This window comes from Bradyrhizobium betae, assembly GCF_008932115.1.
Classification (GTDB): Bacteria; Pseudomonadota; Alphaproteobacteria; order Rhizobiales; family Xanthobacteraceae; genus Bradyrhizobium; species Bradyrhizobium betae.
The window spans coordinates 4,401,535-4,457,384 of sequence record NZ_CP044543.1; the positions used below are offsets into that span (position 1 = coordinate 4,401,535).

The window sequence follows — 55,850 nt, forward strand, 5'->3', positions numbered from 1 at the left end:
ACGAATTGCACGAAGCTCTCGTGCACCTTTCAACAGACGACCTGCAAATTGTTGAGTTGAAGCGCCGAAAATTGATGGTCAAGGACCAGATCGAGCGTCTGAGGCACACCGGCGACACGCTCCACTAGTAACCCCCCATAACAGCGTAGAGTTTGACCGTACCCTTTCAGGCAGGGGTGAGAGCTATTGCGCTCATCCCTGCTGCAGGGCGCATATGCAGCGCGACGATGTTTGCGCGGCGCTTAGATTTGCGCGAGCTCGGCGACGTGGTCCGCGATCGCGAGCGACGACGTCAGTCCCGGCGATTCGATTCCGAACAGGTTGACCAGGCCTTCGACGCCATGATCGCGCGGGCCCTGCATCAGGAAATCCTGCGTGGCCACCGCCGGCGGCACGATCTTCGGGCGAATGCCCGAATAGCTCGGCATCAGCGCGCCATGGGGCAGCGTCGGCCAGTATTTTCGGATCGCCGGATAGAACCGCTCGGCGCGTGATGGATCGACCTCGTAATCGATCGTCTCGATCCACTCGACGTCGGGGCCGAAACGCGCCTGTCCCGCCATGTCCAGCGTCAGATGCACGCCGAGCCCGCCGGGCTCGGGCACCGGATAGATCAGGCGCGAGAACGGCGCCCTGGCGTTGCAGCTGAAGTAGTTTCCCTTGGCGAGATAGGCCGGCGGAATCCGGTCGATCGGCATGCCGTCGATGTGGCGCGCCACGTTCGTTGCCGAGAGCCCGGCGGCATTGACGAGCAGGTCGCATTGCAGCGTCATCGGTGCTTCGCCGCCCGCCTCGACCTCGATGACGCCGCCAACCGCCTTGGCGCGGATCAGCGGGGTGTGAAACGCGAAGGCGGCGCCGGCGGCCTCGGCTTCGCCTCGCAGCGAGAGCATGTAGGCATGGCTGTCGATGATGCCGGTCGACGGCGAGAGCAGCGCTGCGTCGCAGGCGAGCGCCGGCTCCAGCGCGCGTGCAGCTTCGCCCGCGAGCAGTTGCATGTCGAGCACCCCATTGGCCTCGGCATGCGCCTTGATCGATTGCAGCTTCTCGGTCTCTTTCGGGTTGGTCGCGACGATCAGCTTGCCGCAATTCCTGTGCGGGATGCCGCGCTCGCCGCAGTAGCGGTACAGCGCGTGCTTGCCGTCGACGCACATGCGCGCCATCCAGCTTCCGGCGCGGTAGTAGATGCCGGCATGAATCACCTCGCTGTTGCGCGAGGAGGTGATGGTGCCGATGGCCTCGGCCTCCTCGAGCACGATCACCTCGCGCCCGGCCTGGGCGAGCTTTCGAGCCACCGCGAGCCCGACCACGCCGGCTCCGATGACGACGCAGTCGACCCTATCCATGATTGTGCAGAAGGCTCGCTGGAGGGGCCGGTCGTATCGGGTTGCCGGGGAAACGGGCCGTGCGGCGATTTTCCATTAAGGAAGCATTTATCATGTCAGGGCAATTGCCGTATTTCGCGTCACATTTTTCTGTTGCACGTACAGGCGTTTACCCGATCCAAACCGGCGAGGCCAGACAATCCGACGTTGAAATCGCGGGTGGCTGATGGCTGAGAAGAACTGGCACGTGGGCAGCACGCTACTGATTGCTGTGCAGGCCGTCATGTGCCTGGCCGGCGCGGTCGCGCCTGCGCGTGCCTTTGCGCTATCGGACAGCCTGGCCGCGCCGAGCTCTTTCGACAAGCTCGATCCCAACGTGATCTGGGAAGCCCTGATCGGCGGCATCGTCGTCTGCGCGCTGCTGGCCGCGATCGCGCTGTGGATCCATTCCTCGCTGCGCCGGACCAGGCGGTCGCAACTGCGCCGCAGCGCGTTCATCTCCTCGGCCATGAACAATCTCAACCAGGGCGTGGTGATGACGGATGCGCAGCGGCGCATCATGTTCTGCAACGACCGCTATCTCGAGATCTACGGCCTGTCGCGCTCGGATCTGTGGACCGGCATGTCCGGCCACGACATCCTCGAGTTGCGGCGCAAGCGCGGCGTTCTCGGCGTCTCCGACGAGGATTTCTACGAGAAGGCGGCAAGCCCCAACGGCCTGATCACCGAGCTGCCGAATGGCCACGCCATCCTGGTGAAATATTTCGTGCTGCCGAACGGCGGCTCGGTCGCGACCCATCTCGACGTCAGCGAGGAGCGCAGGCTGTCGCGGCAACTCGCCTCGACCAAGCAGTTCCTGGAATCGGTGCTCGACAACGTCCCGGTCTGCGTCGCCGCGAAGAGTATCGAGGACGGCCGCTATATCTTCGCCAATCGCGCCTTCGAGCGCTTCTCGCGCCTGTCGCGCGATCGCATCATCGGCAATCGCGCCGACGAGATCTTCCGTCCCGCGACGGCGAAGAGCATCGAGGCGGCGGACCGCGCCGCGCTGGCATCGTCGGACGGCCAGTTCCGCAACGAATTCAATGTCGAACGCGGTTCCGACAAGCGTATGCTGTCCTCGGTTCGCGTCGTTGCCCGCAACGAGGCGAACCAGCCCGAGTTCCTGATCGCGGTGTTCGAGGACATCACCGACCGCCGTTCGCTGTCACAGGAGCTGGAGAGCACGAAGAAATTCCTGGAGCTCGTGGTCGACAACATCCCGGTGGCGCTGATCGTGGAGCAGGTCAAGGACGGCCGCTATCTGCTCGCCAACCGCAGCGCGGAGACGATCCTCAACCGAAGGCGCGAGGAGGCGACCGGCCTGACCGCCTCCGACATCTTCAATGCCAAGGAAGCCAAGCTGATCATCGCGCGCGACGAAGCCGCGATCAAGAAGCGCGGGATGATCTCCGAGGAGCATCCGATCTCGACCAAGGCCGGGCTGCGCCTGTTCCTCACTCGCCGCGCCACCGTGCTCGATGATGCCGGCGAGCCGCAATATCTGATCAAGACCCACGAGGACGTCACCGACCGCCGGCAGACCGAGTCGCGCATGGCGCACATGGCCTATCATGACGGCCTCACCGACCTGCCGAACCGCGCGGCGTTCCTGCAGGCGCTGAACCAGATGATCGAGGCTTGCGAGGGCACCGGCGAGGAATTCGCGGTCCTCTCGATCGACCTCGACGGCCTCAAGGAAGTCAACGACGTGTTCGGCCATGCGCTCGGCGACAAGCTGCTGATCGAGGTCGCCCAGCGTCTCCAGAACGTCGCGCGCGGCGGCCTGGTGGCGCGCCTGTCCGGCGACGAGTTCGGGCTCATCATTGACGGCAAGCAGCCGGAAGCGGGCCTTGCGCTGGCTCAGCATGTCGGCGAGGCCGTCACCCAGGAATTCCAGATCGACGGCCGGGCGGTTCGCGCCGGCGTCACCACCGGCATGTCGATCTTCCCGCACAATGGCGCCGACGGCGCCTCGCTGCTCGCCAATGCCGGTGCGGCGCTGTTCCGCGCCAAGCAGAAGTCGCGCGGCACGATCAGCCTCTACCAGCCGGAGATGGACCAGCAGATCCGCGACCGCCGCGTGCTGCATCAGGACCTGTCGAACGCGATCAAGAACGGCGAGCTCTCGCTGGCCTTCCAGCCGCAGGGCATCGCGCGCCACAGTGTCGCCGAGAGCGACATCATCGGCTTCGAGGCGCTGGCGCGCTGGCAGCATCCGGTGCGCGGCCAGGTCTCACCGGCCGACTTCATCCCGATCGCCGAGGAGAGCGGCCTGATCGTCGAGATGGGCGAGTGGATCCTGCGCCAGGCCTGCCGCGAGGCGGCGTCCTGGCCGAAACCGCTCCAGGTCGCGGTCAATCTGTCGCCGGCGCAGTTCATGCACGGCGACGTGGTCGGGCTGGTGCATGCGATCCTGCTCGAGACCGGGCTTTCGCCCGGCCGGCTCGAGCTCGAAATCACCGAGGGCGTGCTGATCGAGGATTTCGACCGGGGCCTCGCACTGCTGCGCCGGCTGAAGGCGCTCGGCGTGCGGATCTCCATGGACGATTTCGGCAGCGGCTATTCCTCGCTGAGCTATCTCCAGGCGTTCCCGTTCGACAAGATCAAGATCGACCGCGCCTTCATCATCAATCTCGGCCGCAATCCGCAATCGGCCGCGATCGTGCGCGCCGTGATCGATCTCGGCCACGGCCTCGACATGTCGATCGTCGCGGAGGGTGTCGAGACGGTTGACCAGCTTACCTTCCTCGCCCGGGAGGGCTGCGACGGCGTGCAGGGCTACCTGCTCGGCAAGCCGCTGCCGATCGGGAAATATGCCGGCCTTGTCGGCCGCGCCGAGACGATGGAGCTTGCGCTCAAGACCGGCTAATGATGGAGCGCTTCGCTCCCATTCGACGGCTTCATGGCGGATTACGACCTCGCGATCATCGGTGGCGGTCTGAACGGTGTCAGCCTCGCCCGCGATGCGGCTGGCCGCGGCCTGCGCGTCATCCTGCTGGAGCAGGGCGATCTCGGCGGCGCCGCGTCGTCGGCGACGCCGCGGCTGATCCATGGCGATCTGTCCGTGCTGGAGCGCCGCGGTTTCCGGCGGGTGCGCCGGGCGCTGGCCGAGCGCCGGACCTGGCTCCGGATCGCGCCGCATCTGGTGCGGCCGATGCGGTTCGTGATCCCCGCCCATTCCGAGGAACGCCCGCCCTGGCTGCTGCGCGCCGGTCTGTTCGTCTATGACAGCCTGACGAGCCGGAGCGGGCTGCCTGTGACGGCCACCCTCGACATCACACATCATCCGGTCGGCAATGCGCTGAAACGTCCGTTCGGAACGGCTTTCGAATATTCGGACTGCGTCGTCGACGATTCCCGTCTGGTGGTGCTCACGGCGCTCGACGCGGCCGAACGTGGCGCGGTGATCCGGACCGGGGCGCGCTGTGTGCGCGCCGATCGAACCGACACCTGGCGGCTCGCGGTGGTCGACCGCGGCCATCGCCACACGATCACGGCGCGGGCGCTGGCCAACGCCACTGGCGGCTGGACCTCGATGGTCGCGCAGACCGTGCTGCGGCAGCCGCAGCCTGCAATGGCGGCCATGCAGATGAGCCAGATCGTCGTGCCCAGGCTGTTCGAGCATGACCACGTCTACGTCTTCCAGAACAGCGATGGACGGCTGATCTTCGCGTCCAGCTTCGCGCGCGACTTCACGCTGATCGGGACCGTCACGCATGATTTCACCGGCGATCCCGCGATCGTGGCGGTGCCGGGGGCCGACGTCAGCTATCTCTGCGACGCGGCCAGCCGCTATTTCCGCGAGCGTGTCGCACCGACCGACGTGGTGCGCGCGGTCTCCGGCGTCAACCTGACGCTGGCGTCCGCACGCCGGCGCGACGGTACCACGCTGTTCCACGCGCGCCGGCGCAAGGCGCCGCTGATCACGATGTTCGGCGGCGACGTCACGACGTCACGCCTGCGCGCGGAACGGGCCGTGACGCGGTTGACGCCGTTCTATCCGATGTCGCCGCGCTGGACCGCCGGTGCGGCGCTGCCCGGCGGCGATTTTGCCTGGGACCGTTTCGACACCGAAGTCGATCTCGCCCGCGACCGCTGGCGTTTTCTGTCGGAGTCAGAGGCGCAGCGCCTGGTCGCGGCCTACGGCTCGCGGCTATTGGTGGTGCTCGGCGAGGCGAAGACGCGCGAAGAGCTGGGCCCCGCCTTCGGGCCTGAGCTGACCGGCGCCGAAGTGCGCTATCTGATGGCCTGCGAATGGGCGCGCTTTCCCGAGGATATCCTGTGGCGCCGCTCCAAGCTCGGCCTGACCATGCCCGGGGCGGACCGGGATGCGCTTGCGGCGTTCATGGCGGGTGTGAACTAGACCGGGTCGCGCGCGCAGGGCATGCCTCCAGGATCGCGAGCTCCGTGGCGGATGGCGTGGATGATGATCTCTTGGTTGCCTATTTCGAAGAAGATGAGGAACGGGTGCGGAGTTGTGGTCAACCTCCGGATATCCGGATCGTCGGTCCGCAGACCAATCTCGGGCTGGACCAGCAGCAGAGCGATTACGTCCCGAATCCGCCTTTGGACGCGTTCCGCTCCCTGCGGAGACGTTGCTGAAATGTAGGTTAGAATAGAATCAAGATCGGCCAGCGCCGGAAGTGTGTAGCGATATTCACAGGCCGTGTTTGGCCCAAGTCGCCTGGACTTGAGCTTCGGTCGCAAATTCACCTCGCACAGCCGCCTCTCTAGAGCCTTTCCCGCTCCGATGGAATCGGAGCGGGGCTCTAGAGCGGTTCACAGATTTATTGAATCGGAAGAGATTCCGGATCAGGGGCGAATATGATTCAAGATGCTGGCTGGGCTGGAGGCCAGCATCCGATGGTCCGACCAATTTCCAACGATTTGCGTGAGCGCGCAGTCTCCGCTGTGACCAAAGGTGAGAGCTGCCGATCTGTGGCGGAACGGTTTGGAGTTGCGGTCTCTTCAGTTGTGAAGTGGTCACAGCGTTATCGAACGACCGGCTCGGTAGCGCCTGGCAAGATGGGCGGTCACCGCAAGCCCGTGCTTGATTCGCACCGCGCCTTCATCGTCGAGCGGATCACTCAGACGCCGCACCTGACGCTGCATGGTCTGAAGGCGGAGCTGGCATCCCGCGGGGTCAAGGTCTCGCACAACGCAGTCTGGCTGTTCCTGCGCCGAGAAGGGCTGCGGTTCAAAAAAAACACTGTTCGCCCTCGAACAGGCGCGCGCCGACGTCTCTCATAGACGCCAGCGTTGGCGATCCTGGCAGGCCGGACTTGATGCTGGCCGGCTGGTCTTCATCGACGAGACCTGGATCAAGACCAACATGGCCCCCTTGCGGGGCTGGGGGCCCAAAGGGGCCCGCCTGCGCGGCTTCGCCCCGCACGGGCACTGGCGTACCCTCACATTCCTCGGCGCGCTCCGCCATGACCAACTCACGGCACCCTGCGTCTTCGACGGGCCGATCAACGGCGAATGCTTCTGCGCTTATGTGAAGCATGTCCTCCTGCCAACGCTGCGCGAAGGCGACATCGTCATTCTCGACAATCTCGGAAGCCACAAGTCGAAAGTTGTCAGACAGATGATCAAGGCCGCTGGCGCCAGGCTCTGGTACCTGCCGCCATACTCGCCCGACCTCAACCCGATCGAACAGGCCTTCTCCAAGATCAAACACTGGATGCGACAGGCTCAGAAGCGCACCATCGAGGATACTTGGCGCCACATCGGTCACCTCGTCCAGGACATCCAACCACGTGAATGCGCCAACTACTTTGCTAACGCCGGTTACGCTTCAATAAAAACGTGAAACGCTCTAGATGCGGCAATTGCCGACCTCTCGTCATCCGATAGGATGACGGCCGAGGTTGCATTCGCGCCAGCGAGCTGCAGCACGATCCGTGCAATGTCGTCCTGCGCGTCCGAGGGCAGGCTGCGTGCGATTTCTAGAGCCTGATCGGGCAACTTGGTCATGTCTTGATCATACGCCTCTTGGCGTCAGGTATGAAGGCCAATTTGGCACGATCCGTTCCGAACCGGTTGAGCAAAGCACGATCGGCCGCTAGCGTGCGGCGGAATCGGGGTTGGCGGAGACCATGACTGACGAGTTGCCCAAAACAGGCGCTGCAGCCTTTGTGGCCGGCGGAGAAAAGCATCCTCCAGCCGGCCAGCCGCTGCTGCGCATCGAGGGCGTCGCCAAGACCTTTGGCACCTTCCGCGCGGTGGACGGCGTTTCGCTCGACGTCAAGGCCGGCGAGTTCTTTGCGCTGCTCGGGCCCAGCGGCTGCGGCAAGACGACGCTGCTGCGCATGCTCGCCGGCTTCGAGGCGCCGGACGAAGGGCGCATTCTGCTCGGCGGCCAGGACATCGCGCAGGCGTTGCCGCACGAGCGCCCGATCAACATGATGTTCCAGAACTATGCGCTGTTCCCGCATCTGTCGGTGCGCGACAACATCGCCTTCGGCCTGAAACGCGCCGGCATGGCGCGTGCCGACATCGCCACGCGCGTGGCCGAGATGGTCGCGCTGGTGAAGCTCGAGGGGCTGGAGAAGCGCAAGCCCGACCAGCTTTCCGGCGGCCAGCGCCAGCGCGTGGCGCTGGCGCGGGCACTGGCACGCCGGCCGCAACTGCTGTTGCTCGACGAGCCGCTCGCCGCGCTCGACAAGAAGCTGCGTGAGAGCACGCAGGGCGAACTGATGGAGCTGCAGCGCCGGCTCGGCATGACCTTCATCATCGTCACCCACGACCAGGAGGAGGCCATGACGATGGCGAGCCGGATCGGGGTGATGAAGGCCGGAAAGCTGGCTCAGGTCGCAAGCCCGCGCGAGCTCTACGAGGCGCCGCGCTCGCGCTGGATCGCGGAGTTCGTCGGCGACATCAACCTGTTCGACGGCGAGTCCAAATTACGCGACGGCCATCGCCTGGTCATCGGCACGCGCGACGCGGGTTCGCTGGTGGTGGCCGAGCCGCGCGAACCGGTCGGCGGTGGAAAATTGTCGGTCGCGATCCGCCCCGAAAAGGTCAAGCTGTCGCGCCGCGGCCCGGTGAGCGAGGCCGGTCATGAGACGGCGATCAACCGGCTCGACGGCGTGATCGCCGACATCTGCTATCTCGGCGGCACCACCACCTACAAGGTGAAGCTCGATACCGGCGGGATGGTGCAGGCATCCGTCGCCAACAGCGCGAGCCTCGATGTCGATGCCTACAGCCTGAACCAGCATGTCGTCGCCTGGTTCGCGCCCGACGACTGCATGGTGCTGACGTCATGAGCTCTCGCCGCATCTTCGCGCGGCCGGCGCGCTTTGCCGCGATCGCGCCCTATGTCTGGATGGTGCTGTTCTTCCTGGTGCCGTTCGGCTTCGTGCTGAAGATCAGCCTGTCGCAAACGGCGATCGCGCAGCCGCCTTACGAGCCGGTGTTCGACTTGACGGCGGGGTGGGCAGCGCTGAAGGTGGCGCTCTCCGCGCTATCGCTCGACAATTTCAGGCTGCTCGCCTCCGACGACATCTACGTGTTCGCCTATGTGCGCAGCCTCACCGTCGCCGTCACGGCGACCGCGCTGTTGCTGCTGATCGGCTATCCCATCGCCTATGGCATGGCGCGGCTGCCGACGCGCTGGCAGGCGGTGGCGATGGTGCTGGTGATCGTGCCGTTCTGGACCTCGTTCCTGATCCGCATCTACGCCTGGATCAACATCCTCCAGCATGACGGCCTGCTCAACCAGATCCTGCTGGCGCTGCATCTGGTGAGCCAGCCGGTGGTGTGGCTCTCTACCGACAGCGCGATGTATATCGGCATCGTCTATTCTTATCTGCCGTTCATGATCCTGCCGCTCTACGCCACGCTCGCGAAAATGGAGCCAGTGCTGGATGAGGCGGCTTCCGATCTCGGCGCGCCGCCCTGGCAGGTATTCTGGCTGGTCACCTTTCCGCTGTCGCTGCCCGGCGTCGGCGCGGGCGTGCTGCTGTGCTTCATCCCGATCGTCGGCGAGTTCGTGATCCCGGATCTCCTGGCCGGCTCCAATTCGCTGATGATCGGCCAGACCCTGTGGCTCGAATTCTTCACCAACAAGGACTGGCCGGTCGCCTCCGCCGCGGCGATCGTGCTGCTGGCGGTGCTGCTGGTGCCGCTGCTGCTGTACGAGCGGCTGCAGAAGCGGCAACTGGAACAGGGACGTTGAGTCGATGCGCAAGTCCTCGCGTCTGTCCCGCTTCAACATCGTCTCGCTCACGCTCGGGCTGGCATTCCTTTATCTGCCGATCCTGATCCTCGTCATCTATTCCTTCAACGCCTCGCGGCTGGTGACGGTGTGGGGCGGCTGGTCGCTGCGCTGGTATCACGAGTTCTTCAACGACCGCGCCATGATCGAGGCGGCCTGGATGAGCCTCGAGGTCGCGATGTCCTCCGCGACCATTGCCACGCTGCTCGGCACGCTCGCCGCGGTAGCATTGTCGCGCGGCGAGCGGTTTCGCGGCCGCACGCTGTTCTCCGGCATGCTCTACGCGCCGCTGGTGATGCCGGAGGTGATCACCGGACTGTCGCTGCTGCTGCTGTTCGTGGCGCTGAACGCCGAGCGCGGCTTCTGGACGGTGACGATCGCCCACACCACCCTGACGATGTGCTTCGTCGCGGTGGTCGTGCAGTCGCGCCTCGGCTCGCTCGACCGGTCGCTGGAGGAGGCCGCGATGGACCTCGGCTGCAACCCGGTTCGCGCGTTCGTAGCCGTGACGCTGCCGCTGATCGCACCTAGCATCGTCGCCGGCTGGATGCTGGCCTTCACGCTGTCGCTCGACGATCTCGTGATCGCGAGCTTCACCACCGGCCCGGGCTCGGCGACCTTGCCGATCCGGATCTATTCGGAGGTGCGGTTAGGGGTGAAACCCGAGATCAACGCGATCTGCACGCTCGTGATCGGCCTGATCGCGATGGTGATCGTCATCGCCTCGCTCGCTTCGAAACTGTCGAGTGAGCAGGGCGAGAGCGCGGCGCCGCTGTAGCCGTTCGGCCGAGATACCACGCGCGAGTCGCCCCTTGTACCGCGGCGCCGAGCTGGCGTAGCGCGAGGCTGTCGAGCGGGAACTCGAGCAGGATGTGGATCAGGCTCAGCGCCAGCAGAAAGGTGAAGCCGAACCCATAGTCGTAGAAATAAAGCGCGGTGGAGGCGGCGCTGGCGGCGGCCATCGCCGCCAGCCGGGCCTTCGGTACCGCGGTCCAGCGGATCACGTCGGCTTTGATGAACCAGTTGAGGTAGTGATCTCGGTGAAGTAATGCGCCGGGCCGAGCACGACATAGGCCAGCAGCAACAGCTCGAACGGCACCAGATAGGCCGCCGCGAGCGCCAGCAGCATCAGGTCGAGATGGATCGCGTCGTTGCCGCGCATGATGACGAGCCCCTCAACAGGGCTTCGAGATTAGAGCAGGCGTGGACAACCCGCAATTGTCCACGTCGTCGCCCGAACGTCCCGCTTGCGGTGGCCCGCTGCGTCCTGCCGTGTCAGGACTTCACTGCACCCGCCGTGAGACCGCCCACCATGTAGCGGCGGAAGGCGTAGTAGATCGCGGCCGGCGGCAGCGCATAGATGAAGCCCGTCGTCATCAACAGCTCCCACGGCGAGTCGTCGGCGGCGAGGAAGTTGCCGAGCGCGACGGGAAGCGTGATCTCGCGGTCGTTCGACAGCAGCAGGAACGCATAGAGGTATTCGTTCCAGGCCAGCAGCACCGCATAGGTGCCGATCGCGACCAGTGAGGGCATCATCAGCGGCAGATAGACCAGGCGGAAGATCTGCAGCGTGGTGGCGCCGTCCATCACGGCGGCCTCGTCCAGCTCGACCGGCAGTTTGTCGGAGGCCTGCTTGAGCACCCAGATCGCGTAGGGGCTGGCGATCGTCACCATGGCCAGGATCAGCGACCAGTGATTGTTGAGCAGGCCGTAATTGCCCATGGTGCGGTACATCGGCACGGCGAGGAACGCCGCGGGGATGAAATAAGTGAAGAGCGCAAGGTTCATCACCACGCGTCCGCCGGGCACGCGCAGCCGCGAGATCGAGAATGCCGCGGCCGTGGCGATGACCAATGTCAGCACGCCGACGGCTGCGGCGATCACCAGCGAATTCCAGAACTGCGCATAGAAGTCGCGCAGGAAGTAGTGCTGCTGCTTGAACACGATCTCGAAGTTGTGCAGCGTCGGATGTTCCGGCCAGAGCTTGCCCGAGAACGCGTCTTCCTTCGGCGAGATCGCGAACAGGAACATGTGATAGATCGGTATCATCGTCCACAGGAAGACGGGAATGCCGATCAGCAGCAGCCGCGTTTCAGTCGCGACGTCACGCCAGGAAAATTCGTTCAACCCGGGAAGCTTCATCGCGACAGCCGTTTCATCATGAAGTACATGAGCGGCGCGACGAACGGAATCGCGCACACGATGGAGGCCATCGCGAGCGAAAGCTGGTCGAGCCGGAGATAGCGGATACCCAGCGTCGACAGCACATGCGTGAGGTCGGCAGGTCCCCCGCCAGTGAGCAGATAGACGCTGTTGAAATCGCCGAGCGTCCAGATCATCGAGAGCAGCGTGCAGGTGATATAGAGCGTCTGCATCGACGGCCAGGTAATGAAGCGGAATTTCTGCCACCAACTCGCGCCGTCGACTTCGGCCGCCTCGAATAGATCTTGCGCAATCGCAAGCCGGCCAGTCATCAGGATCAGCGTCCAGAACGGGAGCGACTTCCAGATGTGCACGCCGATCGCCATGGTGAGCGCCACGGTCGGGTCGTTCAGCCAGTTCGGGCCGTCATCGCCGGTGAGGGAGAAGATGAGGTGATTGACCACGCCCCATTCCGGATTGAACATGAAACGCACGGACAGGATGGTCGGGATCGACGGCACCGCCCAGGGCAGGATGAAGATCACCGAGAGCCATCTGATCCAGGTGCGCTGCTGGGCGAAGAAGCCGGATAGGAACAGCGCGATCAGCATCTTGATGTTGATGCCGATGACCAGGAAAATCAGCGTGTTGACCGCGGCCCGCGCGAAGATCGGATCGTTATAGAGCGCGACGTAATTCGACGGCGCCCGCGCCAGCCACAGTCCGTAGCAGACGGGATAGACCACGAAAGCGAGGAAAACGAGCAGATAGGGCGCGAGCAGCGCGATGCCCCAGACCTGCCCTGGGGTCAGCCGCGACGACAAGGGCGGTGCGGGGATCGACTGATCGCCAGAGAGCGTGATCGCCATTCTTCAGGACTCTTTGAAAGGACCGCCGGCCGCACGAGGCGGCCGGTGTTAGCGTTTCGCCTCTCCTCGCGCTAGCGAGGAGAGGAAGAGAGGGACCTTAGCCTGCAACCTGCTTGATGCGGGCGATCAGCTCGTCGACGGCCTTGTCGACCGGAACCTTCTCGCTGACGACCCGGTTCATCGCCTTGGCCCAGACGTTCTCGTTGTTGAGGATCGTGAACTTCCAGTTCTTGGTGAAGTCGAACGCAGCGGTGCCGCCGGTGAACTGGGCATAGACCGCCTTGCGATGCTTGTCGGCCTGCCAGAACGGGCTTTCCTGGCTTGCCTTCGTCACCGGGAACCAGCGGCCGAGCGCGCCCTCGATATAGGGGCGAACATTCTCTTCCTGGAGCAGGAAGCTGATGAACTGCTTGGCCTCGGCCTTGTTCTTGGCCGCGGTGAAGACCAGCCCGGTCTTGACGTCGGAGCGATAGCGGATGGTCGAACCATCCGGTGCCTTCGGGAAGGACGCGGTGATGATGTCCTGCTCATAGGCCTTCTTGCCGGCGTCGCGCTGCTCCTGGGTCAGGGCCTGGTTCTGCGAGTCCTCGTACCACTTCGCCGCGATCGAGATCGTGAAGTTGTGGGTCATCACGATGGTCTTGTTGTGGAAGGCGACGTTGTTGTCCGGATCCTTCCAGGTCGTGGAGGAGGGCGGCGTGCAGCCCTTGATATAGGTGTCGGTGTAGTCCTTCAGCGCGTGAATCAGGCCGTCGCGGACCTTGGGATCGTCGACCAGCAGCTTGCCGTCGTCATCGACGAGCTTGACGTGATACGCGTCCATGAAGGTATAGAACGACTGGAAGGCGTCGGTGGATTCCACGCCCATCGGCTGTCCGACAGCATAGATTCGCTGGCCGGTGGCTTTACGGATCCCCGGCTGCACCTTGTCGCACCAGAACGTCCAGTAGCCCGCCCAGTCGGTCGGGATGTCGCTCTGCTTGAAGCCCGCCTTTTCCAGCATGTCGTTCCAGATCTGGACGTGCATGCTCTGCTGCTTCAGCGGGAAGCCGTAATAGGCCCTCTTCTTGGTGACGTCGTTGTAGAGGATCGACGCATCCAGCGTGTTCTGCACGAACCGATCCTTGATCGGCCCCATGACATCGGAGAGGTCCTCGAGCTTGCCCTCATAGGCCCACTTGCCCTGCGCCTGCACGTCGTAGCTGTCGGAATAGGCGACGTCGGGCACGGTGCCGGCGTCGAGCGCGGCGACGGTCTTCGGAATCATGTCCTGGATCGCGTACTGCGACAATTCGACCTTGATGCCGGTCTTGGCTTCGAACTTCTTGATCGTCTCGAGCAATGCGTCGTCTTCGGAGCGGTAGAAGCCCTTGCCCCACCAGACCGTGATCGTCTTTTGCTGCGCAAATGCGGGTGCAGCGGCTCCGAACAGCCCGGCCGCAGCGACCGCCAGTGATACTGCGCCAATAATCTTGGATTTCACGTTTTTCTCCCTCAAGCCGCCGGTGTTTTAACCGGTCGGAAAAAACACTAGCGCAGGATGGTAGCGCAATCAACGCATCTTGTCGGACCTGGGTCGTGGGGTGTCGGGTCCGAGGAGATGCTTAACGTGCGCATCGATCCAATCGCCGCATCAATTCGCCCGCATCAATTCGCAGCTGATCGGGCCGCATCGGACGATCGCCGTCCTCAGTTGGACTTCGCGTTCTCTTTGGCGTTGTCCGCCGTCGGCGATCCATCCTGCGCGGGACGCTTGCCGCTACCGGTGATGCGCTGCTTCAGAAGGTCGAGGAAAGGTGTAGCCGCGGGCGACTGGCGGATCAGGGCTTCGGGGTCGGGGAAGATCAGGGGATCGTCCCATGGACCCTGCACCATGAAGGGCAATTGGAAGCCGGATGTCGTGTTCAGGCTTGCCACGCCTTTCATGTCGTATTCGCGGGTCGGCACCGAGGCGGTGCCGGTCAGCGTGATCTTCGCAGCCGGCCCTTCGATGCGGATGTCTTCGGCGGTCGCGACCCCGTCGGAGAATTTGAGCGCGACGGTGAGGCTGTCGTAAGGGGTCGAGCCGTTGCGGAAATTGCCGCCGCCCGACAGCGGCCGCCGCTCCAGCCGCTTCAGGAGCTGCTCGGCATTGAAGCCCGATATCGCACCGTCATGTCCGGTCACGGTGGCGGTGCCGTCGAGCGACTGCACGAGGCCGAACGGGCTCGAGCCGGAGGCGAGAAGCGAGACGTTGATGTTGCCGCGACCGGACAGCTTGCTGAGCCCGAACAGTTCGGAAGCGCAGGCCTGCAGATCGACGTCGATGAACTGGAATTGCGCCTTGACGTCGGCGACGGTATCGGAGCGCGCGATGCCGAACGAGCCTTTGGCGATGCCGCCATAGACCTGGGCTTCGCCGACCGAGAGCGCCAGCGTGCCGTTGCGCAAATTGGCGCCGATCGCGGTGCGGCCGAGCTTGGTGGGCCCGACCGTCAGCTTGGCTGCCGACAGGCGCATGTCGAGGTCGGTGGTCGACAATCCGTTGAGATCGAACAGCTGCCTGTTCCAGTCGCGCGCACCGCTGGCGAGCAGGCGGAAGGTCGAGATGTAGGGCGTGAAATCGAGCGCGTCGGCGGCAAGCGTCGCCTGCAGCGTCTGCCGGCCGTTATTGGCGTAGGTCATCACGCCTTCCGCCGTGTTGCCGTCGAGCTCGACATTGACGTTGGTGAGCGCGATCGAGGGCCCGACGACATTGGCGCGTGCCTTCAGCGCGAAGCGGCCGAAGCCGCCGCTGCCGGGCTGCGGTTGGCCGGTCCAGCGCAGCGCGTTGCGCAGGGACGGGCTGTCGATCGTGACCGTGCCTTCCATCATCGGGCTGGTGCGGTTGGCGACGCTGCCGTCGAAGGCGAGCTTGAGCGGGGCGCTGGCGATACGCGCCTTCAGGCCGGAGCGGTCGCCGGAGAGGGCGGCGACGAAATCGGAGAAGCTGATCGAGCCGTCGACGCGCTCGCCGCGCCAGTCGAACTGTCCGGTCGCGGCGAAGGAGCGCGAGATCGAGGGCCAGGCCAGCGACAGGTCGACGTCCTCGAACTTCTCGGTGGCGTGGGTGGCGGCGTCCTCGTAGTTGAGCACGCCGTCCTGGATCCTGATCTCGGAGAACGACACCTGGTTGTCGGCGCCGGGCTTCATGGTGCGTGCGATGGTCTGGATGAACGGCGTCCAGTTGCTGTCGCCGTCCGGCTTCAGGCTGACATGGATGCGCGGCCGCAGCAGCGTGAGGTCGGCGATCTCGAACCGTTGCAGCAGCAGCGGCAGCAGCCGCAGGTTTGCGGTGAGCACGTCGACATGGAGCGCGGGGTCGCCGGTGCCGCCGCCCTTCAGCCCGACGTCATGAAAGGAGATGTAGCTCGCCGGCAGCACCGAGATGTCGATCGCGCCGGCAACATTGAGCTCGAGCCCGGTAACCTCGCGGATCTGCACTTCCACCGCCCTGCGCAACGCGTCGCGGTTGATGAGCCAGGAGGTCGCGATCAGGGCGATCAGCGCGACGCCGAGCAGCGCCGCGATCGGCGTCCCGAGGCGCTTCATTCCTTGGGCCATGGTCAATGGCGTGTCCTGATCGGGTTGGTCGTTGGAGCCAGAAGGGCGGGCGGGAAACCTGCGCGCCCCACGCCCAACCCCCGCAACTTGATGGGTTTTCTTGTCGCTTTCAAGGCCGCGGACGGTTCTGCCCACTGCATGGGCAGCTTCTAGCACCGGCTCGCGGAACGGAGAACCCGTATCATTGACGGCTTTGGAGGATTTCGCCTAATAATCGCCGCCAATAAGGCGCTCCGCCTGCAAGCCGAAGGTTCAGTCGAGGTTTTTTGCATGAACAAGGTCTATCCCGACGCCAAGTCGGCTCTTGAGGGCGTTCTCAAGGACAACATGATGATCATGTCGGGAGGCTTTGGCCTCTGCGGCATCGCCGAGGAACTGTCGGATGCGATCCGCGAGTCGGGCGTCAAGGGGCTGACGGTGGTCTCCAACAATGCCGGTGTCGACGGCATCGGGCTCAGCCGCCTGCTGGAAACCCGCCAGATCAAGAAGATGATCTCGTCCTATGTCGGCGAGAACAAGTTGTTCGCGCAGCAATTCCTCGCCGGCGAGCTGGAGCTCGAATTCAATCCGCAGGGCACGCTGGCCGAGCGCATCCGCGCCGGCGGCGCCGGCATCCCCGCCTTCTACACCAAGACCGGCGTCGGCACGCTGATCGCCGAAGGCAAGGAAGTGAAGGAGTTCGACGGCGAGAAATATCTGATGGAGCGCGGCCTGTTCGCCGACCTCGCCATCGTGCACGCCTGGAAGGGCGATACCGCCGGCAACCTCATCTATCGCAAGACCGCGCGCAACTTTAACCCGATGATGGCGACCGCCGCCAAGGTCACGGTGGCCGAGGTCGAGCATCTGGTTCCGGCCGGTGAACTCAATCCCGACCACATCCACACGCCCGGCATCTTCGTGAAGCGCATCATCGAGGTCGGTACGGCCAAGAAGCGCATCGAATTCCGCAACACCCGCCCGCGTCAGGATCGCGCGCCCGCGGCCGGAACAGGAGTTGAAATCTGATGGCCTGGACTCGTGAACAGATGGCTGCGCGCGCCGCGAAGGAATTGCGTGACGGCTACTACGTCAATCTCGGCATCGGCATCCCGACGCTGGTCTCGAACTACATCCCCGACGGGGTCGATGTCAGCCTGCAGAGCGAGAACGGCATGCTCGGCATGGGCCCGTTCCCCTATGAAGGGGAAGAGGACGCCGACCTCATCAATGCCGGCAAGCAGACCGTGAGCGAGCTGCCCTCGACCTCGTATTTCTCGAGCGCGGATTCCTTCGGCATGATCCGCGGCGGTCACATGGACCTGTCGATCCTCGGCGCCATGCAGGTCGCCCAGAACGGCGATCTCGCCAACTGGATGATCCCCGGCAAGATGGTCAAGGGCATGGGCGGCGCGATGGACCTCGTCGCCGGCGTCAAGCGCGTCGTCGTGGTGATGGAGCATTCGGCCAAGGACGGCTCCAAGCTGCTGAAGCAGTGCAACCTGCCGCTGACCGGCGAGCGGGTGGTCGACATGGTCGTCACGGATCTGGCCGTCTTCACCATCGACAAGCACGGCGACGGCGGCATGGCCCTGATCGAGCTCGCCGATGGCGTCTCGCTCGACGAGGTCAAGGCCAAGACCGAAGCGGAATTCCGCGTCGCGCTGAAGAACAGCTGAGATAGCGGTCGCGAATGATCGTGAAATGGCCGGGCTTCGTCCCGGCCATTTTCGTTTGGGCGAGGCGGTACCTACGACCTCGCCGTCCACACCCTGCTCAACCGCGCCGATACGCTCGCGACCCATGACGGCTCCTCGCGCACCAGGCGGAAGCCGAGATTGGCGGGCGGCACGCCCTGCGCGCAGCCGCCGGCGCGGGCGTCACGGATGAAGTCGGTGACATAGGCGCGGTGCGCGCCTTCGGCGACGCGCACGCCGCAATTCACGGTCGGGCGGCCGGCATTGCCTGATGCGTCGATCCGCGAGCGCACGAAGCAGGTCGAGGTCCATTCCCAGACATTGCCGGCGAGATCTTCGATGCCGTGCTCGTTGGGGCCGAACTTGCCGAACGGATAGGCCGTGGTGTCGGAGAGGTCGCGCTCGGATTCACGCTCATAGCGGCTGAGCCAGCGCTTCGAAGGATCCTCTGCGTCCACCGGCGCGCCGTCGTCCTTGAACCTCGAGCCCGCAGCAAAGGCCCATTCCGCGTCGCTCGGCAGGCGGTAGTGATGGCCGGTCCTGCGCGACAGCCAGCCTGCATAGGCTTCGGCATCGTGCCAACTGACCTGCACGACGGGACGGTCGAGCGCGATCGTGACGCCACGATCGAGTGCGCGGCAGGCGCCTTCCTGCACACAGAGCTGGTAGTCGGCGGAGGAGACCTGCTCGCGCATGATGTGAAGCGGTTTTGTGAACCGCATCGCGCGCAGCGGCACTTCGGCCTGCTGCCCGGCGCGGGTGAAATCGCCGGCTTCGCGATAGGATAGATTGCCCGGCGCCACGATGACGATGGCAGGCTCGGTCGCCGTGCCGTGCACGGCCATGTCCGAGACCAGCGGCGCCACCGCGATTGGCCCCGCGAGTCCGGCGGCGCAGGCCAGTGCCAGTTTCAGCTTGAATGCGATCAACATGGTCGTCCCCCGTAGAAAAAAGGGGCCGGTGATGACCGGCCCCTTGTCGCGTCTAGTTGGTGCCGGGAGCCGGTATCTCCGCGGGCGCCTTCACCTGGGTCATCAGATCGTCGTTCCACTTGCCTTCGACCTTGAAGTGCGCGGTGGCGCCGAGATCAGCGGCCTCGATCAGATTGTGCGTGACATAGGCGTAGATGCCCGGCTGCAGGAACTTGTACAGCGCAGCTCCCGCCGAGCCGCCGCGGATGAACCAGGTCTCGAGCCCGGTCTCCGGCGCGTTGGAGAATTTTCCGGTCTCCCAGACATAGTCGCCATGGCCGCCGATCAGATGCGGACGGCTGTCGCGATTGGCCTGCGAGTGCACGATCAGCACGTTCTCGCCGACCTTGGCCGTCAGTGCGTTCTTGCCGGTGAGCGCGCCGACCTTGCCGTTGAATACGACGTGCGTGGGGATGAGCTTCTTCATCACCTCTTCGGTCTCGGTGAAGGCTTCGCCCGGCGAGTCGTAGGACTTGAAGTTGCCCTTCTCGTCGCGCGGCACGTACATGTCCTGCTCGCCGACATAGTAGACCTTGTCGTATTTCAGCGCCTTGCCCTTGCCGTCGTTCAGTCCGTCGCGCGGCAGCACCATCACGGCGCCGTTCATGCCGGAGACGACGTGCCAGGGGATCATCGGGCCGCCCGGTGCGCAGTGATAGACGAACACGCCGGTCCGTGTTGCCTTCCAGCGCAGCACGACTTGCTCGCCGGGATTGATCAGCGTGAGCTCGGCGCCGCCGAGCGCGCCGGTCGCGGAGTGGAAGTCGATGTTGTGCGGCATGGTGTTGTTGGCGGGATTGACCAGCGTCAGCTCGACATAGTCGCCTTCATGCACGACCATCAGCGGGCCCGGCATCGAGCCGTTGAAGGTCATGGCCTGGAAGGTCGTGCCCTTGTCGTCGATGACCACCTTCTTCTCCTCGATGGTCATCCTGAACTCCATGATCTTCGGGCCTTGCGTGGTGGCCTGCTCGTGCGCATGCACGAAGGGCGGGGCGACCAGCTCAACCTTCTGGCGCGGCAGCTTGAGATCGCTGGCGGCGAAAGCGGGCGTCGCCAGCATCAGGGCGGTCGCGGCGGCGCTGATCAATGCGGCTCTGCGGGTGAACATCGGAAGCATCCTTCATCTGAAAGGGTTTTGATGACGGATGCAGTGTGCGCCGATCCCGGCAAGAGTGTTTGCGCTGCGACAAGCTTTTGCCGGATTCGCCTCCGGTAAAATCCTTAAGAGATTTGCCGAAGGTCGCATCGACGATGCGCGAGAGACGATGCGAAAAACACGATGGCACATGGCGCGCGACATTGCTGCGCCAGCAGCAAGTCGTTCGCAAGTTCAATTCGCAAGTTCAGTCGTGAATGGATGGATGCGCCGATCAAAGAAGCTGGATTGCAATCCAGACCGTGCCCCAGACCGCGAACGACAGCGCGGCGAGGACGGCAGCCGTGATCGCCAGAACGCGAACGATCGAGCTGACGCTGGCCGAGGGCGCGGTGGGGACGGGACGAAATTCGTCGAAGCGTGGGATATGGCCGCGCACGCCGATGAGCCAGAGGACGAGATCGAGCGCAAGCGACGCCATGGCCTATCTCCAGAGGGGCAATGATTGATTGTGAGTATGGCTCCGATACGGCGCTCAGACTTTGAGCAAGCGCAAGGTCATCCCTCCGGAAATGGGTAATTTGGTGCCATCAGGGACCTGCCGCGTCATTGCGCGACGTTGATTTACGAATGGGTAAGACATGAGGACTGATCTCGCAGCGAGCTATGGCGAAGAGAGGCTGCCGCGCTACACGAGCTATCCGACCGCGCCGCACTTCTCACCGGCGATCGGCGCCGACACCTATGCCCGGTGGTTGTCCGAGCTCCCCGCGGGCGCCAGCGCCTCGCTTTATCTGCATGTGCCGTTCTGCCGCGAGATGTGCTGGTACTGCGGCTGCCACACCCAGATCGCTCGTCGCGACGGGCTCATCGCTGCCTATCAGCGAACCCTCCGCAGCGAGATCGTGCGGGTCGCGGAAACCATCGGCCGCCGCATCAAGGTCGAGCACATCCATTTCGGCGGCGGTACGCCGACGATCATGGCGCCTGAGGCGTTTGCCGAATTGATGGCGGCGATGCGCCACGCGTTCTTCGTGCTGCCGTCCGCCGAGATCGCGGTCGAGATCGATCCGCGCACGCTGACCGCCGAGATGGTGGAGGCCATGCGGCTCTCCGGCGTCAACCGTGCGAGCCTGGGGGTGCAGAGTTTTGATCCCGTCGTGCAGCGTGCGATCAACCGCGTGCAAAGCTTCGAGCAGACCGCTTCCGTCGTCGACATGCTCCGGTCGGCCGGCATCAACGGCATCAACTTCGACCTGATCTACGGGCTGCCGCACCAGACCGTCGCCTCGTGCCTGGATACCGTGCGGCGCTCGCTTGAGCTCGCGCCGGACCGCTTCTCGGTGTTCGGCTATGCGCATGTTCCAAGCTTCAAGAAGCACCAGCGCATGATCAATGAAAATCATCTGCCCGACGGGCTGGCGCGGCACGACCAGGCTTGCGCGATCGCCAACGCGCTGAAGGAGGCCGGCTATGTGCAGATCGGCCTCGACCATTTCGCACGTCCCGACGACGCCATGGCCGTGGCTTTCAAGGAGGGGACGCTGCGGCGCAATTTTCAGGGCTATACCACCGACCAGGGCGAGGTCCTGCTCGGCTTCGGCGCCAGCGCGATCGGACATCTGCCGCAAGGTTACGTCCAGAACCAGGTGCAGATCGGCGCTTATGCGCAAAGCATCGCCAATGGCCATCTCGCCACCGCGAAAGGCTATGGGCTCACCGACGACGATCGCCTGCGCGCCGACATCATCGAGCGTATCATGTGCGAGTTCAGTGCCGATCTCGGCGACATCTGCGCGCGTCATGGTGCAGAGGCTGGGGCGATGCTGCAATCGGCGTCGCGCCTGAAGTCGCTGATCTCGGATGGCGTCGTCAGGCTCGATGGCGAACGGCTCGCGGTTGCGAGCGACTCGCGATTCCTGGTTCGCAGCGTCGCGGCCGCGTTCGACGCGCATCTGGATCCGGTGAAGCAATTGCATAGCAGGGCGGTGTAGCCCCGCCATTCCGCGGCGCGTCTTTTGGCGCGCCGGAATCCATTTCACTGCATGGCTTGTCGCTCGATGGATTCCGGCTCGCGCCATCCAAGCTGTTGCCGACTTGGATCTTCAAGTCGGCCAGCTCGGGTAAACCCGAGTTCGGGTGGCGCGCCCCGGAATGAGGGCGGAGGAACCGGCGCCAGCTTGCGCTCCAACAAAGAAACCACGGCCACCTCCGCTATCGTCACATCGGAACGGAGTTGTCCATGCCCTTCGGATCCGACGATCTGGTCGATGACATCATGCGTACGGCGCCGCACACGATCCGCGTGTTTCTCGCCTTCAGGATGGCCTGTGTCGGTTGTCCGATCGCGACCTTCCACACCGTGGAAGACGCCTGCCGCGAACATGGCATCGATCGCGAAAAATTCCTCGCCGCGCTGTGCGAATGCGTGCCGGCGTGAGGCGGGCTGGAGTTCGCGCGGGACGCGCGCGGATTCCCGGGTGAGGGCGAGCTTTCGCCGTAAGCGAAAGCTCCCTCACTCCGACCTTCAGGCTGCGCCGCTGTCCGCGCTGCGTTCCGCCAGCACGACGATCTTGTGCGGATCGCGCAGGACGATGCGCTGGCGGCCGCTCTCGACGAGACCCTGCTGTTCCCAGCCGCTCAGGATGCGGCTGACGGTGTGCAGCGTGGTGCCGGTCATTTGCGCGATGTCCTGACGGCTGATCGGGAAGTCGATTTCGATGCCGTGGTCGAGTTTCTTGCCGGACTGCTTGGCGAGGCGCAGCAGCGCATGCGCGACGCGCTGCTCGACCTGCTGGGTCGACATTTCCAGGATGCGGGTGTGGCTCTCTTGCAGCCGCGTGCCGACGGTCTGCAGCGTGTTGGCGGCAAGCGCCGGAAAACGCTCGATCAGTCGTGGCCAGGCCGAGGTCGGCCAGATCAGCACCACGCTGTCGTCCACCGCCATTGCCGTCGCCGGATAGTGTGCGGCGCCGATCGCCATCGCCAGCCCGAAAGTCTCGCCGGGCGCGACATAGCGCACCACGATCTGCTCGCCGGTCGGCGTGGTCTTCGCCGCGCGGACATGGCCGTGCAGCAGCAGGAAGAAGGATTGCGCGTCGGCGCCCTGTTCGAAAATGGCGGTGTTCTTGGGGTAGCGCGCCGAGCGGGCCTCGCGCAGGATCTCGTCGAGATCGTCCGGCTTGACGCCTGCAAACAGCGGCAAATGCGCAACCAGCGATGTATCGACCTTGGCCATTCTGCCTCCTTGGCGCTCGGGAGCGTGATGACACCTGCAATCGTCCCGGTGTTTGCGATAGCGCAAAACGGGACGGCGGGGCGGCAGTATTTTTCCAGCCAACGGTGAATTCACAGGAGTTGCTTTCATGGCTGGCGCTCGACCCCGCAAATTTGAGGGCTGGCCGCTGTTTGCGAACAGCTTTCGGCCCTTTTTCCTGCTCGCAGCGATCCAGGCAGGGCTGTCGATCCTGGCCTGGCTGCCGATGTTCTATGGTGAGCTGTCCGTGAGTTCCGCTTTCGCGCCGCGCGACTGGCACGTCCACGAAATGCTCTTTGGTTTCCTGCCGGCGGTGATCACGGGATTCCTGTTCACGGCGATCCCGAACTGGACCGGGCGGTTGCCGATTCAGGGGACGTCGCTGGGTGCGTTGCTGATGGTGTGGCTGGCCGGTCGCCTCGCGGTGACGTTGTCCGCGGATATTGGCTGGGCGTTCGCGCTTGCCGTCGATGCCGCGTTCCTGACGCTGGTCGTCGCCGCCGCCACGCGCGAGATCATCGCGGGCAGCAATTGGCGCAATCTGCCCGTGGTGGTGCTCGTGCTGGTGCTGCTCGCCGGCAATGTTGCCTTCCATCTCGAGGCGCACTTCCAAGGCGCGGCGGATGTCAGCATCCGCGTCGGCATCGGCGGGGTGGTGCTGATGATCTCGCTGATCGGCGGCCGCATCATCCCGAGCTTCACCCGCAACTGGCTGGTCAAGTTCAATGACGGCCGCCTGCCGGTGCCGTTCGGGCGTTTCGACGGCGCGGTGATTGGATGCAGCGCGCTCGCGCTCGTTGCGTGGATCGTGGCGCCGTTGAATGTGGTCACCGGCGTGATGATGGCCCTGGTCGGGGTGCTGCATCTGGTGCGGCTCGCGCGGTGGGCCGGTGATCGCACCACGCGGGAACGCCTGCTGCTGATCCTGCATGTCGGCTATGTCTTCGTGCCGCTCGGTTTCATCCTGCATGCCCTGGCTGTCTTCGGTGTGCTGCCGCCGAGTGCCGGCATCCATGCCTGGATGGCGGGCGCGGCCGGAACCATGACGCTCGCGGTGATGACGCGCGCGAGCCTCGGCCACACCGGACAGGCCTTGACGGCCTCGCCCGCGACGCAAGGAATCTACGCCGCGATCATCATCGCAGCGCTGGCGCGGGTCGCTGCCGTGGTGTTGCCGACGCACAGCGATGCGCTGCTCCACGTCGCTGCCTGCGGCTGGGTCGTCGCGTTCCTCGGCTTTGCGATCGCGTTCGGACCGCTCCTCGCCGGCAGCCGCCGGCGCGCACTTGCCATCATGGGCGTGCCCGCTCCGGCGCGCTGAGCTCAGGCGGCGCTCGCCGACGGGATGCCGGCCGGCTTTGCCAGCGGTCGCACGCCCTTGCGCCACGCGGTGACGGTGCAGCCGAACCGGCTGCGGAACCAGCGGGCCATCGCGCTTTGCGCGGAGAAGCCGAGCTGCACGGCAATGTCAGCCAGCGGCCGGCCGGGATCGTCGATCAACTGGGTCACGAGATCGGCGCGCTGCGCGTCGAGGATGTCCGAGAAGCTGGTGCCGGCTTCGGCGAGATGACGGTGGATGGTGCGGCGGGTGCAGGCCAGGTGCTCGGCGACACGCTCGACCGTGCAGTCGCCGCTTGCGAGCAGGCGGCGCACGACCTCGTCGACCTTTCCCTCCCAGCTTGCGGGCCGGTTCTCGATCGCCTCGATGCGCTTGCGCAGATAGCTCGCGATCAGCGGATGCGCGCTCGGAACCCGGCGCTCCATGTCATGCGCCGACAGCAGGATCGCATCGTCATCGGCATTGAAGGCGACGTGGCAGCCGAAAAAGTCGCGGTAGCGTTTGCGGTCGTGCGGCGGTGGATAATGCAGGTGCACCTCGAGCGGCCGCCAATCGCTGCCGAACAGCGACTGGATGATGCGGTGGATGCTGCCCAGCGCCATGTCGATCGACTGGCGCGGCGCGCTCGGCTGCCGGCCACGCAGATGCAGTCTGACGGTCACGGTCTGCTTGTTGCGGGCGATGTCGAGCTTCATGCCGTCGTGATGGACATGGATGAAGCGCGAGAACGCCTCGATCGCTTCGCCGACCGTGGCCTGCTCGCGCACGATCAGGCCGACCGCGCCGAAATTGGTCAGCCCGCCGCGCTCGGCGAGCCGCAAGCCGAAATCTTCGGCACCGGACGCCTCTGCCGACAACTCCAGCAGGCGCCGCAGGCTCGTCACGGCAATGGGCGTATCGGGCTTGTCGAGGCAGGCCAGCGGCAGCCTGACCTTGCGCATCATCTGTCTGGGGTCGAGCCCGACCGACCGGGCGACATCCTGGTAGTAGCTCAAGCCTGCGCTGCGAATGAGGTCGGTCATGCGACCCGTTCCTGCCAGCCGTTCCCGCAGATGTCCCGAAATGTAAAGTTTCTGTCCCGATCCGTCAAATCCAGCAACGGGCTGGAACATACATAAGGGAAACCGAAGCACTGGCGCGAATGCCGTGCTCATGACGGCGCGATAGGGCGACGGGGCCCGCGGCCGTCTCGGATCATTTGACCAAGACATTATTGGGTGGGGATTATGCCGGGGAACATGCTTTCCAAGGGTGAGGTATTCGTCATCGACACCGACGCCGCCTCCCGCGAACAATTGTCCACGGCGCTCCAGCAGGGCGCGTATGACGTGATCTGCTTCGCCGACGGTGCCTCGCTGTTGTCGGAAGCCAAGGCGCGGATGCCGGCGTGCGTGCTGTTGGAAATGCCGCCCGATCGTTCCGCCCTCGACGTGCTCAGACGGCTGCGCGAGGAAAACTGCATGGCGCCGGTGCTGGTGACCTCGGCGAATGGCAGTATCGCCATGGCCGTCGATGCGATCAAGAGCGGCGCGGCCGACTTCATCGAGAAGCCGTTCCGCACCCACGACGTCGTGGGTCGGATCGATGCCGCCATCGACGAATCCGCACAGCCCGGCTCCAGCCGGCAGCGCTGGTTGCCCGGATGCGAGCCGCTGACCGCGCGTGAAGGCGGTGTGCTCGAGCACCTCGCCGCAGGCCTCACCAACAAGGAGATCGCCCGGCGCATGCATCTGAGCGCACGGACGGTCGAAGGTTACCGCGCCAGCATTCTGAAGAAGGCCGGCGCCAGGAATGTGACCGATCTGCTCCGCCGTATCTTCCAGGGCACCGTCGTCCAGAGCTGAGGCTCGACTTCCGAGGAGGGTCGGCGGCAGGACGGCGATACGTTCCGCGGCCTTGGTGACGCCGCAGTGGCGCCCCACGGAAACCCCAATCGAACCAGTTCCTTCCCTGCCGCGTCTCACCACGATGGCGTGGCATTTGATCGTGCGTCCGGCTGGCGGCGCGGCGATATTGCAGGAGGGACTTTATGCGCATCACCGCAAGATGTCTGGCGACGACGAGCCTGGTTCTGGTGACCATGGGTACGGCGTTGCCGTCATGGGCAGCCGATGTGGATGCCAATTCGGCCATCGACGCCGTCACGGTCTATCCGGATGGTGCCACCGTCACCCGGATCATCGCGCTGGACCTTGCCTCCGGCGACAGCACGCTGGTCGCCAGGGATTTTCCATTGTCGCTCGATCCGTCCTCCCTCCGGGTCGAAGGCGAGGCGGGCGCCAGGCTCACCATCGGCACGATCGACGCGCGGCCGCCGCGCGCGGCACCGCCGGTCAACCTGCCCGAGCTCGACAAGCGCATCGAAGCGCTGAAAGACCAGCGCGTCGATCTGCAGGGTACGATCGATTCCGCCAATGCGCGGCGTAAATTCGCCCAGCATTTTGCCGAAGCCTCTCCCGCCGGCCTCGGCGACAAGGGCGAGGCGCGGCCGATCACCGAATGGCGCGCGGCGTTTGCCGCGGTCGCCGAGGAGATCGCAACCGCCGACACCGCGATCCGCGATGCCGCGCGAAAGCAGCGCGAGATCGATCGGCAGCTCGCGCAGCTCGAAGCCGAGCGCTCCGCCAAGCCGCCGAGCAAGCTCGAGGTCCGGATCGACGTTGCTTCGGCCGCCGCAACGAAGGCGACGCTGCGGGTCACCTATGCTGTGCGCAACGCGCGCTGGATGCCGCTCTATGATGCCCGGCTCGACACCGGCGCCAAGGACCGCAAGCCGCAGCTCGAGCTGGTCCGCCGCGCCGAGGTCACGCAATCGACCGGCGAGGACTGGTCCAACGTGACGCTCGGCGTCTCCACGGTTCGCATCGCCCGAGGCGGCAGCGCGCCGGAGTTGGGCTCGCTGGTGGCGCAATATCCGCAACCGCCGAGGCCAATGGCGCTCGGCGCAGCTTCTGAGCTGGCACGGCCCGCTCCGCTGACGCGTCAGGCACAATCGCCCGCCATGGCCAAAGTTGCGGACGCGCTCGAGCGCGTCGACGAACAACAGGCGATTGCCGAGATCGGCGACTTCCAGGCGACCTTCAGGATTCCTGGCCGCGTCAGCCTCGGCGCCGCCGACGGCGCCAAGAGCCTGAAGATCGCCGCGATGACCGTGCCTGCCGATCTCGCGGTCCGCGCTGCGCCGGTGATGGACCCGACCGCCTTCCTCGAAGCCAGCTTCAAGCAGACCGATGAGGCGACTCTGCTGCCGGGCAAGGTCGCGATCTACCGCGACGGCGTCTTCGTCGGCCGCGGCAAGATCTCGGCGTCCGCCAAGGACGATATCGTGCGGCTCGGCTTCGGCGCCGACGACAAGGTCAAAATCGAACGCGCCGTGCTCAAGCGCAACGAGGGCTCGGCCGGCCTTCTCGTCACGACGTCGAAGACCGACGAGCGTTCGTTCAAGACCACGATCCGCAACGGTCACGACTTCCCGATCAAGGTCGCGATAGAGGATCAGCTGCCGGTCAGCGAGAACGAGGACATCGTCGTCGAGATGCTGCCCGCGACCACGACGCCGACCGCGAGCAATATCCGAGACAAGCGCGGCGTGCTGGAATGGTCGTTCGACGCCAAGCCCGGCGAGGTCAAGGATATTAACTTTGCCTGGCGCATCCGCTGGCCGAAGGACAAGAGCATAACGATCGTGCCGGCGGGGTAGGGCGCTTCGCCTCTCCCCGCTTGCGGGGAGAGGCCGACGTGCGAAGCGCGGCGGGTGAGGGGGACTCTCCGCGAGTCCGGCTGTCACCGTCACCGCGGAGGGTCCCCCTCTCCCCAACCCTCTCCCCGCAAGCGGGGCGAGGGGGCGCACCGTCATTGCGGCCCCACCGCCCGCATCGATTGCGGCAGCACGTAAGGCACGCCATCGTCGGCCTGATGAACGACGGCGTCGATCTCGAAGATGTCACGGATGGTCTTGCTCGTGACGACGTCCGCGCGCGGACCGTCGGCGGCGAGCCTGTCGCCGCTCAGCACCACAAGCCGGTCGGCGAAGCGGATCGCAAGATTGAGGTCGTGCAGGATCGCGATCACGGCCGTGCCGCCGGCTGCGCGGCGGCGCGCGGCCTCGACGAGGTCGATCTGGTGGCGCAGATCGAGGCTCGAGGTCGGCTCGTCCAGCAGCAGCAGTCCCGGTCCGTGCTCGGCTTCGCCGCAGGCGAGCTGCACCAGCACGCGGGCGAAGTGAGTACGCTGCTGCTCGCCGCCGGACAGCGTCGGCAATTGCCGTTCGCGAAAATGCTCCAGGCCGACCTCGTGCAGCGCGGCGTCGACGAGCCCGCCCGCCTCGCGCAGGCTGCGATCGCCCGCGCCCATCAGCACGATCTCCTCGACCGTGAAGGGGAAGCTGACGTTGATGTGCTGGGACAGCATGGCGCGTCGCGCCGCGAGCTCGCGCGGCTTGAAGCTGCCGATATCGCGCTGCTTCAGCCGCACCTCGCCCTCGCTCGGGCGAAGGTCGCCGGAGAGCAGTCGCAGCAGCGTCGACTTGCCGGCGCCGTTCGGGCCGATGATGGCGACCATCTCGCCAGCCCCCACATTCAGGCCCACGCCGTCGAGCAGCGTCGCGCGGCCCGCGCGCTTGCTCAAGTTTCGTGCTTCGATCACGGCGCTCATAGCGAGGCGAGTCCGCGCTGCCGCAGCAGGATGCCGAGGAAGACCGGGGCGCCGACCGCGGCCGTCAGAATGCCGATCGGCATCTCCGCCGGCGCCACGATGGTGCGCGCCAGCGTGTCGGCGCCGACCATCAGGATGGCGCCTGATAGCACCGAGGCTGGCAGCAGCAGCCGATGAGTCGGGCCGATGACGAGGCGCAACAGATGCGGCACGACGATGCCGACGAAGCCGATGACGCCGCTGATCGACACCGCGACTCCGGTCATGGCGGAGACCATGACGATCGAAATGCGTTTGAGACGTTCGACATCGACGCCGCCGTGAAAAGCGTCGGCTTCGCCAAGCACCAGCAGATCGAGGCCGCGCGCGATGTACGCGCAGGCGCCGAGCCCAATGACGAGAACCGGTGCAAGCACGGCTGCCTTGGTCCAGGTGGCACCGCTCATCGAGCCGAGCATCCAGAACGTAATGTCGCGGAGCTGGCGGTCATCGGCGATGAACACCAGCAAGCCGATGCCGGCATTGGCGATGGCGGTGATGGCGACGCCGGCCAGCAGGAAGATCGCAATCGAGGTTCGCCCGGCGCGGCTCGATATGCCGTACAGGAGCGCGGTGGTGACCAATGATCCCGCGAAGGCCGCAAGCGGCAACAGCTCGGTTTGAAGGAATCGGAACGTCTCGCCGAAGCGCGAGTCGGTGAAGACGATGGCGCTTGCAGCCGCGAGCGCGCCGCCGCTGGAGACGCCGACCAGAGCGGGGTCGGCGAGGGGATTGCGGAACAGCCCCTGCATGATCGCACCGGCCGCGGCGAGCAGGCCGCCGACCATTGCGGTGGCCGCGATGCGTGGAATGCGGATCGACCAGAGCACGAGCTGGTCGCGGACCGTCATGCTATTCGCTGCGCCGTCCGGGACGAGGCCCAATGCTGCCGGCAATCGCGAGAGCGGGATGCCCGCCGCGCCGATGGTGAGGGCGATGATCCCGGTGGCGATGAGCGCCGCAAGCAGCAGCGGAATTGCGATCGTCGCGGATCGTCGTCCCGCGCCGCTCATTGCCGGCAATTCGCCGCCGACAGGGCTGAGGCGAACGTGCCGCCCTGACCGGCCAATGCCGGATAGAGATTGACGGAGAGGTCGCGTGCCGCCGCAGCCGTCCGCATCAGTGGTGCCTCCGGCGTTGCCGCCTTCGACGCCCAGGCCATGTCGATGATCCGGCAGGCCTCGCCGTTCCCGCCGATCCCGGAAGAGATCAAGAACGGCGCGATGAGTTTTTCGATCCCGGTGGAGTTTACGGTGCAGTAGGAGCTCCGCTGTCATGCCCCGGCTTGACCGGGGCATCCAGTACGCCGAGGCCGCGCTGCGCGATGACAGGCGTCGCGGCGTACTGGATCGCCCGGTCGAGCCGGGCGATGATCGTGTTGAGAGAGCCTCGCCCTACTTCGCCTTCAGGAAGTCCGCGACCTCCAGCAGCATGAACTCGTCGTCGTCGGCCTTGTTGGGGTCGCGGCTGGACGAGAACGGCAGGTTGTTGTCGTTGCCGACGATGATGTGGGTCTCGTCGACGCGATCGACGTTCTCGATGGTGAAGAACGGGAAGGTGTAGACGCCGTCATTGAGGGGCTTGCGCGCCTTCTTGTCGGGATCCCTGATCTTCATCAGGTCGATATAGCCGATCTTGCGCACGGGCTTGCCGACATTGGCGTCGGTGAGCTCGATCTTGTAGACGCGCTTGAACTTGGCGATATCAGGGAAGCAGTTCTCGCCGCGCTGGCCCTGCGGGCAGGCCGTGTCGGCGGTGCCTTCGCCGTTGTCGCGCTCGATGATCAGGCCGCTGGTCGGGTCGATCATGTTGAAGTCGCCGATGGCGTTGCCGTTCTGCTCGAACACATACTGCCAGTAGCGGCCGGTGAACTTCTCGGCGGCGACGTCGAATTCGAGGATGCGGGAGGCTTCCTTGCCGTCGACCTTCTCCCAATCCTTCTTGTCGGCGTCCCACAGCGGGCCCTCGAGCAGGCCGTAGAGGAACTTGCCGTCCTTCGACGATGCGAAGCCCTCATAGCCCTTGGAGCGGCGGAGGTTGACGTTGGTGTAGGTCGCGCCAGGCGCGCCCGGGGTCCCGACCGCCCAATGATCGGGCGAGCGCACCGGCTTGCCGTCCGCGACTGTCTCGAACACGCCGAGGATCTTGCCTGATTTGTCGGCCTTCAGGATGTAGGGGCCGAACTCGTCGCCGATCCAGAAGACGTCGCCGATGATCTGGAAACCCTCGGTGTCGAAGTCGGAGCCGGTGAGGTAGCGCTTTGCGGTATCCTCGTGGACGATGCGGAACGGCACCTTCTTGTCGGGATCGTGCAGGAAGATGGTCTCCTGGCGTTCGATCTTGCCGCTGGCCCAGTCCATCTTGTAGCGGTTGAGATATAGCATCGAATCCGGCGAGTTGGCGCGCGCGCCCATGCCGTTGTCGGTGATCACCCAGTAGCTGCCGTCGGGCATGTGCTTGATGCCGGAATGGCCCTGCAGCGGTTGTCCCTTGAACGGCAGCGACACGCCGGTCGGGCGCTCATACGACTTGCCCATCACGGTGCCGAGCGCGTCGACGCGCTTGCCGGTGGTGTATTTGCCGGAGGTCTTGAGATCGGCGGGGGCGTCGGCCGGTGCGTCGATGAAGGTCGCGGCCGGCATCACCACGTGGCCGGCGAGCTTGGCCGGGAATTCGCCCTCGGTCTGCGCAAGCGCCGTGCTCGCGGTGAGAATGATTGTTGCAACGGAGGCAAGAAAGGTCGCGCGCATGAGCGTCTCCTGTGAGCGGAGGACGTCTTATGCGGATTGCATGTTGCAGTTATGTGAAATCGGGCCAAACGCCGCAGTTGCCGGCTACTTTCTCGGCGGAGCAGGCGAAGGCACCGGTATCTCGAAGCTGACGGTCTTGCGGTCGATCACGTGGTGCGTTGGATCGGCCAACTCCAGCAGCACCTTGTGCAGCCCCGGGGGCAGTCCGACCACGATCACGGTCTCACCACTGGCATCGACGAAATGCCAGGGCGCGTCGTCGACCGTGATGTGGACGTAGCCGATGCGCGGCGACACGTCGAGCGCGCCCTTGCCGAACACCGGCACGACACGAAGATTCTCCGTGGCGTACTGGATGAAGACCAGCCCGTGCGCCAGTTGTTCGGCCAGCGGCGGATCCACGATCAGGCGGGCGGGCGCCTGATTCTCGATCGCAACCAGTGCAGAGGGCCCGCGCACGTCGCGGGCGCTCTGGGCGATGGCCGCTGATGCAAATAATGTGGAAGCCGCACAACGGCAATGACGTCGAAGATGACACTCATGATCGTTCTCTCGGAGCCATCAATGTCCTTTCAAAACGTCGAGTTCGCCGGCGGCAGCGAGCGTTCGTTCAAACGCCCTGGTAGACCAGCCGGGTGAAGAAGCCGGGATCGATCACGAACTGACCCCATATCGCGTCGAACGCCGCGGTCGGCTTCGCCGCGACGGTTTCGTCGCGCGTTCGTCCCTGCTTCTTGAGCCGGGCGACGTTGTCGCGGATTCCGACGAGCATGTCGCGAAAGGCCTGGAACTCGGCTTTGTTGCCGACCGGCTTGCCATGCCCGGCGATGACGATCGTGTCCTTGTCCATCACCGGGAGATTGGCGTCGCATGCAGCGATCATCCCATCGATGCTGCCGCCGGTCGAATAGTCGATGAACGGATAGATGCCGTTCCAGAACATATCGGCGACGTGAACGATGTTGGCGTCTGCGAAGGTGACGGAGATGTCGCTGTCGGTGTGGGCAGGTCCGAAATATTTCAGGGAGATCGAGGTTCCGTTGAGCTTGAGCGTGTGGTTGCTCGCAAAGACTTCACTCGGGATTCCGCCCGCGCCGAGCGGAAGGAAATTGTAGTCCCAGTCCTCGACACGCTGGATTTCGGCGAGGTGCTTTCGGGTGTTTTCGTGGGCAATGATTCTGGCGCCGGTCGAATGCAGCCATTCGTTGCCGTCGGCGTGGTCGAAGTGCCAGTGGGTGTTGACGAGGTGCGTGACGGGATCGGCGCCCAGATCGGCCAGCGCCTTGGTGAGCTGGGGACGCGAGACACGGATGCCCGCATCGATCAGCAGCTTGCCGTCAGAGCCGGTGAGAACGGCGATATTGCCTCCGGAGCCTTCGAGCACGCTGATATTGCCGCGCAGCTTGTACGTCGTGATGGGCGACGTCGCCGCGCTGTCCTTGATCAGGCTGACGATGCCTCGCGCTTCGGCGTAGGCCTGCCTCGGGGTAAGCCATCCCGAAGTGGCGGCAGACGCCGCGGCGCCGACGCAGCACAGGCAGAATCCGCGCCGGGACAATAAGGGGAGCTTTGGCGTACGCATGCAATTCCCGCTTTCTCGAGCGACAATCGACGGCGCCAATGATTGACCCCGCTGTCAGGATGCAGCGTGAGGCCAATGCAGCATGCGGTCTATCACGATAGCACGATCGGTTGCGATCGCGCGTGGTGCGTTACTCCTTCACCGCACCGGTCAGCGAAGACACGTAGTAGTCCACGAACAGCGAGTAGAACACCGCGACCGGCAGCGAGCCGAGCAGCGAGCCGGCCATCAGCGCGCCCCATTGATAGACGTCGCCGGTGACGAGCTCGGTCAGGATCGCGACCGGCACGGTCTTGTTGGCGCCGCTCTGGATGAACGCGAGCGCGTAGATGAACTCGTTCCAGGACAGCGTGAAGGAGAAGATGCCGGCCGAGATCAGCCCGGGCACCGCGAGCGGCAGCGTGATGCGCCGCAGGATCTGCAGCCGCGTCGCGCCGTCGACCAGTGCGCATTCCTCGAGCTCGTAGGGGATCGACTTGAAATAGCCGATCAGCAGCCAGGTGCAGAACGGCACCAGGAAGGTCGGATAGACCAGGATCAGCGCCATCGGCGAGTCGAACAGGCCGAATTGCACCACGACGGTGGCGAGCGGGATGAACAGGATCGACGGCGGCACCAGATAGGCGAGATAGATGCCGAGGCCGACATAGGGACTGCCGCGGAAGCGCAGGCGTTCGATCGCATAGGCCGCCAGCGTGCTCGCGATCAGCGACAGCGTGGTCGAGCCGATCGCGACCAGCATGGTCGTCCACAGCCAGCGCGGATAGGCGGTGTTGAACAACAGATGCTTGATGTGCGCCAGCGTCGGCGAGGTGATCCAGAACGGATTGTGCTCCTTGTAGTTCATCAGCTCGGCGTTCGGCTTGAACGAGGTGATCGCCATCCAGTAGAACGGAAACAGCAGGATCAACACGAAGCAGCTGAGCGGCAGGTAGATCATCATCAGCCGCCGCAGCCCGGAATCCCAGGCCATGGTGTCGGGGGCGGCCTTGGCGTCGGCGACGGATGGTTGCGCGACGGTGTCAGTCATTGCTCTCTCCCTGCTGCCATTTGCGGCGCGCCAGGCCGAAATAGGAAAACAGCGTCGCGAACACCAGGAACGGGATCATCGACACCGCGATCGCGGCGCCTTCGCCGAGCTCGCCGCCGGCAATGCCGCGCTGGAACGCCAGCGTCGCCAGCAAATGCGTCGAGTTGCCGGGGCCGCCGCGGGTGATGGCGTAGACCAGCTGGAAGTCGGTGAAGGTGAAGATGATCGAGAAGGTCATGACGATGGCGAGGATCGGCATCATCATCGGGAAGGTGATGTAGCGGAAACGCTGCCAGGCGCTGGCGCCGTCGAGCATCGCGGCCTCGTAGAGCGAGGGCGAGATGGTCTGCAGGCCCGCCAGCAGCGAGATCGCGACGAAGGGAATGCCGCGCCAGATATTGGCGGCGATCAGCGAGAAACGCGCCGGCCAGGGCGAGCCGAGGAAGTCGATATTGCTCGACCGCCAGTGCAGCACGTCGACCAGCAGATAGGAGATGATCGAGAATTGCGGATCGTAGATCCACCAGAACGCCAGCGCCGAAAGCACCGTCGGGACGATCCAGGGCAGCAGGATGATCGCCCGCAGCAGGCTCTTGAACGGGAAATGGTTGTTGAGCAGCAGCGCCAGCCAGAAGCCGAGCGCGAACTTCCCGAAGGTCGCGATCCCCGTATAGAGCACGCTGTAGAACACCGCGTTCCACCACAGGGAATCGGTGAGCAGGTACTGGAAGTTCTCGAAGCCGACGAACACGCCCTTTCTGCCGATCGTGGTGTCGGTGAAGGCGAGCCAGATGCCGAGGCCGAGCGGATAGGTCAGGAACACCGCGAGCAGCCCGACCGCGGGCGCGAGGCACATCACGATCAGGAACGGCTTGTAGTCGAACAGGCGGACCAGCCAGGATGGCTGCCGCGGGGCCAGGGCGAGAGGAGGAAGTGTGGTCACGGACATCAGCTTGTTGTCCTGTCGTTGAAAGTCACCCCACCGTCATTGCGAGCGAAGCGAAGCAATCCAGTCTGTCTCCGTAGTGAGAGTCTGGATTGCCTCGTCGCCAGCGCAAAATTGCTTCGCAATTTGTCGCGGGCTCCTCGCAATGACGGCCTGTCGGCCGCTACTTCTGTCGCCGGAAGTAACGCTTGCAGCGCTGCTCGGCTTCCGCGGCGGCGGCTTCCGGCGTGGCAGCGCCGGTCGCGACGGACGCGAACATCTGAATCAGCACGTAGTCGGCACTGACGGCACCGGTCGCGGTCGAGATCGGACCCGCATAGCCGTCGTAATAGGTGGTCTTCATCGTGTCCTTGAACAGCTGCACCTTGGGATCCTGCGACCACACGGATGCCTCGGCATAGGCGGCCAGCGGCTGGGCCCAGTAGCCGGAGTTGGCGTTGAGCCAGGGCTCGTACTGGTCCTTCTCCAGCATGTATTGCAGGAAGGCCTTGGCGGCGTTGGGGTACTGGCTGTGCTTGAACACCATGGCGTTCAGCGTCAGGCCCGCCATCGGCGAGATCTTGGCCAGGCCCTTGGGCAGCAGTTGATGCTCGCTGTCCTCGGCGATCGCCTTGGTCGCAGGATCGTTCTTCAGCGAGAAGTACAGCGAGACGCCGTTGGCGGTCAGCGCGATCTCCTGCGCGGCGTAGGCGCGGTTGTTGCTGACGTCGTTCCACGACGTCGTGCCGGCGATGAAGGTCGGGTAGAGCTGCTTGACCCAGTTCAGCGCGGCGATCGTCTCCTTGCTGTTGATGACGACGTCGCCCTCTTCGTTGAGCACGGACCCGTTGTGCGACCACAGCGCCCAGCTCGCGAAGCCGTTGCCGTCGCCCTTGGCGTTGCCGAGCGCGAAGCCGGCCGGCTTGCCGGCCTTCTGGAGCTTCTGGCAGAGGTCGAGGATGCCGGCATGGTCTTCCGGCACCTTGTCGAAGCCGACCGATTTCAGGATCGACTTGCGGTAGATCAGGGGACCCGCGGTGGCGCCGAACGGCAGTCCGATCCAGGCGTCGCTCTTGTTCTTCTTGCCGTAGCGCTGCGCCAGCGGCAACCAGCCGCCGTAGCGCTTGCCGACATAGTCGGCGACGTCGGTCAGCTCGATCAGCTTGTCGATGTAGATGTGCGGTGCATCGGAGAAGCCGATGATGATGTCGGGGCCTGCGCCGGAATTGGCGGTCACCGCGGTCTGCTGGTTGATGTCTTCCCAGCCGACGAAGTCGACCTTGATCTCGACCCCGGTCTCCTTGGTGAACTTGGCCGCATTGGCGCGGAACACGTCCTCGTCGGCCTGGACGAAGCGGACCGGCCGAAGCATGCGCAGGGTCGCGCCCTTCTCGATCGCCAGTTTCGGGGCGGGGACGTCCGCCGCCTTGATCGCGGATTGGGCGTTGGCCGGAGCACCGGTTGCCGCGACCGCGGCAGCGGACAGGCCCAGCGCCAAGGCATCACGACGTGTGATGTCGTTCCTCATCAGTTCCTCCCTATGATGTGTCCCTTCCCGGCGTTGGTCGCCGGTGAAGGGTCGTTCCGGTCTCGGGCGCGTTGTGCGCCGCCCGCCTCAGCTGTTCGGCCCGCGGTCCATGCTGACGGGTTGCCAGCGGCGGAGCGCGGTGCTCTGCAGCACCGACGGATTGACGCAGCTTACCGGCCACATGCCCTGCAGCACCAGTGACAATTCGTAGCCCACCCGGCGCTTGCGCGCCTCGTCGAACCGTGCCGAGGCCGAGGCGACATGGGCGGTCAGGGTCACGTTCTCCATGCCGAGGATGGGATTGTTGTGGGAGGGCGGCTCCTTCTCCAGCACGTCGAGGGCGGCATGGGCGATCCAGCCCTCCTGCAGCGCCTTGATCAGGCTTTCCTCGTCGACGGTGGCGCCGCGGCCGGTGTTGATGAACACCGAGCCCTTCTTCATCTGCCGAAAATGCTTCTCGGTGAGCATGTGATGCACCTCGGGCCGCGCGGGGGCGTGCATCGAGACGAAGTCCGACTGCGACAGCACCTCGTTCAACGTCGCCGGGATCACGCCGTGGTCCCACATCAGCGTTTCCTGGATGAAGGGATCGTAGGCCATCATGCGCAGGCCGAAGGGTGCGGCGCGCTTCGCAACGGCACGCGCAACCCGGCCGAACGAGACGAAGCCGAGCGTCTGGCCCATCAGCCGCGGGATCTTCAGCAGCGCCGGCCGGCCCTCGGCCCAGCGCCCGTCGCGCGCCATGCGGTCCTGCTCGACCAGGCGGCGGAAGCCGGCAAGCAGCAGCATCATGGCATGGTCGGCAACTTCTTCGATGAAGGTGTCGGGGATGTTGGTGACGGGAATGCCGCGCGCGGTCGCCGCCTTCACGTCGACGCTGTCGACGCCGACCGAGCCGAGCGTGATGACCTTGCAATTGTCCAGCGCGTCGATGATCGACTTGGTGATGGGGATGCCCTTGGCGTAGATCGCATCGGCAGTCCTGGCGGCGGCGATGAATTCGGCCTCGTTCGCGGGAGCCTCGATGATCTCGGCATCGATCGGATCGAGCGCCTCGCGCTCATAGGAATAGTCGCTGCCCGCGACCGTGAAGCTCGCGCCCTTCGGCGTCACCACCCTGTATTTCGGCATGTCCTGCTCCCGATTTGGTTTGTCGGTTCTTGTTGTGACCCGGCCTTCTCGAACGGGCCTTTGCGTCTTTTACGCGAAATCGGGGCTGTCGCGTACAATCTGGAGTGGCGCCACGTTGATTTGTGCGCTGGCCGGTCGGTATGTCCGGGGTTCTACGGAGCCGCCGTAACAGCTTGATAAGGGGTCGCCCGCTAGAAATTGATTTAATTGCGATCGATTTGCGCGTGCCCGTATCCTTGCATCACCGGAGCCATCCCTTGAAATTGAGCAATCTGAAGATCGCCCCTAAGCTTGGCATCCTGGTCGGCATCACCTTGTTCGGCCTTTGCATCGCCGGCGTTCTCGCCGGCTTTCTGATGAAGCGCGAGATGGTGAATGCACGGCTTGATCAGAGCCGGGCAATGGCCGAGATGGCGCTCAACATGGCGATCGGTTTGCAAAAGCAGGTCGACGCCGGGCAAATGAGCAAGGACGCGGCCCTTGCCGAATTCGCCCGGCGCGGCAGCACCCTGACATACGACAAGGGCGCCGGCTACGTCTTCGCTTACACGATGGATGGCGTCGCGGTGTTGTCGCCCAACACCAAGACGATCGGCCAGAACCAGCTCGACGTCGAAACCAACGGCAGGAAGCTCGCGCGCGAGCTTCGCGACGGCGTCGCCGCCAATGGCAACGTGACGCTGCGATATGAATATATGAAGCCGGGCCAGGAGGAGCCGATCCGCAAGCTGTCCTATGCGGTTGCGATCCCCGGCTGGAATATGTTCGTCGGCACGGGCGTCTATCTGGATGATCTCGACGCCAAGATGGGCCCCGTCTACTGGCTGCTCGGCCTCGCCATGCTCGGCATCGTCATTGTCGCAGGCAGCGTGGCCTGGGTGATCGGGCGCAGCATCAGCCGTCCGCTGGCGCTGCTCGGCACCCGCATGAAGGATCTCGCCGACGGCAAGCTCGAGGGCGAGATTCCCGGCGTCGGCCGCGGCGACGAGGTCGGCGCGATGGCTTCGACCGTCCAGATCTTCAAGGACAACGCGGTCCGCATGCGGGACATCGAGAAGACCGACGCGGCAGCCAAGGATCGCGCCGCGGCCGAACGTCGCAGCGCGATGGAAGAGATCGCCAACGACTTCGAACGCAGCGTCAACGGCATCGTCCGCTCGGTCTCCTCGGCCGCCGCCGGCATGCAGAGCACGGCGCAGTCGATGACCGCGACCGCCAGCGACGCGTCCTCTCGCGCCGCCACGGTCGGCGCGGCCTCGCAAAAAGCCTCCGGCAATGTCGGCACGGTTGCCGCCGCCGCCGAGGAGCTGTCGAGCTCGGTGACGGAAATCTCCCGCCAGGTCACGCGATCGACCGAAGTGGCGAGCCGGGCCGTCAGCGACGCCGAGCGCACCAACGCCACGGTGCAGGAACTCTCCACCGGCGCCGAGAAGATCGGCGAGGTCGTCAAGCTGATTCATTCGATCGCGGCGCAGACCAATCTGCTCGCGCTCAACGCCACCATCGAGGCCGCGCGTGCCGGTGAATCCGGCCGGGGCTTCGCCGTCGTCGCCTCCGAGGTCAAGGCGCTCGCCAACCAGACCGCGAAGGCCACCGAGGAGATATCAGCCCAGGTCGCGGCGATGCAGACCTCGACCAGCGACGCCGTCGCGGCCATCGCCGGCATCACCCAGACCATCGCCGAGATGAGCGAGATCACCGCCGGCATCTCCTCGTCGATCGAGCAGCAGGGCGAGGCGACCCGCGAGATCGCCCGCAACATCCAGTCGGTCGCGGCCGGTTCGAACGAGATCAACGCCAATATCGGCAGCGTCACCTCGGCCGCGGAAGCGACCGGCACGGCGGCAACCGACGTGCTCACCAATGCGCGCGAGCTGGACAGCCAGTCTGGCGCGCTGCGCAGCGCGGTGGACGGCTTCCTCGCCAAGGTGCGCGCGGCGTAACACTGGTCTCGTGCCCCGGACGCAGCGCAGCGCTTCTTCAGCGGTGCGCTGCAGGGCCGGGGCCCATGCCTGCCGCGTTCTGGGTCCCGGCTCTGCGTCGCAACGCTCCGCGCTGCGCCGCGTCCGGGACACCGGACCGTCCTACTGCTTCTCGATCTTCGCGTTGGTGATCAGCTTCTCCCACAGCACCAGCTGCTCGTTCACGAAGGTGCCGAGCTCTTCTGGCGTGCCGGAGAAGGCGTCCATGCCGAGGGTAGCGAGCTGGGCCTTGATCTCCGGCTTCTCGACGATCTTCCGGATCTCGGCGTTGAGCCGCGTCACGATCTCCTTCGGCATGCCGGCCGGGCCGAAATAGCCCTGCCAGGACGAGATGTCGAAATCGGGCACGCCGGCCTCCTGCATCGAGGGCAGGTTCGGCACCAGCGGCGAGCGGTCCCTGGTCGTGACCGCGAGCGCGCGAAGCGCGTTGCCCTGGACATGCGGCTGGCCGGTCAGGATGTCCACGAACATCATCGAGACACGGCCGCCCATGACGTCGTTGAGCGCCGGCGGCGAGCTCTTGTAGGGCACGTGCAACAGGTCGAGCCCGGCATTGTGCGCAAAGGTCGCACCCGACACGATCGCCGAGGACGAGCCCGAGGCGTAGCTCAGCTTGCCCGGATTGGCTTTGCCGTAGGCGACCAGCTCGGCGACGGTCTTGGCCGGCACTTCGGGGTGAATCACCAGCATGAAGGGCAGATCGCCGGTGCGTGCAACCGGGGTGAAATCCTTCACCGGATCGTAGGTCAGGCTCTTGAGCAGATAGGGATTGGCCGAATGCGTCGTGTTCGTCGTCACCAGCAGCGTGTAGCCGTCAGGCGCGGCGCGCGCGACATAGGTCGCGGCGATCATGCCGTTGGCACCCGCCTTGTTCTCGATCACGATGCCGACCCCGAGTGCCTGCGACAGATGCTGCGAGATCAGCCGCGTCGTGGTGTCGGTGCCGCTGCCGGCCGCGAACGGCAGCACCAGCGTGATGTTGCGGCTCGGCCAGGTGTCGGCTTGCGCGGTGGATGCGGCGGCGAGACAGAGCGCAGCCGCGCCGGCGGCGCGCAAGGTTCTGATCAGTAAGGCTCGGATTAGTGATGACAGCATGTCCAGACGTTCCCTCTTTTTCGTTGGCGGGGAACCTAGCTTCTCTTCGCTGAAATCGGAAGACGGGAGTTTGTCGCCCGCGTCGCGGAATTATTTCACCGCGGAGCCCTGTCGTGACGCGGTCACGACGCCGGCGAGCACCAGCGCGTAGCCGATCAGGTGGAACGGCTGCAGCTTTTCCCCGAGCAGCACGATCGCCATCGCCGAGCCGAACACTGGCACCAGGTGGAAGAACGGCGCGGCCCGGTTCGGGCCGATCAGCGCCACGCCGCGGTTGAAGAAGAGATAAGCGAGCGTCGAAGGAAAGATCAGGATGTAGCCGAGCGTCGCCAGCGTCACCGTGTCGAACTGCAGGACGCTGCCGCTCCACGCCTCCCAGATCGCGGTGGGCAGCAACATCATCGCGCCACAGCAGGTGGTGAACGACAGGAAGGAGAGCTGATGAACCTTCGGCCGGCGCGGGATGAAGGCGGAGTAGATCCCGAACGCCACCAGCGAGGAGGCGAACATGATATCGCCCCGGTTGAAGCTGATGCTCGCGAGCGCCGCGAAATCGCCGTGCAGGATGATGACGAGCACGCCGAGCAGCGAGATCGCGATGCCGGCCAGCTGCGCGCCGGTCAGCCGCACGCCGAACAGAACCAGCGACCACAGCGCCACGAACAGCGGTCCGGCCGACTGGATCAGCAGCGCGTTCAGCGCCTCGGTGTATTGCAGCGCCCAGTACGAGATCGCGTTGTTGAAGGCAAAGCCCACCAGCGACAGGAACAGCATCAGCGGCAGGCTCTTGCGCAAGGCGGGCCAGTCGCGCTTCAGATGCGGCCAGGAGAACGGCAGCAGGATCAGGAACACGCCGAACCAGCGGATCGTGGTCACCGTCAGCGGCGGCACATGCGCGCCGACATGGCGCGCGAGCACGATGTTGCCGGCCCAGAACAGCGAGCTCAGGCTGAGTAGCAAATACGGCTGATTGTTGAGCCAGCTGGCGGGATTCGAGGCCGGTGGCGCGGGCGAAGCGGTCGTCATTGGCGTTGGGTACAACCTTGCGCCGGATTGCGGTCGTGACACAAGTCACGCCGCCGCAATGCTACAATGCAGGGATGACTCGGGGAGGCGCCATTGGCGGTCAATATGTTAGACATCGCGGGCCTGGAAGGGCTCGACCAGCATGCGCCGGTGGTGATGCTGAACCTGATGCGTTTCCACGATCGCTCGCGCGACGGCGACGGCTCCGGCTGGGACGCATATCTTCGTTACAGTGCGATCACGGTGCCCATGATCAAGGCACGCGGCGGCACGCTGCTCTGGACCGGCGAGGCGAAAGCGATCGCGCTCGGTCCGCACGACGGCAACGACTGGGATTTTGTCGCGCTCGTCCACTATCCGTCGCTGGCGGCCTTTCTCGACATGATGACATCTGAGGCCTACGAGCGCGACGCCGACCCGCATCGCGTCAATGGCTGCGCCGAGCACGTCATCGTCGCGACCAGCGAGGCCTACAGCAAGTTCAGGACGAAGTAGGGATATCGGTCGCGCGGCGCCTCTTCCCCTCTCCCTTGTGGGAGAGGGGGGCTCGCCGCGTTAGCGGCGAGACGGGCGAGGGGTCCCTCTCCGCGAATCCAACTTTCAGCGAATGCGTCGAGAGAGACCCCTCATCCGGCGCTTCGCGCCACCTTCTCCCACAAGGGGAGAAGGGAATGGCGTCAGCGTGCTTGGATCGAAGCGTGCCTAGCTCGCCTGCTTCCTTGACGCCACGAACACGCCCGACAGCACCAGCGCGAAGCCGATCAGATGGAACGCCTGCGGGTGTTCGCCCAGGAACGCCATCGCCATGATCGAGCCGAACACCGGCACGACGTGGAAGAACGGCGCGGCGCGATTGGCGCCGATCAGGCGCACGCCGCGATTGAAGCAGAGATAGGCGAGCGTCGAGGGAAAGACGGCGACGTAGAACAGCGTCAAGAGGTTGGGACCGTCGAACTTCATCAGCGGGCGCGCGGACAATTCCCAGATCTCCAGCGGGATCAGGCAGGCGGCGCCGGCGCCGAAGGTGAAGGCGAGGAACGACAGGCCGTGCATCGGCGGCCGCTTCAGGGTCAGCACCGAATACAGCGCGAAGATGATCAGCGCGGCGATGAAGATGAGGTCGCCCTTGTTGAACGCGATGTTCGACAGCGTGGTGAAATCGCCGTGCAGAAGGATGGTCAGCACGCCGCACATCGAAAGCGCCACGCCGAACGCCTGCGCCGCGGTGAGCCTGACGCCGAGGATGGCCAGCGACCACAGCGCCACGACCAGCGGCGCGGCGGATTGCAGCAGCAGCGTGTTGAGCGCCTGCGTATGTTCCAGCGCCCAGTATTGCAGCGTGTTGAAGGCGCCGATGCCGGTGATCGACAGCACGATCATCAGGCCGAGCCTGCTGCGGATCGCGGGCCAGTCGCGGGCGAGATGTTTCCAGGCGAACGGCAGCACCAGCAGGAAGGCGAAGGTCCAGCGCAGGAACGACAGCGTCACCGGCGGGATGTGGCCGGCGGCGAGCCGCCCGACAATGGCGTTGCCGGCCCAGCACAGCGCGGTGATGCTGAGCAGCAGATAAGGCTGGTTGGCGATCCAGCTATGGCCGGATGTTTCGGTGCCCGTGGTCTGGCCGGTGGCGGACATTGTGATTGTTCTGGCCCCGCGTCATGCGCCAAGGCCTCCGGCCCGGATGTCCGGGCCGGCGCGTCGCCCGGCCTGCCCAAAGACACGGAAACCGGCCCGATATCAACGGCGCGGCGCGCATCGCCATCATGCGAGGGCGATACGGCAGGAACCTTCATCGCCGCCGTTTGGCACGAATTGCGAACGACTTCAGGAGCTCGGCGCAGGCGAGATAGACCACGACGAGCAGCGCGATGCCGGCCATCATGATCGGCGGCGGCGCGACGAAGCCGAACCAGGTTCCGAGCGGCGTGAACGGCAGCACCATCGCGGTGAGCAGCGCGATCAGCGAGGAGGCCGTGAGCACGGGATCGGGCCAGTTGCGCCAGGGCCGTCCGTTGGTGCGGATGATGAAGATCACGAGGATCTGCGTCGCCATCGACTCGACGAACCAGGCCGTGCGGAATTCTTCCGGCGAGGCGTTGAACAGGTACAGCAGCGCGCCGAAGGTCGCGATGTCGAACACCGACGACAGCGGTCCCATGATCGCCGCAAAGCGCACCAGGCGCGACATGCTCCACACCTGCGGCTGCGCCGTGGCCTGTTTCGAGACGCGGTCGAAGGGAATGCCGAGCTCGGAGAGGTCGTAGAGCAGATTGTTGAGCAGGATCTGCGTCGGCAGCATCGGCAGGAACGGCAGCGCGATCGAGGCCGCCGCCATCGACAGCATGTTGCCGAAATTCGAGCTCGCGCCCATGCGGACATATTTGAGGATGTTGGCGAAGGTGCGCCGGCCTTCCTCGACGCCGTCGGCGACGACTTCGAGATCCGAGGCGAGCAGGATCATGTCGGCGGCGGCCTGCGCCACGCCGGTGGCGCCGTCGACCGACAGGCCGACATCTGCAACTTTCAGGGCCGGTGCGTCGTTGATGCCGTCGCCGAGGAAGCCGACCACCTCGCCGCCCGCCTGCAGCGCCTTCACGATGCGCGATTTCTGGTCGGGCGCGAGCCGGCCGAAGGCGTCGACGGAGCGCACCTGCACGGCGAGCGCCTCGTCGCTGAGCTCGGCAATGTCGGCGCCCGACAGCACACGCTCGGGGTTGAGGCCGACCAGGCCCGCGAGCCGCTTCACCACCACGGGATCGTCGCCCGACAGGATCTTCAGCGCCACGCCGCTCGCCGCGAGCCGCGCGATGGCCGCTGCGGCCGTCGGCTTTGGTGGATCGGCGAAGGCGCAAAAGCCCTCGAAGGCGAGCTCGGTCTCGTCGTCCGTCTCGACCTCGCGCAGCGCGCAGCGCGCAGCTCCAGGGCCGCGAGGCGATGGCCACGGTGCGCAGGCCCTCGCTCGCGAGCTCATGCACGCGGGCCAGCGCTGCGGCGCGCGCGCTCTCGTCCATCGCGCACAGTTCGAGCACGGCTTCCGGTGCGCCCTTGACGATGAGCAGGGCGCCTTCCGGGCCGGTCGCGAGCACCGATCCGAGCCGGCGCGAGAAGTCGAACGCCTGCCGCCCGGCCAGCGTCCAGCCCTCGGCGGCGTCGGACCGGCCGGCGACGAGGGCAGCGTCCAGCGAACCGCGATCGCCGCCGAGCGTTGCCGCGATGGCGCCGAGCTGCGCGGCCCGCACATCGTCCTTGCCATCGGCGTCGAGGCTCTTCGCGAGCGTGATCTCGGCCGAGGTCAGCGTGCCCGTCTTGTCCGTGCACAGCACGGTCATGGCGCCGAGATCATGAATCGCGGCAAGCCGCTTCACGATAACCTTGCGGCCGGCCATGCGCAGCGCGCCGCGCGACAGCGTCACCGTGGTGATCATCGGCAGCAGCTCCGGCGTCAGCCCGACCGCGAGCGCGACCGCGAACAGCAGCGAGTCCAGCACCGGGCGGCCGAACACGACGCGGACGGTGAGCACGACCAGCACCAGCGCCAGCGTGGCGCGCGCGACCACGAAGCCGAATTCGCGCAGATCGCGCTCGAACGGGGAGGGCACCTGCGCTTCGGCAAGCGCGGACGCCGCCGCTCCGAACACGGTGTCGCGGCCGGTCCTGACCACGAGCGCGATCGCCTCGCCGGTCTGCGCCACGGCGCCGCGGAACAGCGCATTCGATGTGTCGTCGGGGTCGGTGACCGCGCCGGCGTGCTTCTGCGCCGGATAGGGCTCGCCGGTGAGCGCCGCTTCGCCCGCGGTGAAGGCCGTGCTCTCCAGGATCAGCGCATCCGCAGGAATGATGTCGCCGGAACGGACGCGCAGGACGTCGCCGGGCACGACCTGGTCGACGTCGATCTCGCGGAAGGCGCCGTCGCGCTTGACCTCGGCCTTGAGCGCGACCGAGCGGCGGAGGATTTCCGCGGCGCGGATCGCATGGCCCTCCTGGACGGTGTCGAGCCCGATCGAGAGCACGAGGATCAGGACGATGATGAGCCCGCCGATCTCGTCGCCGGTCAGCATCGAGATGATGCCGGCCACCAGCAGGATCAGCGACAGCGGCTCGAGCAGCCGGCGCAGGATCGCGCGCATCGCGCCCTCGATGCGCGGCGGCGCGTCGCTGTTGGCTCCGATGCGGTCGAGGCGTTCGGCCGCCTCGCTCGCGGTCAGGCCTTGCAGCCCGCAGCCGAGCTGGGTGCCGAGATCGTCGGGTGAAAAACGCCAGAAGGTGTCTCGGGCGGCGTGCGTCGGATCATCGGCCACAGCCAGCTCTCGAAATTGTCATGCGAGGACACGTTGAGGGACGATCGAATGTGACGGGAGGCCGAAGCCGGTGATGCACACTTTCATCTCATCCATCAATTCGGCGATCGGAAATTGAGCCATGTCAATCGCTCCACCCTCCGGCGGGCTAGCCTGCCGACAGCTGCATGAACAAGGAGCAAGATCATGGTCGCAAGCATCCGGGTCGCGTTGGCCGCATCCATCGCATTGATTGCCTCGGTCCAGTTCACCGCCGCGACGGCGCAGCCCGCCGGCGGCGGTGCCTTCATGGGACCGGGCATGATGGGCTCCGGAATGATGGGAGGCATGATGGGCCGCCATGGCTTCGGCGCGATGTGCAATCCCGGAATGGCCGGTTTCGCCGAATGGCGCGCCGACCGGCTGGTGGAGAAGATCAAGCTGACCGATGCGCAGCGCGCCAAGTTCGACGAGTTCAAGGCGGCTGCCGTGAAGTCGAGCGATACCATGCGTAGCGCCTGCGTGGCCGACGTGCCCAAGACCATCGTCGGGCGCGCCGAGGCGATGGAAAAGCGCATGGACACGATGCTGCAGGCGATCAAGACCATGCGGCCTGCTTTGGAGGCGTTCTACGCGACCCTGACCGATGAGCAGAAGGCCAAGCTGGATTCGACCCAGGGTCCGGGTCAGGGCCACGGCTTCTGGCGCTGGCGCGACAATTGGTGAGCGCAGCAAGCCGCGGTTGACCTATCGCAATCCGCTCCGCCCTGTCCGGGTTAGCCTGCGGTCATCCACGCCGTTCGATCGGCCGGATCATCGAAATCAGCAAAGAGACGGTCGCACCGTCGGATTTGGCGCGATCCGCATAGCGTTGTCATGGTCGCGCAAGCAATGATCCTGCCGAACAAGAGCCGGTTTCCCTTGGCGGCGTTGTGGTCGGGATTTCTCAGTCACAAATGGTTCATCCTGGCGGTTGCGGTCCTGCTGGCCCTGGGGCTCTGGCAGGGCGTGCGAGCCATTCTCGGGCCGGCCATCGTGGTCGATCAGGTCAAGAGCGGTCGCCTGGTCGAGACCGTGGTTGCGAGCGGCCATGTCGAGACGCCTTACCGGGTCGAGATCGGCAGCCAGATCACCGGAACGGTGCAGGAGGTGCTGGTTCAGCAGGGCGAAAAGGTCACCAAGGGCCAGCCGTTGATCTCGCTGGAGGCGCGCGAATTGAAGGCGGCCGTGGTGCAGGCGCAGGGCGCGGTGGCGCAGGCCGAGGCCCGCATCAGGCAGCTCGAGGAATTGACGCTGCCCTCGGCGAAGGAGGCGCTGACGCAGGCGAACGCGACCTTGCTCAACGCGCAGCAGACCTACGACCGCACCGCGCAGCTCGAACACAACGGCTATGCGACCCGCGCGGCGCTCGACGACGCGCAGAAGACGCTCGATGTCGCGCGCGCGGCGAAGCGCGCGGCCGAGTTCCAGGTCTATACGGCGAGCGGCGGCGGCAGCGACTACGTGATGGCGCAGACCCAGGCCAATCAGGCACGCGCCAATCTCGATACGGCGGAGTCCCGGCTCGGCTATGCCACGATCGCCGCGCCCCGCGGCGGCGTCCTCATCACGCGCAGCGTCGAGCGCGGCACGGTGGTGCAGCCCGGCAAGGCGCTGCTCGTGCTGGCGCCGGCTGGCGACGTGCAACTCGTGCTGCAGATCGACGAGCGCAATCTCGGCAAGATCGCGCTCGGACAGAAGGCGATCGCCTCGGCTGACGCTTATCCGGATCGGCGCTTTCCTGCCGTGATCACCTACGTCAACCCCGGCGTCGACATCTCGCGCGCGTCCGTCGAGGTGAAGCTGACGGTCGCCGATCCGCCGGACTATCTGCGTCAGGACATGACCGTCTCGGTCGATATCGAAATCGCCGCGCGGGACGACGCGCTGACCCTGCCGTTGCGCTCCGTGCACGATGTCCTGTCCGGCGCTCCCTGGGTGCTCGGCATCAAGGACGGTCGCGCCACGCAGCGGCCGGTGAAGATCGGCCTGCACGGCAACAGCCATGTCGAGATCACCGGCGGCCTTGCCGCCGGCGACGTCGCGATCCCCCAGAGCTCGGGCGTTCTGACCGGCCAGCGTGTGCGGCCCGTGCTGCCATGAACCGCTGGTTGCCGTTCGAATGGACCATGGCCGTGCGCTTCCTGCGCGAAGGCCGGCTCCAGACCATCTTCATCATCGGCGGCATCTCGATCGGCGTCGGCGTCATTGTCTTCATGTCGGCGATGCTTGCGGGGCTCCAGGCGAACTTCATCAAGCGCGTGCTGACCTCGCAGCCTCAGATCCAGTTGCTGACGCCCGATCAGGTCGCGCGTCCGCTGCGCCACGGCGCGGGCGAGATCGAGGACGCAGTGGTGCAGCGCCCGAGCCAGCGGGTGATCTCGATCGATCAATGGCCGAAGATCAGGGCGCAGATGCAGGCGATGCCCGAGGTGGTCGCGGTGTCGCCGACGATCCTCGGCTCGGTGCTCGCGGTGCGCGGCGATGCGAGCCGCTCGGTGAATCTGTCGGGGGTCGAGCCGGACTCCTACTTCAAGATCGTCAAGGTGCCGGATTATATCGTCGCCGGCGAGGCGCGCCTGACCAGCGAGGACATCATCATCGGCGTCGAACTGGCGAAGGATCTGGGCGCCACCGTCGGCGACAAGCTCAACGTCCGCGCGGCCTCGGGCGCAACGCGCGTGCTCACGGTCTCCGGTCTGGTCGATCTCGGCAACAAGAGCGTCAACCAGCGCGTCTGCTATGCCGCGCTGCGCACCGCGCAGTCGCTGCTCGGCATGATCGGCGGCATCACCACCATCGACATCACGGTCCGTGACATCTACGCGGCCGAAGAGATCGCCCAGCGCATCCAGGCCGCCAACGTGGTCGAGGCCGACAGCTGGATCAAGACCAATGCACAGTTCTTCACCGCGGTGCAGGCCCAGCAGAACACCAACACGTTGATCCGTCTGTTCGTCGGCCTGTCCGTCGCGTTCGGCATCGCGGCGGTGCTGGTCGTCTCGGTGATCCAGCGCTCGAAGGACATCGGCATCCTGCGCGCGATGGGCACCTCGCGCGGCCAGATCCTGCGCGTGTTCCTGGTGCAGGGCGGCCTTCTCGGCTTCGTCGGCTCGCTGTTCGGGGCGGCGATGGGCGCGTTCGCGCTGGTCTATTGGCATTCGGTGGCACGCCAGGCCGACGGCACCGAACTGTTTCCGTTGATCCTGGAGCGAAGCCTGTTCGTCTACACCGCCATGCTCGCCACCGTCACCGGCCTCTTGGCCGCGATGGCGCCCGCGGTCCGCGCCGCCAAGCTCGATCCGGTGGTGGCGATCCGTGGCTAGCGAAATCCTTCGCCTCGAGAACGTGTGCAAGGCCTACAATGTCGGCCTGCCGACCGAAACCGAGGTGCTGCATGGCATCGATCTCGAGCTCGACCATGGCGAGTTCCTGGCGCTGATCGGGCCCTCCGGTTCGGGCAAGAGCACGCTGCTCAACATCGTTGGCCTGCTCGACCGGCCGACCTCCGGCCGCCTGCTGATCAAGGGGCAGGACACGGCCGCGCTCGGCGACGCCGACATCACCCGCCTGCGCGGCCACACCATCGGGTTCATCTTCCAGTATCACCTCCTGATCTCGGCCTTCACCGCGCGGGAGAACGTCATGATGCCGATGCTGGCTGATCGCGGCTTTCCCAGTGCGGAGATCGAGGCGCGGGCGAACCATCTGCTGGGGCAGGTCGGGCTGGAGAAATTCGCCGGCAACCTCGCCAACAACATGTCGGGCGGCCAGCAGCAGCGGGTGGCGGTGGCGCGTGCGCTGGCGATGAATCCCGATCTCGTGCTGGCGGACGAGCCGACCGGCAATCTCGACACCAAATCGGCCGATGCCGTGTTCGAGCTGATGCGGCAGGTCAACCGCGACAGCGGCACGAGCTTTCTGCTGGTGACCCACAACATGGACCTCGCGCGGCGCTGCGACCGCATCATCGAGGTGGTCGACGGCCGTATCCGCGCTTAAGGCCGTGGAGCCGGCCCACGGGGCGGATTTTTAGGGGATATCAAAGGCTTGGATCGCGCTTTGGGCCCGAAAAAAGCCCCGTTCTTGCTTGCCTAGAGAGGCTGCTTCCTTTATCCGGTGGGACCGCCTCGCGTGCGAACGGCCTTTGGCCGGGAATTGGGCTGGGCACAGGTATGATCCCGGGAAAGTGGGTCCCGGTTTTCCGTTTGGATCATGCCACTTACAGAGAATTCTTCGAAGGATTACCCGCGAATGGCCAATGTTGTCGTCGTCGGCGCCCAGTGGGGCGACGAAGGAAAGGGCAAGATCGTCGACTGGTTGTCGGAGCAGGCGGACATCGTCGCCCGCTTCCAGGGCGGCCATAACGCCGGCCACACGCTGGTCATCAACGGCGAGACCTACAAGCTCGCGCTGTTGCCCTCGGGCGTGCTGCGTCCGTCGAAGCTGGCGGTGATCGGCAACGGCGTGGTGTTCGATCCGCAGGCCTTCCTCGACGAGGTCGCCAAGCTGCGCGGTCAGGGCGTTGCGGTCGGCCCGGAGAATCTGCGCGTCGCGGAGAACGTCACCCTGATCCTGCCGCTGCATCGTGAACTCGATGCCTTGCGCGAATCCTCCAATTCCGCGACCGCGATCGGCACCACCCGCCGCGGCATCGGGCCGGCTTACGAGGACAAGGTGGGCCGCCGCGCGATCCGCCTGATGGACCTCGCCGACCTCGACACGCTTCCGCACAAGATCGACCGGCTTCTCGCGCACCACAATGCGCTGCGCCGCGGCCTGAACCTGCCGGAGTTTGACGGCAAGGAGATACTGAAGGAACTGACCGCGTTCGCGCCGCAGCTGCTGCCCTACGCCGAGACGGTGTGGCGCCTGCTCGACACCGAGCGGCGCGCGGGCAAGCGGATCCTGTTCGAAGGCGCGCAGGGCGCGCTGCTCGACGTCGACCACGGCACCTATCCCTACGTCACCTCGTCCAACACGGTGGCGGCGCAGGCCGCGACCGGAACGGGCATCGGTCCGGGCGGGGTCGGCTATGTGCTCGGCATCTGCAAGGCCTATACGACCCGCGTCGGCCAGGGGCCGTTCCCGACCGAACTGCTGAATGAGATCGGCGAGGAGATCGGCCGTCGCGGCCGCGAGTTCGGGGTCAATACCGGACGCAAGCGCCGCTGCGGCTGGTTTGATGCCGTGCTGGTCCGCCAGACCGTGCGGACCTGCGGCATCAACGGGCTGGCGCTGACCAAGCTCGACATTCTCGACGGCTTCGAGTCGATCGAGGTCTGCGTCGGCTACAAGCTCGACGGCAAGGAGATCGATTATTTCCCGGCCGGCGAGGGTGCGCAGGCCCGGGTCGAGCCGATCTGGGAGACTATCGAGGGCTGGAAGGAGCCGACCGCCGGCGCGCGGTCCTGGGCCGACCTGCCCGCCCAGGCCATCAAATATGTCCGCCGCATCGAGGAATTGGTGGGGTGCCCGGTCGCGCTGCTTTCCACCAGCCCCGAACGCGAGGATACTATCCTGGTGCAAAATCCGTTTGAGGCTTAACGATCTCTTACCAGGCCGCGGATATAGTTGAGTTGAAATGGCTGATTACTATCCGCTGATCGCCCGCGCTATTGCCGCCCTGGACCCCAATGCTCCCGGCGAAAGCCGTCGCGCGCTCTATGAGCGGGCGCGCACGGCCCTGATCGCGCAGCTCCGCAGCGTTCAGCCGCCGCTCTCCGAATCCGAGATCACCCGCGAACGGCTGTCGTTGGAAGAGGCCGTCCGCAAGGTCGAATCCGAGGCCGCCCAGCGCGCCCGCGAGGCTTCGCGCCCCGGCGGTCCCCGCAGCGGCGGCAGCGGCAGCGGCGATGCCTTCCGCCGGGCCAGCACCCGCGCCACCGAAGGTGGCCCACCCGCATCCCAGCCGGCTGCTCCGCCGCGCGCGCGTCCGGCGCCGCCGCCGCCCCGTGCCGACCGGCCGTCCTTCAACGTCGACGACCAGGGCGACACCCCGCGTTCGCCGCGGGCTCCCCGTTTCGACGCCCAGCGCCAGCCGGGCCCGTCCGCTCCGCCGCCGATGCCGGAGCCCCCGCCGGCTCCGGCATCCGGACGCGATCGTCAGGGCGGCCGCCGTCCGCCGGACGTCGGCCCGCCGCCGTCGCTGCCGCCGGCCCCGGGCGTGCGCGGTTTCCGTGACATCACTGCCGACGTCAACGATCTCGGCGGCGCCGCCGCGCAGGCCAACCGGGCCGCGCGCCGCACCTACGCCAACGTGCCCTCGCCCTCGCCGGAGTTCGACCGGCTGGAGCCGAGCCTGGAAAACCGGGCGGGCGAGCAGGACGCGCCCTATTCCTACGACGAGTCGATCGAGGAGGCCGAGCGCTACGCGCCGCAGCAGCCCTCGCCGCGTCCGCGCATCGCGCCCGAGCGCGACACCAAAAAGAAGCGCGCGCGCACCGGCTCGGTCTTCCCGTTCAAGAGCGCGATCGCCCTCGGCCTCGTGCTGATTCTGGTTGGCGCCGGCATCCTCTCGCGCAATTGGCTGATGCAGACTGCAACCAGTCTGTTCAAGTCCTCGCCCACCCAGGTGGTGGAGGCGCCGAAGGATCCGGCGCAGCCGCAGAGCAAGCCCAAGATTCCCGATCGCGTCGGCCAGCCTTCGGCCAGCGACCAGCCGGTCGCGCCGGTGGCGCAGAAGGTCGTGCTCTATGACGAGGATCCGTCCGATCCCAAGGGCAAGCAATATGTCGGCTCGGTGGTGTGGCGGCTCGAGCCGATCAAGGCGTCGGGCAACCAGAAGGCCGACGTCGCCGTGCGCGCCGACATCGAGATCCCCGACCGCAAGTTCAAGATGACGATGTCGTTCCGCCGCAACACCGACTCGTCGTTGCCGGCGAGCCATACCGCGGAACTGACGTTCATCCTGCCGCCGGATTTTCCGGGCGGCAGCGTCTCCAACGTGCCGGGCATCCTGATGAAGTCGAACGAGCAGGCGCGCGGCACGCCGCTCGCGGGCCTCGCGGTGAAAGTCACCGACGGCTTCTTCCTGGTCGGCCTCTCCAATGTCGATGCCGACCGCGCCCGCAACGTCCAGCTCCTGAAGGAGCGTTCCTGGTTCGACGTGCCCCTGGTCTACGCCAACCAGCGCCGCGCCATCATCGCCATCGAGAAGGGCGCCCCGGGCGAGCGCGCCTTCAACGACGCCTTCGCGCAGTGGGGCGATTGAGCCACTCCCGGAATGACGTCGTTGATGCGTCCTACTGCGCCGCCGCTTCCCGCTTGCGCGAGGCCGTGGCGGCTGCGTGCTCGCGGTCCATCACGGCGCGGCAGCCGGGGCTGACCTCCGCCTTCTTCTGCACCATGCAAGCCCTGATCCTGGGGATGTCGGGAATTTCGCTCGAGCACAGCCGCATCGCGTCGCCGGTGCACATCTGCTGTGCTTCGGACGAGAAGGCGAGGCTAGGCGATGTCTGGAGCACGATGGCGCTGGTGGCGAAGGCCAACAGCGAAGCGATGGGTTTGAAGCGCGAAGCGATGGTCTGATAGCGTGTCATGCGGAATGCGTCCCCGAAGTTCCGTGGATTGAACCACTTGGTTTTGGGGCGCCGCACGCGGCTTGATCTGCCGCATGTCACAGCCTTCACGCCGGGACCTCGATCCCGCATGTGGTCGCTCGATCTCTCGTGGTGTTCGAATCGAAAAGTGCTGCGCCGCCCGGGCGAAGTATGCGTCATTGTCAAAGAGCTGCAATGGGCGGCGCAAAGGAATTTGCAATTGTTGCGCGTTCGTCACGCAACGAGGTGACAGCTCACGTGCCAACCTTACTTACATCCCGTCAATCACATCCCGTGGCTCGCGAACACCTTGCTGCACGACTTCGACAGCTTGGCGCGGTTGCCCATCAGGCACGACTGCACCGCGCCGTCATTGCCGAGGTCCTTGCGGCACAGCCGCGAGGCATCGCGCGAGCAGGCCTGCTGCTCCTGCGGCGAACCCATATGGCCCTGTGCGAACGTCGGTGCGATCGACAGGCTGCTCAGGGCCGTCAGCGTGATGGTCGCCAGGAAGAACAATTTGCGGGACATCGGCGGCTCCGGTCTGAGTTGAGGTCTGAATTTCGGGGTCCGGTCGGCAACTCGTCGCCTTGCCACTTGTTCCCAGTGGGGTGCCCCGGGGGAACCGACCCGCTATCCAAGCTTCCCGCCGCGCTGCTATAAATGTGGCGAAGTGTGAGGGTGTTGGATGAAACGCTATCTGGTGTTTGCGCTGGTCGGCCCGTTCGTCGGCGGGTTCCTGCTGCTGCTGACGACGACCTACCAGTCCGGATATTGGGCCCAGACCAGTCTCGGCGAGGTCGGCAAGCTGTTCGCGGTGTTCTTCAAGACCCTGCAATACAGCTATCTGTTCGGCTTCCTGCCGTCGCTGATGATCGGCGCGGTGGACGACATCCTGATCCACGTCAGGCGGATCGGCCCGGTGCTGCGGATGCTCCTGGTCGGCCTGTTCGCCTTCGTGCTGGCCTCGCTCACCTACAGCTCGCGCGGGCCGGATTCCGGCGCGGTTCAGTTCATCCTGTACGGCCTGGTCGGGTTCGTGCCGTCGGTGATTTCGTCCTGGCTCGTGCATAGATATGTCGAGGAGCCGCAAGCCGCGGCGGCGCCGACCTGAGCACGCGACGTTCGGGCGCGGGCAGCAACTTCCGCCGCGCTGGCGCGTTCTCTGGAGACCATGATCATGTCCGACGACGACATCCTCGCTCCGCGCAAATCCCGTTCCGGGGAGCGTTCGGGCGCGACCTTTTCAGGGACCCAGGCGCGCGGGCCGATCATCGACCAGGACGGCCATGAAGTTCGTCCCGAAGCGATCCGCCCCGAAACGCTGGAGCAGGGGTTTCGCGAATTTCGCTTCGAGTTCGGGCAAGGGTCCGGAAATGCCAATCCGTTCGGCAATCTGACGCGGGAGCAGCGGATCGCTCGGATCGAGGCGATCGCAAAGCTGCTCGACGTCGCCTTCGTCGTACCCGGCACCAATATCCGCTACGGCATCGACGGGCTGATCGGATTGATCCCCGTGGTCGGCGACATCATCACCACCGCGATCTCGCTGTGGCTGGTGCGCGAGGCCCGCGCACTCGGCGCGCCCTGGTACATCACCGCGCGCATGCTCGGCAATGTCGCGGTCGACGGCGTGGTCGGCATCGTGCCGTTCGCCGGCGACGCCTTCGACGTCATGTTCCGCGCCAACATGCGCAACGTCCGCCTGCTGCGCCGCTGGCTCGACAAGC

Annotated in this window: 52 protein-coding genes and 1 pseudogene (2 of these 53 only partly in view); 25 read left to right on the forward strand and 28 right to left on the reverse strand. The window is 65.4% G+C overall.

Going from position 1 to position 55,850, the window contains the following annotated elements:
- A protein-coding gene (locus F8237_RS20940; protein WP_151647517.1) for a YdcH family protein crosses the window boundary here: on the forward strand, positions 1-128 show its 3' portion. It extends 55 nt beyond the left edge of the window; 128 of the gene's 183 nt are visible here — the last part of the coding sequence; its start codon lies off the left edge, out of view; the stop codon is at positions 126-128.
- A 114-nt stretch (positions 129-242) separates the two neighbouring features.
- Here the strand turns inward: F8237_RS20940 and F8237_RS20945 are convergent, their stop codons facing one another.
- The gene (locus F8237_RS20945) at positions 243-1,346 is read right to left on the reverse strand and encodes an NAD(P)/FAD-dependent oxidoreductase (RefSeq protein WP_151647519.1); all 1,104 of its coding nucleotides are present in this window, start codon (positions 1,344-1,346) and stop codon (positions 243-245) included.
- A gap of 205 nt (positions 1,347-1,551) precedes the next feature.
- Here F8237_RS20945 and F8237_RS20950 point away from each other — a divergent pair, with 205 nt between their 5' ends.
- Together F8237_RS20950 and F8237_RS20955 are read left to right on the forward strand one after the other, a co-directional pair.
- Entirely contained in the window at positions 1,552-4,236 is a 2,685-nt protein-coding gene (locus tag F8237_RS20950) for a sensor domain-containing protein (RefSeq protein ID WP_151647521.1), read from the forward strand.
- Positions 4,237-4,269: 33 nt separating this feature from the next.
- Complete coding sequence (locus F8237_RS20955; RefSeq protein WP_151647523.1) at positions 4,270-5,730, forward strand: glycerol-3-phosphate dehydrogenase; 1,461 nt, start codon at positions 4,270-4,272, stop codon at positions 5,728-5,730.
- Here the strand turns inward: F8237_RS20955 and F8237_RS20960 are convergent.
- The gene (locus tag F8237_RS20960) at positions 5,727-6,080 is read right to left on the reverse strand and encodes a type II toxin-antitoxin system RelE/ParE family toxin (protein ID WP_244625937.1); all 354 of its coding nucleotides are present in this window, start codon (positions 6,078-6,080) and stop codon (positions 5,727-5,729) included. The genes F8237_RS20955 and F8237_RS20960 overlap by 4 nt on opposite strands.
- Positions 6,081-6,230: 150 nt before the next feature.
- Here F8237_RS20960 and F8237_RS20965 point away from each other — a divergent pair.
- Positions 6,231-7,179 (forward strand): IS630 family transposase gene (locus F8237_RS20965; RefSeq protein ID WP_151650542.1). Its coding sequence is split into 2 segments (ribosomal slippage): positions 6,231-6,566 and positions 6,568-7,179, totalling 948 coding nucleotides; the frame shifts between segments, so codons are not numbered across the junction.
- Here F8237_RS20965 and F8237_RS20970 read toward each other — a convergent pair.
- Positions 7,158-7,343, reverse strand: coding sequence for a hypothetical protein (locus tag F8237_RS20970; RefSeq protein WP_151647527.1), 186 nt, complete (start codon positions 7,341-7,343; stop codon positions 7,158-7,160). The two genes, F8237_RS20965 and F8237_RS20970, sit on opposite strands and share 22 nt — an antisense overlap.
- A gap of 122 nt (positions 7,344-7,465) precedes the next feature.
- Between F8237_RS20970 and F8237_RS20975 the strand changes: the two genes are divergently transcribed.
- From F8237_RS20975 to F8237_RS20985, 3 genes are read left to right on the forward strand one after another with little or no spacing between them, the layout of a single operon-like run.
- Entirely contained in the window at positions 7,466-8,638 is a 1,173-nt protein-coding gene (locus F8237_RS20975; protein WP_151647529.1) for an ABC transporter ATP-binding protein, read from the forward strand.
- Entirely contained in the window at positions 8,635-9,549 is a 915-nt protein-coding gene (locus F8237_RS20980) for an ABC transporter permease (protein ID WP_151647531.1), read from the forward strand. The genes F8237_RS20975 and F8237_RS20980 overlap by 4 nt, the downstream gene beginning before the upstream one ends.
- A gap of 4 nt (positions 9,550-9,553) precedes the next feature.
- Complete coding sequence (locus F8237_RS20985; protein WP_151647533.1) at positions 9,554-10,366, forward strand: ABC transporter permease; 813 nt, start codon at positions 9,554-9,556, stop codon at positions 10,364-10,366.
- Positions 10,367-10,588: 222 nt separating this feature from the next.
- On the opposite strand, the gene F8237_RS36935 is transcribed toward F8237_RS20985, so the two are convergent.
- The 5 genes from F8237_RS36935 to F8237_RS21010 all read right to left on the reverse strand — a co-directional run bounded on the left by F8237_RS36935 (position 10,589) and on the right by F8237_RS21010 (position 16,181).
- Complete coding sequence (locus F8237_RS36935; RefSeq protein WP_244625938.1) at positions 10,589-10,750, reverse strand: hypothetical protein; 162 nt, start codon at positions 10,748-10,750, stop codon at positions 10,589-10,591.
- Positions 10,751-10,863: 113 nt separating this feature from the next.
- Entirely contained in the window at positions 10,864-11,730 is an 867-nt protein-coding gene (locus F8237_RS20995) for a carbohydrate ABC transporter permease (protein ID WP_151647535.1), read from the reverse strand.
- Positions 11,727-12,599, reverse strand: coding sequence for a carbohydrate ABC transporter permease (locus F8237_RS21000; protein WP_151647537.1), 873 nt, complete (start codon positions 12,597-12,599; stop codon positions 11,727-11,729). Before F8237_RS21000 ends, F8237_RS20995 begins: the two co-directional genes overlap by 4 nt.
- A 97-nt stretch (positions 12,600-12,696) precedes the next feature.
- Positions 12,697-14,082, reverse strand: coding sequence for an ABC transporter substrate-binding protein (locus F8237_RS21005; RefSeq protein WP_151647539.1), 1,386 nt, complete (start codon positions 14,080-14,082; stop codon positions 12,697-12,699).
- A 206-nt stretch (positions 14,083-14,288) separates the two neighbouring features.
- A complete protein-coding gene (locus tag F8237_RS21010) occupies positions 14,289-16,181 on the reverse strand; it encodes an AsmA family protein (protein ID WP_151647541.1) in 1,893 nt (630 codons plus the stop codon).
- 270 nt (positions 16,182-16,451) lie between these two features.
- Between F8237_RS21010 and F8237_RS21015 the strand changes: the two genes are divergently transcribed.
- Together F8237_RS21015 and F8237_RS21020 are read left to right on the forward strand one after the other, a co-directional pair.
- Positions 16,452-17,189, forward strand: coding sequence for a CoA transferase subunit A (locus F8237_RS21015; protein WP_014439847.1), 738 nt, complete (start codon positions 16,452-16,454; stop codon positions 17,187-17,189).
- Positions 17,189-17,839: a CoA transferase subunit B gene (locus F8237_RS21020; RefSeq protein ID WP_014439848.1), complete on the forward strand. Its 651-nt coding sequence runs from the start codon at positions 17,189-17,191 to the stop codon at positions 17,837-17,839. The genes F8237_RS21015 and F8237_RS21020 overlap by 1 nt, the downstream gene beginning before the upstream one ends.
- Before the next feature lie 71 nt (positions 17,840-17,910).
- Here the strand turns inward: F8237_RS21020 and F8237_RS21025 are convergent, their stop codons facing one another.
- The 3 genes from F8237_RS21025 to F8237_RS21035 form a co-directional block, all read right to left on the reverse strand.
- Complete coding sequence (locus F8237_RS21025) at positions 17,911-18,789, reverse strand: SUMF1/EgtB/PvdO family nonheme iron enzyme (RefSeq protein WP_151647543.1); 879 nt, start codon at positions 18,787-18,789, stop codon at positions 17,911-17,913.
- 52 nt (positions 18,790-18,841) lie between these two features.
- Positions 18,842-19,939: a copper-containing nitrite reductase gene (gene nirK, locus F8237_RS21030; protein ID WP_162006150.1), complete on the reverse strand. Its 1,098-nt coding sequence runs from the start codon at positions 19,937-19,939 to the stop codon at positions 18,842-18,844.
- A gap of 262 nt (positions 19,940-20,201) precedes the next feature.
- A complete protein-coding gene (locus tag F8237_RS21035) occupies positions 20,202-20,408 on the reverse strand; it encodes a hypothetical protein (RefSeq protein ID WP_151647547.1) in 207 nt (68 codons plus the stop codon).
- 160 nt (positions 20,409-20,568) lie between these two features.
- On the opposite strand from F8237_RS21035, the gene hemN reads away from it, so the two are divergent.
- Both hemN and F8237_RS21045 read left to right on the forward strand, forming a co-directional pair.
- Complete coding sequence (hemN, locus tag F8237_RS21040) at positions 20,569-21,921, forward strand: oxygen-independent coproporphyrinogen III oxidase (protein WP_151647549.1); 1,353 nt, start codon at positions 20,569-20,571, stop codon at positions 21,919-21,921.
- 248 nt (positions 21,922-22,169) lie between these two features.
- The gene (locus F8237_RS21045) at positions 22,170-22,367 is read left to right on the forward strand and encodes a DUF1858 domain-containing protein (RefSeq protein WP_151647551.1); all 198 of its coding nucleotides are present in this window, start codon (positions 22,170-22,172) and stop codon (positions 22,365-22,367) included.
- A gap of 87 nt (positions 22,368-22,454) precedes the next feature.
- Here the strand turns inward: F8237_RS21045 and F8237_RS21050 are convergent, their stop codons facing one another.
- Positions 22,455-23,165, reverse strand: a complete 711-nt coding sequence (locus F8237_RS21050) for a Crp/Fnr family transcriptional regulator (protein ID WP_151647553.1) — start codon at positions 23,163-23,165, stop codon at positions 22,455-22,457.
- Positions 23,166-23,292: 127 nt separating this feature from the next.
- Here F8237_RS21050 and F8237_RS21055 point away from each other — a divergent pair, with 127 nt between their 5' ends.
- Positions 23,293-24,504: an NnrS family protein gene (locus F8237_RS21055; protein WP_151647555.1), complete on the forward strand. Its 1,212-nt coding sequence runs from the start codon at positions 23,293-23,295 to the stop codon at positions 24,502-24,504.
- 2 nt (positions 24,505-24,506) lie between these two features.
- On the opposite strand, the gene F8237_RS21060 is transcribed toward F8237_RS21055, so the two are convergent.
- Complete coding sequence (locus tag F8237_RS21060) at positions 24,507-25,544, reverse strand: AraC family transcriptional regulator (RefSeq protein ID WP_151647556.1); 1,038 nt, start codon at positions 25,542-25,544, stop codon at positions 24,507-24,509.
- Between the two features lie 204 nt (positions 25,545-25,748).
- Between F8237_RS21060 and F8237_RS21065 the strand changes: the two genes are divergently transcribed.
- Together F8237_RS21065 and F8237_RS21070 are read left to right on the forward strand one after the other, a co-directional pair.
- On the forward strand, positions 25,749-26,366 hold the full coding sequence (locus tag F8237_RS21065; RefSeq protein ID WP_151647558.1) for a response regulator transcription factor: 618 nt from the start codon (positions 25,749-25,751) through the stop codon (positions 26,364-26,366).
- Positions 26,367-26,551: 185 nt separating this feature from the next.
- Positions 26,552-28,222 carry a mucoidy inhibitor MuiA family protein gene (locus F8237_RS21070; RefSeq protein ID WP_151647560.1) on the forward strand — a complete coding sequence of 557 codons (1,671 nt, stop codon included), beginning with the start codon at positions 26,552-26,554 and terminating at the stop codon, positions 28,220-28,222.
- Between the two features lie 152 nt (positions 28,223-28,374).
- On the opposite strand, the gene F8237_RS21075 is transcribed toward F8237_RS21070, so the two are convergent.
- Both F8237_RS21075 and F8237_RS21080 read right to left on the reverse strand, forming a co-directional pair.
- Entirely contained in the window at positions 28,375-29,175 is an 801-nt protein-coding gene (locus F8237_RS21075) for a heme ABC transporter ATP-binding protein (RefSeq protein ID WP_151647563.1), read from the reverse strand.
- Positions 29,172-30,227 carry a FecCD family ABC transporter permease gene (locus tag F8237_RS21080; protein ID WP_151647565.1) on the reverse strand — a complete coding sequence of 352 codons (1,056 nt, stop codon included), beginning with the start codon at positions 30,225-30,227 and terminating at the stop codon, positions 29,172-29,174. Before F8237_RS21080 ends, F8237_RS21075 begins: the two co-directional genes overlap by 4 nt.
- Positions 30,228-30,296: 69 nt before the next feature.
- Between F8237_RS21080 and F8237_RS37465 the strand changes: the two genes are divergently transcribed.
- Positions 30,297-30,476, forward strand: coding sequence for an energy transducer TonB family protein (locus tag F8237_RS37465; protein ID WP_244625939.1), 180 nt, complete (start codon positions 30,297-30,299; stop codon positions 30,474-30,476).
- A gap of 132 nt (positions 30,477-30,608) precedes the next feature.
- Here F8237_RS37465 and F8237_RS21095 read toward each other — a convergent pair whose 3' ends face one another.
- The 7 genes from F8237_RS21095 to F8237_RS21125 form a co-directional block, all read right to left on the reverse strand.
- The gene (locus F8237_RS21095) at positions 30,609-31,964 is read right to left on the reverse strand and encodes an esterase-like activity of phytase family protein (RefSeq protein WP_151647567.1); all 1,356 of its coding nucleotides are present in this window, start codon (positions 31,962-31,964) and stop codon (positions 30,609-30,611) included.
- Positions 31,965-32,048: 84 nt separating this feature from the next.
- The gene (locus F8237_RS21100; protein ID WP_167527519.1) at positions 32,049-32,444 is read right to left on the reverse strand and encodes a DUF6130 family protein; all 396 of its coding nucleotides are present in this window, start codon (positions 32,442-32,444) and stop codon (positions 32,049-32,051) included.
- 130 nt (positions 32,445-32,574) lie between these two features.
- A complete protein-coding gene (locus F8237_RS21105; protein WP_151647569.1) occupies positions 32,575-33,546 on the reverse strand; it encodes an MBL fold metallo-hydrolase in 972 nt (323 codons plus the stop codon).
- Positions 33,547-33,676: 130 nt separating this feature from the next.
- Complete coding sequence (locus F8237_RS21110; protein WP_151647571.1) at positions 33,677-34,576, reverse strand: carbohydrate ABC transporter permease; 900 nt, start codon at positions 34,574-34,576, stop codon at positions 33,677-33,679.
- A complete protein-coding gene (locus F8237_RS21115; protein ID WP_151647573.1) occupies positions 34,569-35,525 on the reverse strand; it encodes a carbohydrate ABC transporter permease in 957 nt (318 codons plus the stop codon). The genes F8237_RS21110 and F8237_RS21115 overlap by 8 nt, the downstream gene beginning before the upstream one ends.
- Before the next feature lie 160 nt (positions 35,526-35,685).
- Positions 35,686-37,029, reverse strand: coding sequence for an ABC transporter substrate-binding protein (locus F8237_RS21120; RefSeq protein WP_151647575.1), 1,344 nt, complete (start codon positions 37,027-37,029; stop codon positions 35,686-35,688).
- Positions 37,030-37,116: 87 nt separating this feature from the next.
- Positions 37,117-38,160, reverse strand: a complete 1,044-nt coding sequence (locus F8237_RS21125; RefSeq protein ID WP_151647576.1) for a C-terminal binding protein — start codon at positions 38,158-38,160, stop codon at positions 37,117-37,119.
- A gap of 257 nt (positions 38,161-38,417) precedes the next feature.
- On the opposite strand from F8237_RS21125, the gene F8237_RS21130 reads away from it, so the two are divergent.
- The gene (locus F8237_RS21130) at positions 38,418-40,103 is read left to right on the forward strand and encodes a methyl-accepting chemotaxis protein (RefSeq protein WP_151647578.1); all 1,686 of its coding nucleotides are present in this window, start codon (positions 38,418-38,420) and stop codon (positions 40,101-40,103) included.
- Between the two features lie 141 nt (positions 40,104-40,244).
- Here F8237_RS21130 and F8237_RS21135 read toward each other — a convergent pair whose 3' ends face one another.
- Together F8237_RS21135 and F8237_RS21140 are read right to left on the reverse strand one after the other, a co-directional pair.
- Positions 40,245-41,237 carry a Bug family tripartite tricarboxylate transporter substrate binding protein gene (locus tag F8237_RS21135; RefSeq protein WP_162006151.1) on the reverse strand — a complete coding sequence of 331 codons (993 nt, stop codon included), beginning with the start codon at positions 41,235-41,237 and terminating at the stop codon, positions 40,245-40,247.
- Positions 41,238-41,327: 90 nt separating this feature from the next.
- Positions 41,328-42,263, reverse strand: coding sequence for a DMT family transporter (locus F8237_RS21140; RefSeq protein ID WP_162006152.1), 936 nt, complete (start codon positions 42,261-42,263; stop codon positions 41,328-41,330).
- A 105-nt stretch (positions 42,264-42,368) separates the two neighbouring features.
- Here F8237_RS21140 and F8237_RS21145 point away from each other — a divergent pair, with 105 nt between their 5' ends.
- Complete coding sequence (locus F8237_RS21145; protein WP_151647582.1) at positions 42,369-42,758, forward strand: DUF1330 domain-containing protein; 390 nt, start codon at positions 42,369-42,371, stop codon at positions 42,756-42,758.
- Between the two features lie 207 nt (positions 42,759-42,965).
- Here F8237_RS21145 and F8237_RS21150 read toward each other — a convergent pair whose 3' ends face one another.
- Together F8237_RS21150 and mgtA are read right to left on the reverse strand one after the other, a co-directional pair.
- Positions 42,966-43,898: a DMT family transporter gene (locus tag F8237_RS21150; RefSeq protein ID WP_151647584.1), complete on the reverse strand. Its 933-nt coding sequence runs from the start codon at positions 43,896-43,898 to the stop codon at positions 42,966-42,968.
- 154 nt (positions 43,899-44,052) lie between these two features.
- Positions 44,053-46,561: pseudogene (mgtA, locus tag F8237_RS21155) on the reverse strand (magnesium-translocating P-type ATPase).
- A 186-nt stretch (positions 46,562-46,747) separates the two neighbouring features.
- On the opposite strand from mgtA, the gene F8237_RS21160 reads away from it, so the two are divergent.
- The 6 genes from F8237_RS21160 (at position 46,748) to F8237_RS21185 (ending at position 53,792) form a co-directional block, all read left to right on the forward strand.
- Positions 46,748-47,266: a Spy/CpxP family protein refolding chaperone gene (locus F8237_RS21160; protein WP_151647586.1), complete on the forward strand. Its 519-nt coding sequence runs from the start codon at positions 46,748-46,750 to the stop codon at positions 47,264-47,266.
- Positions 47,267-47,416: 150 nt separating this feature from the next.
- Entirely contained in the window at positions 47,417-48,682 is a 1,266-nt protein-coding gene (locus F8237_RS21165; protein ID WP_162006154.1) for an efflux RND transporter periplasmic adaptor subunit, read from the forward strand.
- Positions 48,679-49,905 (forward strand): ABC transporter permease, encoded by a 1,227-nt coding sequence (locus tag F8237_RS21170; protein WP_151647590.1) that lies wholly within the window; start codon positions 48,679-48,681, stop codon positions 49,903-49,905. Before F8237_RS21165 ends, F8237_RS21170 begins: the two co-directional genes overlap by 4 nt.
- Complete coding sequence (locus F8237_RS21175; protein WP_151647592.1) at positions 49,898-50,581, forward strand: ABC transporter ATP-binding protein; 684 nt, start codon at positions 49,898-49,900, stop codon at positions 50,579-50,581. The genes F8237_RS21170 and F8237_RS21175 overlap by 8 nt, the downstream gene beginning before the upstream one ends.
- 252 nt (positions 50,582-50,833) lie before the next feature.
- The gene (locus F8237_RS21180; protein ID WP_151647594.1) at positions 50,834-52,126 is read left to right on the forward strand and encodes an adenylosuccinate synthase; all 1,293 of its coding nucleotides are present in this window, start codon (positions 50,834-50,836) and stop codon (positions 52,124-52,126) included.
- A gap of 37 nt (positions 52,127-52,163) precedes the next feature.
- Complete coding sequence (locus tag F8237_RS21185) at positions 52,164-53,792, forward strand: hypothetical protein (protein WP_151647596.1); 1,629 nt, start codon at positions 52,164-52,166, stop codon at positions 53,790-53,792.
- Between the two features lie 31 nt (positions 53,793-53,823).
- On the opposite strand, the gene F8237_RS21190 is transcribed toward F8237_RS21185, so the two are convergent.
- The gene (locus F8237_RS21190; protein ID WP_374761599.1) at positions 53,824-54,120 is read right to left on the reverse strand and encodes a hypothetical protein; all 297 of its coding nucleotides are present in this window, start codon (positions 54,118-54,120) and stop codon (positions 53,824-53,826) included.
- A 285-nt stretch (positions 54,121-54,405) separates the two neighbouring features.
- Positions 54,406-54,651 carry a cysteine rich repeat-containing protein gene (locus F8237_RS21195; protein ID WP_151647600.1) on the reverse strand — a complete coding sequence of 82 codons (246 nt, stop codon included), beginning with the start codon at positions 54,649-54,651 and terminating at the stop codon, positions 54,406-54,408.
- A gap of 157 nt (positions 54,652-54,808) precedes the next feature.
- Here F8237_RS21195 and F8237_RS21200 point away from each other — a divergent pair, with 157 nt between their 5' ends.
- Entirely contained in the window at positions 54,809-55,234 is a 426-nt protein-coding gene (locus F8237_RS21200; protein ID WP_014439891.1) for a DUF5413 family protein, read from the forward strand.
- 60 nt (positions 55,235-55,294) lie between these two features.
- Positions 55,295-55,850, forward strand: the 5' portion of a protein-coding gene (locus tag F8237_RS21205) for a DUF4112 domain-containing protein (RefSeq protein ID WP_151647601.1). It continues 14 nt past the right edge of the window; 556 of the gene's 570 nt are visible here — the first part of the coding sequence; it begins with the start codon at positions 55,295-55,297; its stop codon lies beyond the right edge, outside the window.

Bases quoted from the DNA above. Each gene is read 5' to 3' on its own strand.
- F8237_RS21000 (WP_151647537.1), bottom strand. From the start codon at position 12,599: ATGGCGATCACGCTCTCTGGCGATCAGTCGATCCCCGCACCGCCCTTG.
- F8237_RS21025 (WP_151647543.1), bottom strand. From the start codon at position 18,789: ATGTTGATCGCATTCAAGCTGAAACTGGCACTGGCCTGCGCCGCCGGA.
- F8237_RS21120 (WP_151647575.1), bottom strand. From the start codon at position 37,029: ATGAGGAACGACATCACACGTCGTGATGCCTTGGCGCTGGGCCTGTCC.
- F8237_RS21065 (WP_151647558.1), top strand. From the start codon at position 25,749: ATGCCGGGGAACATGCTTTCCAAGGGTGAGGTATTCGTCATCGACACC.
- F8237_RS20975 (WP_151647529.1), top strand. From the start codon at position 7,466: ATGACTGACGAGTTGCCCAAAACAGGCGCTGCAGCCTTTGTGGCCGGC.
- F8237_RS21150 (WP_151647584.1), bottom strand. From the start codon at position 43,898: ATGTCCGCCACCGGCCAGACCACGGGCACCGAAACATCCGGCCATAGC.
- F8237_RS21060 (WP_151647556.1), bottom strand. From the start codon at position 25,544: ATGACCGACCTCATTCGCAGCGCAGGCTTGAGCTACTACCAGGATGTC.
- F8237_RS20945 (WP_151647519.1), bottom strand. From the start codon at position 1,346: ATGGATAGGGTCGACTGCGTCGTCATCGGAGCCGGCGTGGTCGGGCTC.
- F8237_RS21110 (WP_151647571.1), bottom strand. From the start codon at position 34,576: ATGACTGACACCGTCGCGCAACCATCCGTCGCCGACGCCAAGGCCGCC.
- F8237_RS20955 (WP_151647523.1), top strand. From the start codon at position 4,270: ATGGCGGATTACGACCTCGCGATCATCGGTGGCGGTCTGAACGGTGTC.
- F8237_RS21140 (WP_162006152.1), bottom strand. From the start codon at position 42,263: ATGACGACCGCTTCGCCCGCGCCACCGGCCTCGAATCCCGCCAGCTGG.
- F8237_RS21055 (WP_151647555.1), top strand. From the start codon at position 23,293: ATGGCTGGCGCTCGACCCCGCAAATTTGAGGGCTGGCCGCTGTTTGCG.
- F8237_RS21105 (WP_151647569.1), bottom strand. From the start codon at position 33,546: ATGCGTACGCCAAAGCTCCCCTTATTGTCCCGGCGCGGATTCTGCCTG.
- F8237_RS21125 (WP_151647576.1), bottom strand. From the start codon at position 38,160: ATGCCGAAATACAGGGTGGTGACGCCGAAGGGCGCGAGCTTCACGGTC.
- nirK (WP_162006150.1), bottom strand. From the start codon at position 19,939: ATGTTCACCCGCAGAGCCGCATTGATCAGCGCCGCCGCGACCGCCCTG.
- F8237_RS21080 (WP_151647565.1), bottom strand. From the start codon at position 30,227: ATGAGCGGCGCGGGACGACGATCCGCGACGATCGCAATTCCGCTGCTG.
- F8237_RS21035 (WP_151647547.1), bottom strand. From the start codon at position 20,408: ATGGCGTCGCTTGCGCTCGATCTCGTCCTCTGGCTCATCGGCGTGCGC.
- F8237_RS20970 (WP_151647527.1), bottom strand. From the start codon at position 7,343: ATGACCAAGTTGCCCGATCAGGCTCTAGAAATCGCACGCAGCCTGCCC.
- F8237_RS21075 (WP_151647563.1), bottom strand. From the start codon at position 29,175: ATGAGCGCCGTGATCGAAGCACGAAACTTGAGCAAGCGCGCGGGCCGC.
- F8237_RS21160 (WP_151647586.1), top strand. From the start codon at position 46,748: ATGGTCGCAAGCATCCGGGTCGCGTTGGCCGCATCCATCGCATTGATT.
- F8237_RS21015 (WP_014439847.1), top strand. From the start codon at position 16,452: ATGAACAAGGTCTATCCCGACGCCAAGTCGGCTCTTGAGGGCGTTCTC.
- F8237_RS21145 (WP_151647582.1), top strand. From the start codon at position 42,369: ATGTTAGACATCGCGGGCCTGGAAGGGCTCGACCAGCATGCGCCGGTG.
- F8237_RS20985 (WP_151647533.1), top strand. From the start codon at position 9,554: ATGCGCAAGTCCTCGCGTCTGTCCCGCTTCAACATCGTCTCGCTCACG.
- F8237_RS21165 (WP_162006154.1), top strand. From the start codon at position 47,417: ATGGTCGCGCAAGCAATGATCCTGCCGAACAAGAGCCGGTTTCCCTTG.
- F8237_RS21195 (WP_151647600.1), bottom strand. From the start codon at position 54,651: ATGTCCCGCAAATTGTTCTTCCTGGCGACCATCACGCTGACGGCCCTG.
- F8237_RS20995 (WP_151647535.1), bottom strand. From the start codon at position 11,730: ATGAAGCTTCCCGGGTTGAACGAATTTTCCTGGCGTGACGTCGCGACT.
- F8237_RS20950 (WP_151647521.1), top strand. From the start codon at position 1,552: ATGGCTGAGAAGAACTGGCACGTGGGCAGCACGCTACTGATTGCTGTG.
- F8237_RS21095 (WP_151647567.1), bottom strand. From the start codon at position 31,964: ATGCGCGCGACCTTTCTTGCCTCCGTTGCAACAATCATTCTCACCGCG.
- F8237_RS21185 (WP_151647596.1), top strand. From the start codon at position 52,164: ATGGCTGATTACTATCCGCTGATCGCCCGCGCTATTGCCGCCCTGGAC.
- F8237_RS21135 (WP_162006151.1), bottom strand. From the start codon at position 41,237: ATGCTGTCATCACTAATCCGAGCCTTACTGATCAGAACCTTGCGCGCC.
- F8237_RS21115 (WP_151647573.1), bottom strand. From the start codon at position 35,525: ATGTCCGTGACCACACTTCCTCCTCTCGCCCTGGCCCCGCGGCAGCCA.
- F8237_RS21045 (WP_151647551.1), top strand. From the start codon at position 22,170: ATGCCCTTCGGATCCGACGATCTGGTCGATGACATCATGCGTACGGCG.
- F8237_RS21020 (WP_014439848.1), top strand. From the start codon at position 17,189: ATGGCCTGGACTCGTGAACAGATGGCTGCGCGCGCCGCGAAGGAATTG.
- F8237_RS21010 (WP_151647541.1), bottom strand. From the start codon at position 16,181: ATGGCCCAAGGAATGAAGCGCCTCGGGACGCCGATCGCGGCGCTGCTC.
- F8237_RS21200 (WP_014439891.1), top strand. From the start codon at position 54,809: ATGAAACGCTATCTGGTGTTTGCGCTGGTCGGCCCGTTCGTCGGCGGG.
- F8237_RS21170 (WP_151647590.1), top strand. From the start codon at position 48,679: ATGAACCGCTGGTTGCCGTTCGAATGGACCATGGCCGTGCGCTTCCTG.
- F8237_RS21180 (WP_151647594.1), top strand. From the start codon at position 50,834: ATGGCCAATGTTGTCGTCGTCGGCGCCCAGTGGGGCGACGAAGGAAAG.
- F8237_RS21050 (WP_151647553.1), bottom strand. From the start codon at position 23,165: ATGGCCAAGGTCGATACATCGCTGGTTGCGCATTTGCCGCTGTTTGCA.
- hemN (WP_151647549.1), top strand. From the start codon at position 20,569: ATGAGGACTGATCTCGCAGCGAGCTATGGCGAAGAGAGGCTGCCGCGC.
- F8237_RS36935 (WP_244625938.1), bottom strand. From the start codon at position 10,750: ATGCGCGGCAACGACGCGATCCATCTCGACCTGATGCTGCTGGCGCTC.
- F8237_RS20980 (WP_151647531.1), top strand. From the start codon at position 8,635: ATGAGCTCTCGCCGCATCTTCGCGCGGCCGGCGCGCTTTGCCGCGATC.
- F8237_RS21190 (WP_374761599.1), bottom strand. From the start codon at position 54,120: ATGACACGCTATCAGACCATCGCTTCGCGCTTCAAACCCATCGCTTCG.
- F8237_RS21070 (WP_151647560.1), top strand. From the start codon at position 26,552: ATGCGCATCACCGCAAGATGTCTGGCGACGACGAGCCTGGTTCTGGTG.